Raw genomic sequence first — 49,307 nt, 5'->3', positions numbered from 1 at the left:
TGATGGTATAATGTCATTATCCACAAAATCAACTGAAAGTTGTTGGAAGCCTCGGGATGACTTTGACTTTTGAGACACCTTCCAATATTAAGAAAAATACAAGCCTGTAAGCCGGGTTCTGTCCTCCCGATGTAAATCGCGATGGCCCATCATTTATCTGGTCCCGGTATCACTACAGGGATCTATCGATCTACCCATCCCGCTTATTTCCGAAGAAAATCAGACGAGCAGCCTAACAGCCGGTGATACACCAGCTAGCGGGACTTATTTGATCTTTCAACTCGTAAGGTTTACCATGCCCCCTTGGTCACCCTCGGGGCGGTGAGCTCTTACCTCACCTTTTCACCTTTTCCCCCGATAGCTATCGAAGGTAGTTTATTTTCTGTGGCACTTTCTGTTACTGACGCTGCCGTCAGCACCTTCCTGTTAGGAAGTACGATGCTCTGTGTTGCCCGGACTTTCCTTCCTCCGATGAAACCCGGAGAACGATAGGCCGGCTTGTATTTTATTTTAGTACTTTGACGAAAGTAGCATATCAATGATTTGTAAACAATAAAAAGGCCTGCTTTGATTCAAAACAGGCCTTAATTTTTTAGATAACCCAGTTGCCAATCTTAATGGATATCTTCACCGGTCATCTTAAATTCATATTCATCAGCCACATTGGCTACTTCCTGTATGATTTCTTTTAATATGTCTTCTGTGGCGGTTTCCACGAAGCTGGACGCCTCTACATGGATAAAGCCTTCTGCTATTGCAAATTTAGCATGATTGAGATTGCCATTTTCTTCCAATAACAATTTAAGGTCCATATCCTGGGAATATTCGCACACTTTCGAGACGAATTCTATCCCAAGTCTGTTATTGTAACGAGCGCTGTTTTTTAACTTTCCCAGCACCGTTTGAAATCGTTCATCAGGCAGGGGAACAATAATAATAGATGTTCTGCTATCATATTCAGAGTACTGGCCACCGATCTCTTCGGCATAATTTTGCATAAAAGCATTAAGATCCATACCAATTTGTTGTTTAGTTTGTAGAAACAATTTAGGAAAAATATTGACTTCTAATAAGCATAATGGAATTTAAATTCATTCTTTGAAAACTCTAATGCGGGAGCGGGTAAATGCACCATATTAATGATGTACAGCAACGTGTTGATCAGCTTGGATTTTGTGCGATATTCATTAAAATCGAAGTCTATTGCCAGGTAATATTGCCGCCTTGGAGCATATCCGGCTTCTATGTTGGCAGCGTCCTCTGCATAGATGAGATCATGTGCCCCATAGCCTAATGCAATATTAAACCATTTGGGGACTTTAGACCCTCTAACAAACCGGGACAGATCAACAGAGATCCAATAAGTTTGCCCATTGTAATCTTTTAATAACTCTTCCGGAAGATTTTTACCCAGGACGGCCGGCCTTTCCCGGGGGTATGAAGTGGTTTGAAAGGAGAATTTTGGATGTAGGCGAACTTCTTCCCAGAGTTTTTGCTGGCCATAAAAAAATGCAATGCCGGCGCTATTAGCAACAAAATCTCCGATGGATGCACCATATGCCGTGGAAAAACCGTCAAATACTTCCACAGAAGAAAGGGCCAGCAAACTGGCTAACGAACCATAAAGTAATGACTTATCGTTGCCAAGCCCTGCCCATTTTAACCCATAATAACCCGCAGAGCTGATTTGAAAGGCAGCATAAAAGTGACCGGCTTTATCCACTTGTTTCCATTCGTTGTTATCATTGAAAAAGTGGAATGATGAGCGTGCATGGTCTGCATACCAAAGCTCATTAAGGGCGACCATGGACAAAGCATACGTAGCTCCGGCAGTGATTATCAGTGGCTTTAACCTGTTTTGACGGATACTGTCAGCATACTGGCTTTTTGCATCAAAGGTGAATAGAGAACATAGGACAAAAAGGATGTATATTTTAATCTGTTTCATCCTCCTCATCTTTTAAAGTCGCCTTGCCCTGTGTGTCTCCCGGGAGATCTTTATCGGGGTCCTGCTCCGGGTCGGATTGACTTTCTTCCATTTCTTCTTTCTCTCTTTTTCTTTTTTTGAAAAGGTCTCTCAGCTCATTGAAGCTCTGCGTATGAGTAATGCTAAAACCGGTGGTAATGGTGTTCTGATTTTCCCTTGTGGGGTTAATGGGGTTGTAATTTGTACGGTTATACATCTTCGCTCGAAATTTTCCATCAGGAGTCAGAACATATTCGAGCGTCCAGTCTCCCGCCACACTGGATATATCGGTCCGGTTTTCCTGGTTTGTGAAGCCACCATCTCTTGTTACCCTTAATCTGCCATCCAGAAAAGTATAGGAGAGACGCAGTTGAAATGTATTATACGCTTCTTCATCAAGTTTATCGAAATCTACGTCAAAGTCTATTTCAAGATTTTCATCTACCTGGGTGATCCAGTAGCTCAGTTGGTTGGAGAGCAGTTCACTCACACTGCTGGTTAAAGAGCCTCCGGTGTTAAATGATTGCAATGGTGAAAATCTCCTTAATACAATTAGGCTGAATACCTGCCTTTTTAATTCCTGCTCGTCTATACTGTTTTTGAATTTGAGAAATTCAAACTCGAGGTCTACAGTAGGGCGTTCTGCTACTTCAATATTTCTGGGTAAATTATTAGCTATGATATCAAAATTTACTGTTGGGGAAAGGAGTGGTCCATCTATATCCAGAAACACTTTTACCGGATATTTTCTTTTGATCTCCACTACATCTTCATACACCTTGTCTGCCTCCTGCCGGATGAGCAGCGGTAGTAAGGTAGCTAACTGATTATAGGTGGCATTGATATCCAATATACCCTGGTAGGGATCTCCATACCACGAAATTTTACTTCCGGGCAATATTTCAAATTCTTTATTAATGATACTGTATAAAGTAAAATTATAGCCTCCTTCCTGTATATTAAAATCTCCAAACATATTAAAATCACCTTTGGTATCAATTTGCAGCTTAATATCACCATTTCCACGCCCGCGGATGATGTCACCGGATTTTATATCAAAAATAATCTCACAATAAGCATCCGGTGTGATGTTGAGGTCGAAGTCCAGTTTCAGGCCTCTTAGATCTACCCTGCTGACTTCATTAATATTTACAGCATCAGTAGTGTCTTTGAAGTCAATGAAATTGATATAATCTTCTTGTTCAATACTTTCAGAGTCTCCGATCGGTATAAAAATTCTTGTGCCCTTTTCTGTCTTTGCATTGGCTATGATATTCATGTTATTAACGGGACCAAGGAAGTGAATTGACCCGGTGGCTATCCCTGTACCATAAAAAAGGCTATTGTCGGAGCTGGTGGTATTTAGTACCAGAAAATTATCCAGGTATCCACTGATATCTATATAGAAATCTTTAAAGTTTTGATGCGTAACAACCCCTGCCATGGCACTGGTGTTTCCCTGGCTATCGGTCACTTTTATGTTGTTGAAGCCAAGTTTGTTTTCTTCGAAGAAGAAGGCGCCATTTACCTTGTAATTTGTTTTGAGATAGTTAATATGAACAGCTCCTTCTTCAATAAATCCATCACCTCGAATGACGGGCTCCCCGGGTGATCCGGTAATAGCTAATGCTCCTGATGCTGTGCCTTCTATTTTTGTAAAATAGTGTTCGATAAATGGTTCTAATATTTTTAGTTCTGTTTTGTCCAGATGAGCGGTGAGGTTTAACTGGTCGGGGCCTTTGTCCGGGGTATAGGTACCCTTGATCTGTAATATCTTACTTTTTAGCCGCTCTACTATGAAGTTAAGTTCAAATTGTTTTTTATTGTTATTCCAGGTATTGGTACCCTTTACATCTCCGATCAGGAATTCTTCTATTTTAAATTTCATTACTGACAGATTACTTTGAACGTGCGGGGTTTGATAGTAGTTGCTAAGGTTGGCAAAACCATTGATCGTACCTGATAATTCTTTGTTAAAAATGGTATTCAGGTTTTCGAGCTTCAGGCTGTCAATGTTTAATATCAGTGCATTTTCGGTGTCTTCTGATATTTGACCATTGAGGGATATGCTTTGGTGTTCGTTATATACCTTTAAGTCCTCAACGGTAATTTCTTTTCCATCGATAGTTATTAAATTGTCCTTCTGGATTTCCCATTTTTTATCCAGTATTTGCAAATCTGATGGTTGTAGTCGTATCAGGGTTTGATCGGGAAGGAAATCTATGGCCCCAAAAAGGCGAGCGTAGTTGGCATACCTTACCTGGTCAATATCAAACTCAAAGTCAATATGCATATTGTTCCATATGCCTTCAAGCATCATATCTCGTGTTTCCACATTGGCAATTGTCTGGTTTTCCGAGGCCAGGTATACCATAGCAAGTACACTGGTACTGTCTGCTATCTTAGAGATATTGAGCTGCAGCTCGTTATTGTAGAAGCTGTCATTTTTGAAAAATACGGTATCCAAATGGGTATCCATTGAAATAATGGACGTGTAACCACCAGTAAGATTACCGCTTATGGTGCTGCCTTGTGAGATAAACAGATCAGGAGCAATCAGTTCGAATAACGGGTTAGGGTCTTTAACATCAATTGTATAATCCAGGCTATAGTTGGCATAATTGGTTGCGTCTTTTTGCTTATAATAAGACGTTAACGCTTCCTTGTCATTCTGAAGGTTAAGCCTGTATTCATAGAGTAGTCTTTTAAGGTCTTTATACACTACTGTATAATCAAATTCTCCTTCTGCCTTAAAGTTGAGCAAATTGGTTTCCAGGAGTAACTGCCTTTCACCACTTTTTTTTCTGGAAGTCATACTTAAAGAATCGATTTGCAGAGTATTATCCCTGTAGCGGATCAAAGAGTTGCTAAGATTTGCAATACCCACTATGCTGTCTACTTTAAGACCGCGGGCATTGATATCTATTTCACTGCTTAAAAAAATGTCTTCCCCCGAAAGGTTGAGCGGCTTTAACAAGGCTGTATCAAGATCGGCTTTAATATTAAACAAATTAACATCTTTTCTAAGGTCAATAGAACCAGTTGCTGTTAGCTTCAGGTTAGGGTCGTTAATGTTAATAAAGCCCTCAAAATATTCCTTGGCAAAATGGGCGTCAGTCTGAATATCAGTATATTCATAATCTTTAATACCGATCTTGTCGATGTAGCCCTTTAATTCAAAATCTGCATCTTCGAGGGTTACTCCTGATCCCTTTATTTCCCCGCGCATGGAAACCCGGCCGAGATTTGCATTCTCTGTATAACCACCCATATCAAAATTTTGCATGTACAATTTCCCGTTATAGGTAGATTTTGTCACATCTTCTTCCAGTTTGAGGTTAATATCCGATATTATCCGTCCATAATCTGTAAAGAAATCTCCATTGGCAACAAAGTCATTGAAAAACCCCAGGAACTCCGCGTTAAAACTGATCTGACCAAAAGGCTTCAGCCGAACATAAGTCTTTTCTTTAAGGTAGTTTTTAAGGTCAGTGGTTCTTACATAAGAATTTGTAAGGTCAAAATTGATAAAAGTCTCCTCCAGGTCCGGCAGGCCAGTCATTCGGATCTTACCTCTAAGGGCGGTTCCCTCTCCAAACTTTAAATGAGCGTTATTAATAGAGAGGGAGCTTACCTTACCTGTAAAATCCCCTGAGACCTGATAATATTCGTCAAACCTGCTGAGTACCGGTGCAAACAGACCCAGGTCCTTACTATGAAGCCTGGTATTGTCGAGGTGAGCGTCAATTGTAACTTTGGAATTAAAATCACTAAGGTCCAGGGTACTGCTATATTTAAAAATTATAGTATCCTTTATGGTGCTGTTACCCGCTTTTATATCCAACCCCCTAAATTCCATAGCGCTTTGGCTTACCCTGAAAGAAGAAGTCATGTGCTTTATATCCAGGTGAGTGGAGGTTTCATTAGCGGTAAGGTCCAGTACCTCGAGGTCTAGCGTGTCAGCTATTGACGAAAGACCACCGAATTCGCCATTGATATTGACAAGTTTAAAATGATGATAATCAAAACCTGTTTTAATAGAGTCTCGTTCCTGGTCGTAATAGGTGAATGATGAGTTTTTTAATGTAACATGATCAACCGATAAGTATTGACTTGATTGGGTTTGTTGTCTTATTTGGGCCTTGATCCTACGTATTAGTTCATTGATATTTAATGTAGTTGCAGAGTCGTCAATAGTGATTTTGGTAAGAAATATGTCTGCTCCTTCAATGGTGACTGCATCTATATTATGATTGGCTTTATCGAGTACAGCCTTGACCCGAAAATCTATGAGCACGTCTTCCGCATATAATAGACGGTTGTTTTCAGGGTCCACCACACTAAGACCTTGTACATTTATTTCATCGAACCAGTCAATGGCTATACGTTGGATTGAAATGTCATAACCGGTTAGCTCTGAGTAATGTTTGGATGCATAATTGACCAGTTTTGTTTGGATATAGGGCACCTGTATAGCCCCGATTACAATGGCTAAGAGAAGGAAAATAGAGAGTAAAAACCAAAGTATTGCCTTAACAATACGTTTTTTAATAACTTGCGCCAAAATTGATAAAAATGAATCCTACTATCCTTGCCATAGAATCATCATGTGACGAAACATCTGCTGCGATTATTAAAAATGGCAAAGTACTTAATAATATAATAGCAACGCAATCTGTACACAAAAAATATGGCGGAGTAGTTCCCGAACTTGCATCAAGAGCTCATCAACAAAATATCGTGCCAGTTGTACAGGAGGCTTTGGATGCTGCCGGGATTACCAAAAAGGACCTGGATGCAATAGCTTTTACCAGAGGGCCGGGGCTGCTGGGAGCGTTGCTGGTAGGTACCTCTTTTGCTAAGTCTATGGCCATGGGGCTTGATATACCTCTCATAGAGGTCAATCACATGCAGGCGCATATCCTGGCCCATTTTATAGATCAGCCCCACCCAAGGTTTCCCTTCCTATGCCTGACGGTCAGTGGTGGGCATACACAAATAGTATTGGTAAAAGACTATCTGGAAATGGAAGTGATCGGTGAGACGCAGGACGATGCAGTGGGAGAGGCTTTTGATAAATCGGCTAAGCTTCTCGATCTGCCTTATCCCGGCGGGCCTTTGATCGATAAATATGCTCAAAATGGTAATCCTGAAGCATTTGTCTTTCCTGATACCGAAATGCCGGGACTAAACTTCTCTTTTAGTGGAATTAAAACAGCCTTTTTATACTTTTTAAGAGATAATAAGGCTAAAGATCCGAAGTTTGTTGAGAATAATATGGAAGACATTTGTGCCAGCTTGCAGTATAGCCTGATAAGAATGCTGATGCAAAAACTAAAACGAGCCAGCAATGAGACTGGTATCAGAGAAATAGCTATAGCCGGGGGTGTTTCCGCTAATAGCGGGCTCAGACATGAGTTGCAACGACTGGCGGGTGAAAGGCAGAGGCATATTTATATTCCTGATTTTCAATATTGTACTGATAATGCCGGTATGATAGCCATGGCCGCCCATTATAAATACCTGAATAAGGAATTCAGTCCATTGGATGTTAGCCCTATGGCCAGAATGAAAATGTAACTGATGTATGAAAAAAGTTTTTGCTCCCGGGGATAAGAAGAAATATTCCTTTGTGGTAACAAAAAATGATGTTGCTGCTTTTAATAATGAGGTGGTGCATGAGGTGTGCTCTACGTTTGCCCTGGCGAGGGAAATAGAGTGCTCTACAAGACTTTTTGTTTTGGATATGAAAGATGCCGATGAGGAGGGGATTGGCACACGATTGGAAATTAATCATAAGGGACCTGCCTTTGTTGGCGAAACCTTAGAGATAGAGGCGACCGTTATGAGCTTTGAAAAGAATGAACTCTTATGTACTTACAAGGCAAGCGTGGGTGGGAGGCTGATTGCTGAAGGCATTACCGGACAGAAAATTTTAAAAAGAGAGCGTATTTCGCAAATTTTTAGCACAGTACAAAGAAAGTAAATCTTTGATAATAAGGGCAGAAGCATGGCGTTTTACAGACAAACAACACCATTGGAAGTTGAAAATCATAAATATTATCTACCTTTGAAGGAATTATGACAAAAGAAAAGGCTAGATTTTCCAATAATATTAATATAAAAAACCGAAAGGCAAGACACGAGTATGAGTTTGTGGATACTTACGTGGCCGGCATTGCCTTGAAGGGAACGGAAATCAAATCGATAAGAGAAGGTAAGGTGAACCTGATGGACGGATATTGCTATTTCAACAGAGGCGAACTTTATGTGAAAGGCATTCACATTTCCCCCTATTCTCAAGGGTCGTTTTATAACCATGAAACGACAAGGGAAAGAAAGCTGCTCCTGCATAAAAAGGAGTTGACAAAGATAGAAAGTCAGATCAATGAAAAAGGCCTCACTATCATACCAGCCCGCTTATTTATTAATGATAGAGGTTTGGCCAAGCTGGAAATAGCTGTTGCTAAGGGTAAAAAACTCCATGATAAGCGAGAGAGTATTAAGGAAAAGGATGTTAAACGCGAGTTAGAGCGTATAAAATACTAGTTGGAATGGAGATAGGAGAGAAAGGCATATCCAGGTTAAGTGTTATTCCTGTAAGAGCCGAGCCCGGCGATAAAAGCGAACAGGTAACACAGCTATTGTTTGGTGATCATTACACAGTGATCGAAATATCAGACGATAGCAAGTGGATAAGGGTAGAGATTTATTTTGATCGTTATCAGGGCTGGATAGACAGGAAGCAACATTATACGATATCAGAAGCTTACTTCAACCAGATCAATAGTGCGGATTATAAGATATGCACTGACCTGACCTCAAGTATACTTTACAATAAGCATCATATCAGCATAGTAGTAGGTAGTATTCTGCCTATTTCTACCAATGAGTTATTCAAAATGGAGGAGCAGCTCGCCTTCAATGGTGAGAGCAAAAGCCTAAGCCAGAAGAGGGAGTTTGACTTCATGAAACAAGTCGCTCTTAAATATCTGAATGCTCCTTACCAGTGGGGTGGACGATCTCCTTTTGGTATTGACTGCTCAGGATTTACTCAAAATGTGTTCAGAATATGTGGCTATGCTTTGCCCCGCGATGCATCACAACAGGTGCGTATTGGCACGGCTGTAGAATCAGTGGATGATTGCCTGCCGGGCGACCTCGCATTTTTCTCGGGTGAGTCGGGAAACATCACCCATGTAGGCATAATTTCAGAAAATGGAGAGATTATTCATGCCTCTGGCAAGGTGAAGATGGATGAGCTGGATTCGCGAGGTATCATTGAGGCTCATACTCGACAATTAACTCATCAATTATCCTCCATAAGGCGTATTATTAAACAATAATTTATATTACCGGTTTTGTTTTCATTAGATATTGGGGTTATCTTAATAGAATGAACCGGAAGGTATTGGTGCTGAATCAGGATTTTAGTCCTATATCGGTTTGTACAGTTCAGCGAGCGTTTTTACTTACCTATCTTAAAAAGACTGAGCTTGTGGAGGCCGCTAATGGATACAAGTTGAACAGTGTGTCCAGGAGCTTTCCTATGCCCTCCGTTATCCGGTTGACGAGGTACGTTAACATTCCATACAAAGGCGTAGCACTTACACGCCTGAATGTATTCAAGCGAGATAATTTTAGCTGCCAATATTGTGGTACTGACCGGGATCTGACGCTTGATCATGTGTTGCCACGATCCAGAGGCGGGCGATCACTCTGGAATAACCTGGTGACGGCATGTAAACGTTGCAATGCCCGTAAAGGAGATAACACCCCTGATGAGGCTGGGACCCCACTGCGGATAAAGCCTTTCCGCCCTAATTACGTTATGTTTCTACGCGATTTCTCAGGCTTTCATTGTGATGAATGGAAGCCATACCTGAATGGAAGAAAGATTTAATTAAAATCTATTTCTCTTGTAACTATTTGATTTCAAGTGTATTATTCGTTTACAAACATTTACAAATGTAATTTAAGCGAATACAAGCATTTATCATACAACTACCGCTTCCTTCCTCTCTTTACTTTGTGTCAACGAATTCGATGAAAACATTATTTATCGACTTATAACAAGTAAAATGTTTAACTATTAATTATTTATTATCATGAAAAATTTAAGAAACAGCGTACAGTTAATTGGAAGACTAGGCAGGGATCCTGAAGTGAAAAATCTGACCAGCGGAAAAATAATGGCTACGTTTTCACTAGCAACATCAGACAGCTACAGGAATTCGGACGGAGATAAAATCGAGGATACGCAATGGCACAATATTGTTGTTTGGGGAAAGAAGGCAGAGATTGCTTCTGAATATCTGAAGAAGGGTGCGGAAATAGCGATAGAAGGCAAGCTGCAGCATCGCTCTTACGAAGCATCCACTGGAGAGAAGAAATACATTACTGAGATCAATGTAAATGAGCTGTTGATGTTAGGAGGGAAGAAGTAGGGGACCCCACCCCTGCCCCTCCGAGGAGGGGATTTTCTGCTGGCGCTGCTGGTGAGAGTTGAGTGTTATCGGATGGTTTTGAACCCCGTTGGGTAGGATCTTTGTAAAGTATTATGCTGCTTCAGCGGCAATTGATGGAACTTATGGACCATATCTACCTGTCCCTTTCAACCCACGCACCTGCTACAAAAGCAAAATATTAGATGTGCTATAGCGGCAGTAATAACCATCACACCCAACATAGCTCATTACCGACAGTTTCTATCAAACTCCCTATGAAACGTTGTCCCAAATCCCCTCCCGGGAGCTCCCGGGAGGGGTAGGGGTGGGTAAAACCTCAAAACGTCAAAGTAAAAGTAGTGGCCACATTGGGCTCAGATTCAACAGTCAGTGTGCCGTTGTGGAGCTGCATGATCTGGCGTGAAAGGCTCAAGCCGATACCGGACCCCCTCTTTTTTGTAGAGTAGAAAGGAATAAATATCTGGTCCAAAGCTTCCATGATAATGCCGTGACCGTTGTCGGTAATCGATACTTTGACATTTTCATCTTCATTGAGCATGGCTTTTAGTGTTATCCTGGGTTTTTTAACCTCTTCAACAGCCTCTATTGCATTTTTTAATAAGTTGATCAGGACCTGTTCAACCAGCTCCTCGTCCATTGGCAATTCGAGTTCGGGATCTGTAATAATGCAATCGAACTCGATCTGCCCTCTGCGAAGCTCGATTTTCATGAGCTGAGAAACATGCTCCAGCAAATGGGCCAACTTAACCGGTTTTACCTTAGGCAGAGGTATGGAGGTATAGTCTCTATAAGCATCTATAAAGCGGATCAGCCCCTGGCTTCTGCTTTCGATCGTTCCCAGGCCGTCCTGCAGGTCTTCCACGGCCTCCTCATTAAGTTCATATTTACCTCCAATCTCCTGTAGATCTTCTATCAGAATATCCTTCATGGTTGATGTGAGCGATGCAATGGGAGTAATAGAGTTCATGATCTCATGCCTGAGCACTTTTGTAAGATTTTGCCAGGCTTCAAGCTCTTTCTTTTGAAGTTCCGGCTGAATATTCTGAAGTGCTACCAGCTTAAATTTCTTTGCTCTCAATATTAGCTCAGTGGCATGCACAGCCAGTTGTACGTCTCCTTCACTCCTTAGCAAGGTACTTTTCCCGGCGGGAAGATCGAAAAGCGCTTTATATATTCGTGATTGCTTTTCTATCAGCTCATCGATATTTCTTAACCTGTCGGTTTTTAAAAATTTCTTGGCTGTGGCATTCATCAATCCTACATTGCCTTCCTGATCAAAGGATATCAGGCCGGTGCTTACATGTTCAACAATGGTGTTGAGGTACAGCAGGTGCTCTTCTTTCTCTGAACGTGCTTTTCTAAAAGCCTCGAGTACCTCGTTAAATGCCAGGTTCAGGTCTTTAAAGCTTTGGCCGAGGTTGTTATCTGCAGAAAATCCGGATACGAAATCAGAATATTTAACTGATTCCAGAAAGAGGGTAAGCTTGCGGTTAGTCCGGGAGATAAACCGGTAAAGTTCAAGTAGTTCTATCAGAATAACACCGCCTACCAGCACTGATGTTATGATCATTTCTTCCCGATACAGAGAATAAATGAAAACGGCCATGGTGAGGCCCAATATTACCACCCGAAAAGCTACCCGAACCCTAAAGTCTTTAAAGCCCATATTTCTCCAACCTGCGGTAAAGTGATGATCGCGTTAATCCTAATTCTGACGCTGCCTGAGTAATATTACCATTATATTTTTTTAATACCTTCCTGATCAGGATTTTTTCTACATCTTCCAGTTTAAATTGATCCAGCATTACATTGTCACCATCAACCGTACTATGGGTTTGAGTATTGAGGTTAAAGTCTTCCGGTTGCAGCACTTGTGAATTACTCATGATCACCGCCCTTTCAATGGCATGCTGTATCTCTCTGATATTTCCGGGCCAGGTATGTTTTTGCATTCTGCTGATGGCGGCATCGCTGATCTTGCTTACCAGTTTGCCATACTTTTGGGCATAATGCTCCAGAAAATGATTTGCCAACAGTGGAATATCCTCAAGGCGATCTCTCAATGGAGGAAGCTCTACCTCAATGGTATTTATCCTGTAAAGCAGATCCTGGCGGAATTTATTTTCTTTAACCATCTCATACAAGGGCATATTGGTAGCACAGACTAACCTGATATCTATGTTGGTTTCTTTGTTGGAGCCAACCCGGCTTACACGTCTGTTTTGTAGTACAGTTAATAGTTTTGCCTGAAGGGGCATGGAAAGGTTCCCTATTTCATCTAAAAAGAGGGTGCCGTCATTGGCAATTTCGAAACGGCCAGCTCTGTCTTCCTTGGCATCTGTAAATGCCCCTTTCTTATGGCCAAAAAGCTCGCTTTCAAATAATGTTTCGCTCACTGACCCTAAGTCAACGTTGACAAAAACCTGATCTTTACGGGCTGAATTATTGTGTATAGCACGCGCTACCAGCTCTTTACCCGTTCCATTTTCCCCCAGGATGAGTACATTGGCATCGGTGGCAGCTACCCGGTCTATGGTTTCAAACACTTTATGTATGGCCGGGCTCTTGCCGATTATATCCTGATAGCGGGTGTTGATCTGCAGGTTGATCTGCTTTTGTTTTGTTCGGAGATCCTCCACTTCAAGCTTTGTTTCCCTTAGTTTCATAGCTGAATAAAGAGTAGCCAGCAGCTTCTCATTCTCCCAAGGCTTGAGAACGAAATCTGTGGCGCCTGCTTTTATGGCTTTAACGGCCATCTGTACGTCACCATATGCTGTTATAAGCACAACCACAGCCGAAGGGTCAATTTCCAGGATCTTTTCCAGCCAGTAATACCCCTCTTTCCCGCTGGACACGTCTTTTGTGAAATTCATATCGAGCAGAATAACATCATAATTTTCGTTATTCAGCAGGGTGGGAATGGACTCCGGATCCTTCTCCAGGTCTACTTGTTGGAAATGCCTTTTTAGAAATATTTTAGCGGCCTTTAGCAAGTCTTCATTATCGTCTACTATTAAGATCTTTCCTGTTTTACTATTTTTTTCTACCATACTAAGTGTTTTTTCGGATCAAACCAGCTAGTAACAGACAAAGTTGATACCGTTTATGACCCATTTTATTGCAATTGCCCAATTTTCAGCAACAAAGCAGTTATTTTAATAAAAAACCAATAATGCCCCTACAATAGTACGCAAAAAATGTTCGGTGGCGGACGGTTTCGTCCATCAATGAACGCTGGCGGACTGTGAAAAACGTCTGGTGGTGGATTTAAACCGGTTCGTGTTATTTGGCACACTTGTTGGCAAAGTGGTTATGAAAATTGAACACAACAATAGATTCTAATAGAGATTCTGAATGGACCGAAAAATTAAAAAGAAGAAATGGACCGTCAAGCGCATAGGTACTATACTTGTAGCGGCCGCAATACTCGGGTTTATCGTATACCTTCTGTTTTTTGCTGATCGCAGATCACGATTAAACGTTGAAAAAGAAAAACTCACAATAGCTACAGTAAAGCGAGGCGTCTTCCAGGAGTTTATACCTCAAACAGGTACTGTAGAGCCGAGCGTCACTTTTTACCTTGATGCTATAGAAGGTGGTACCATTAAAAAAGTGCATGCCGAAAGTGGAGCAATGTTGAAGAGTGGCGATGTAATTGTTGAGCTGTCGAATCTAAACAGAGAGTTGAGTGTATTAAGCCAGGAGGCCAGCTTAAACGAAAGCATTAACCGCTTGCGTCAAACCAGACTGCAACTGGAACAAAACGATCTGCAACAACAGCAAACCCTTGCGCTTATCCAAAATCAGTTGGAGAAGCTTGAGCCTCAGTATAATCGACAAAAAATGTTGTTTGAGAAGAAGCTTATCTCAAAACAGGAGTTTGAGCAAACGGAAGCTGACTACCAGTATAATCTAAAACGAAAGGACATCACTTATGCCAGCTATAAAAATGACTCAATATCCAGGGTGAGGCAGCTAGGGCAGTTAAATACTTCGGAAAGAAGAATGACGCAAAGTCTCGAAGGTGTGGGGCAGATACTTGACAACCTGATCATTAAATCTCCAATTGAAGGGCAGTTGTCTACACCGCCTTTGTTTGAAGGACAGGCTGTAAATCCTGGTCAGCGACTAGGGCAGGTGGATAAAGTGGGTAGCTATAAAGTACGTGTACCCATTGACGAGTTGTACTTGCCAAGGATATCAAAGGGACTTAAAGCAACAACCACTTTTGCAGGTAAAGAATATCAACTAAAAATAACTTATATTTATCCTACTATCACCAATGGACGGTTTGAGGTAGATATGGAATTTGATGGTGAACAGCCCGAAGGAATAAGAAGAGGGCAGTCTTTGCGCCTTAGAATTGAATTAGGGCAATCATCTGAGGAGTTGCTGCTTCCGGTTGGCGGGTTCTATAAAGATACAGGCGGTAACTGGGTGTTTGTGGTCAGTGGTGAAGGTTCTAAGGCCGAAAAGCGTAGTATAAGGCTGGGACGTAAGAATACTGAACATTTCGAAGTGTTGGAAGGATTGGAACCTGGTGACAGGGTGATCACCTCCAGCTACGACAACTTCGGAGATAATGAAGTACTGGTATTGCAATAAAAATATAACGTCAAAAACTCAATAACTTTAAAACACTATACCCATGATAAAGATCAAAAATTTACAAAAGGTGTATACTACTGATGAGGTAGAAACTACCGCATTGAACAGTATCAACATTGAAATCAAAGAAGGCGAATTCGTAGCCATAATGGGGCCTTCAGGATGTGGTAAGTCTACTTTACTTAACATTTTAGGGCTTTTGGACAATCCTTCCGATGGTGAGTATTATTTCGGAGAGCATGAAGTATCTCACTACTCCGAGCGTCAAAGAGCTCAACTTAGAAAGGGTTCAATAGGCTTCGTATTCCAGAGCTTTAACCTGATAGACGAGCTTACAGTATTTGAGAACGTAGAGCTTCCGCTTTTATATTTAAAAGTGCCTTCTGCGGAAAGAAAGCAACGAGTAGAAGAGGTATTGGAGAGAATGAATATCATGCACAGAAGAAATCACTTTCCTCAGCAGCTTTCCGGTGGTCAGCAGCAAAGGGTGGCTATTGCCCGTGCCATTGTGGCTAAACCAAAGGTGATACTTGCAGATGAGCCTACCGGTAACCTGGATTCGGCAAACGGTGAAGAAGTGATGAAGCTTCTGGCCGAGCTGAATGAGGAGGGAACAACAATCATCATGGTAACGCACTCACCTTATGATGCGAATTATGCTCATCGGATCATCAATTTGTTTGATGGTAAAGTGGTGACTGAGAATATCAAGGAGCAGTTTCATATTTAAAAGCTCATTTCTCCTTGTAAAAGCTGGACAATCACGGAAGTCAACCGGATTGTCCTTTTTTTTAGTGCAGTATTTCCGGTGAAATATTTACATATATTGTGTAACCTGATAAACACCTCCGCGATTCTCTGAGCTCTTGGGGGTTGGCTTGGGAGTAGCTCGCACTACATCTATCTTACTTACGGTCAGCGACTATGTCGCAAATTAACTTTCTATTGCTGATTTTATGTCTTTTTAGAGTCTCTGGCACCTTGTTAGAGCCTCTTAATACACATTATTTGTTGAATTAAATCAAAATGGACATGAGAAAAGTAGTATTATTTTTATTGACAGTTACGCTGGCCGTACCGTTATTTGGCCAGCAGGAAGGTGTGGAGCAGGATGTAGAACAAACTGTGGAGTATGTAAAGGAAAATGTGAACTTTGGTCTAAGAGCAGGGTTAAATTTTTCTTCTTTTGTAGATGACGAGGTGCTGAATGCAGACCGCCTTGCGGGGGTACATCTTGGGTTTTACGGACGTTATAACTTTAGTAACAGAGTTGCCGCCAAGGCCGAGTTGATATATAGTATGCAAGGTGCAAGAGCGGATGAATTTTCTGTGTTTGACAGTTACGCAGTTAATCTTAATTATTTGAAGATACCCGTATTGGGAGAGCTTACCTTTGGTGACGCAGTTACAGTAGAGCTTGGGCCTTATATTGCGTTTTTGTTAGATTCCCGTCAAAGTTTTAAAGGACTCTCACCATCTGACAACCCATTGGATGTATCTGAAGATGATACCAATTCTGTAGACTTGGGTATAGCGGCAGGTCTTGCATACAAGATGTCAGATACTTTTAGCATAGGTGCACGTTATAACCACGGATTTATAGATGCTCTGGGGAGTAATTTTTTCGGGAGAGCATCGGGCCAGAATTCAGTAATTCAAATTTCAGGTTTCTACGCATTCTAAGTAGTGTCTATAAGAAAACTCTCAGTGGCTTTAAGAAAACGTTAAGGTCAAGGCTTGTGAAGTGCCAAAAAGCGGAACGTACTGAGGTACGTGAGCATTTTTGGAACGAGCATAACTCAGATAATGGCGTTTTCTTAAAGACACTAGATTCCATGCTTATTCATTCTTCTGTAAAGAGCTGTACGGGTCAAACCAAGCGTCTTGGCAGTAGCGGTTATGTTACCATTGTGCTCCTCCAACGACTGAAGAATGAAATCACGCTCCATTTCATCTAAGGTTTTCGGCTGGGTTAATGGTCGGTGTGTGGTGGCGGTTGGGCTGATGAAGGATTCAATAGAATTGATAGTATCTTCCTCACTAAGGATTACAGCTCTCTCCACAGCATGCTGCAGTTCGCGAATGTTTCCAGGCCAATGATAGTTTTTTAGCTTCTCTAAAATTTGTTCATTTACCTTTAAGCGATGTTTTTGATATTTTTTGGCATAAACCCTGAGAAAATGTTCAACTAACAGAGGAATATCATCTATCCTTTCTTTGAGGGATGGCATTCTAATCTCCACGGTGTTGATCCTGTAAAGCAGGTCTTGCCGGAATTTCTGTTCATACACCATATCGTAAAGCGGCATATTAGTGGCACAGACCAGCCGAAAGTCAATTTCCATTTCCTTATTTGAACCCACCCTTCTTACTCTTCGGCTTTGAAGAGCTGTAAGTAATTTTGCTTGCAATGGAAGAGATAAATTGCCGATCTCATCTAAAAATATGGTGCCTTCGTGTGCCAGCTCGAAACGACCCGGTTTATCTTGCCGGGCATCTGTGAAAGCCCCTTTTACGTGTCCAAATAGTTCACTTTCAAAAAGTGTTTCGCTTATGGCACCAAGGTCTACATTGATAAATACCTCTTCATTGCGCAGGGAGCGCTGATGAATGGCGCGGGCTACCAATTCTTTTCCGGTTCCATTCTCCCCTAAGATCAATACATCCGCATCGGTTTTAGCCACTTTGTTGATCAGGTCTTTTACCCGTTGTATAGCTGGGGACTTGCCGATGAAATCTTCAAAGCTATGGCTGGCATCGCGGCCCAACGTATGCTGAGCTTCCTTCAGACGCACTACTTCCTTTTTAGACTTTCGAAGCTGTAATGCAGACAAGATAGTGCCCAACAGCTTTTGATTTTTCCATGGCTTGAGCACAAAATCAGTGGCCCCCTGCTTCATAGCCTGTACCGCCAGATCCACTTCACCATAAGCCGTAATGAGTATAACAATGGCCTGTGCATCGATCTTCAATATTTCTCCGAGCCAATGAAAACCTTCTTCGCCATCATTCATTCCCTTTTTGAAGTTCATATCGAGCAGAATGACATCATAATCCTTGATCTCAAAATATCCGGGGATCTTTGCCGGGTCTTCTTCAATATCTACGGATGAAAATTCCTGCTTTAAAAACATTCTTGCAGTTTCCAGGACATCCCTATCGTCATCTATTATAAGTATATTGGCTGGTGTTTTCATATATTTAGTATTTTGATAATAGTATTGAGACCAAAGAATTTATTTAAATAGTGTCTATAAGAAAACTCTTGTCGTCATCGCGCCTGTCGCGGGCTTGCCACGGGGAGGAATCGAAGCGATCCCCTCTTGATGCACGCCAAAAGAAGAGGAGATTGCCGCACTTCGTTACCAATGACGATACATTGCGAGTTTTCTTAGAAGCACTAACTCTGGTTCGTATTGCCGCTGTTCTACTCAATGCTATTAAATACTTGATATTCAAACATACGAAACTGTATCAAAATTAAACGTGTAGTTGTATCGAAAATGATACAGTCTATTTTATTTAAACTGCTTTAAACTTAAAAAAGGTTGATTTCATGCTCTGGCACCGAGTTTGGCAATAACTACATCAAACTACACGAGATAGGAATATAGCAATGATTAAGAACTATTTTAGAATTACACTTAGGAACCTGGTCAAGAGCAAATGGTTTACATTCATCAATATTATAGGGTTAACCATTGGCATTGCCGCGAGTCTTATAGTTTTTGTTTACATCAGCCAGGAGCTGAGCTTTGATGAATTTCACAAAGACGCTGACCGCATCTATCGCGTTACTAAATCCTCAGAAAGGGATTCCGGTATGGAATATGATCGTGCAGTGCCCTATCCCATGATTGGAGCATTGAGGGAAGATTTCTCTCAGTTTGAAGCCGCTACTTTATATCACAGTGATGATCGTCCGTTAGCCGTAATAGATGGTGAAAAATTCATAGTCGATCATGCACTATTTGTTGATTCCGGTTTTTTTGATGTATTCAGTTTTAAGTTGATCTCAGGTAATGCAAAAAAGGTGTTAGGTCAGCCTAATTATGCCTTTTTGACTGAATCGCTTGCGCAGAAACTTTTTGGCCGAAAGGACCCTGTTGGTAAGAAAATCAGATTGCGCAACAAATTGGATGTGGAGGTTGCCGGTTTGATGGAGGATGTGCCTGCGAACAGCCACCTTAGGTTTGACATGGTGGTATCATATCCGTCTTTGTCGATGGACTACATTGGACTGAATATCGCTGACCTTAACACCTGGGAAATGACCATGGAAGGTTATGCTTATGTAAAGCTGAGGCCAGATGCCAACATGAGTGATGTGGATGAGCAATTTGAAGCCTTGGTCAATAAGCACTACGAAAATAATGACCTGGTGAAGCGAAGGTTTGTGTTGCAACCCCTGCTGGATATACACTTTAATCAAACCTTGGGAAGTCCTACTTCTATCAATCCCACCTCGCTATGGACGCTGGGCATCATTGGCGTTTTTATCCTGTTGATTGCCTGTGTCAATTTTATAAACCTGTCTACTGCTTTATCGATAAAAAGATCCAAAGAGGTGGGCGTAAGAAAGACTTTGGGAGCGAGGCGTTTCCAGCTTATTCGCCAGTATTTAATGGATACGTTCGTTGTTGCCTTCATCTCCGGGTTGTTGGCTACAGGCATTTCGGAGCGGCTGATCCCTGTTTTTAATCAATATTTTGATATGGAGCTGGAAGTTAATGTTTTTCAAAACATACAGGTGCTGCTGTTTATACTTCTTGTCGTAATAGTTGTCACTCTTCTGTCGGGCTTGTACCCAGCATTGGTATTGTCTTCTTATAACCCGGTCAAAGCACTTAAAAATTCTATTCATGCGCCCGGAAAGGGTTCACTTTTCCTTCGCAAAGGGCTAATTGTTGTTCAGTTTTTTATTTCACAGGTGCTGATCATTGCCACTGTAGTTATCGCAAGTCAAATGGATTATTTCACTACCAAATCGCTGGGATTTGATAAAGATGCTGTCATAAATGTGGATATATCTAAAAACGATGAAGCTACATTGGACAGGGTGAGGGATCGACTGATCGTGAATCCGCACGTTAAAAATGTATCTTTTGCGTTGGCGGCACCTATTGGCAATGATGGCTTTGATACCCACTACAAGTTAGCATCCAATACGCAAGAAAATGGCTACCGTGTACAAATAAAGCCCGCAGATTACTACTACCTTGAAACATATGGTCTGAAATTAAAGTATGGGGAATGGCTTACCCCAGGAGAGGAAAAATCGGCGCGAAACCTCTTCCAAAAGGACAAGGATGTGAATGTTTCTTATATATTGAATGAAACAGCCGTAAAAACTCTTGGTTTCAGCGATCCTCAAGAAGCTGTTGGAGTGGATATCACCACTGGTGTGGGTGGATACGTTGGTCCAATAAAGGGTGTGATTGAAGACTATCATTTGGATTCATTTCATGAGGAAATTATGCCGGCTATTATTATGCACGTTCCCATCCTTTACTACAACACAGGTATAAAAATTTCCGCTTCAAACCCTCAGGCTGCTATAAGTCATGTACGGACAGTATTTGAAGAGATGTTTCCTGATGAGATTTTCGAGTATAGGTTTCTTGACGATGAGATACAGGAGCTATATACCCAGGAACAGCATACTTTTACCTTGTTTAGAATATTTTCAGGTATTTCAATATTTATATCCTCCCTCGGGTTGTTGGGCATGATCTCTTTTCTGGTAAATCAGAAGACAAAAGAGGTGGGTATTCGTAAGGTGTTAGGTGCCGGTATTTTAAATATAGTTTCTCTGTTCTCCAGGGAGTTTATAATACTGGTCTTAATTGCATTTGCGCTCGCTGCTCCGGTAGCATGGTATTCCATGAGCCGGTGGCTGGCAGATTTTGCTTACCGCATAGACTTACAAGCGTGGTTTTTAGTTGTAGGAGTTGTTATTTCTGCTGTAATAACATTTGCTACCATTGGTTATCAGTCATTAAAAGCCGCAGTAGCTAATCCTGTGGAGGCTTTGAGGGATGAGTAGTTGGGAAAATCAGAAATTGGAGATTAGAAGCCGTAGCTAGCGGAGGTACACGAGAGGTGTCGGGCGGGATGCTTGTATGGGTACATCTGAAATTGGAGAAACAGAAATTAAAAATAAACAAGAATAAAATCGAGGAGCAATGATCAGGAATTATATTAAAATAGCGGTTAGAAATTTTATCAAAGACAGGTTCTACTCTCTTATCAATGTATTAGGGTTAGCCCTGGGCATAGCCTCCAGCCTGATTATTATTCTCTATGTAGTACATCAATTGAGCTACGATAACTTTCACCCAAACCTTGAGAACAAGTATCGAGTGAATCAAACCAATATTTGGAACCCCGATGGAGGAATTATGAGTTCATCAGTATTACCCCTCGCACATGTGTTGGTTAACGAGTACCCGGAGGTGCACTCGGCTACAAGGGTCAACACCCCAGGCGGGAAAATAATGCGTTATATACAAAATGGCACTACCGAAAAGATATTTAACGAAAGAGAGGTGTTGGCCGCTGATTCTAACTTTTTTGACTTTTTTGGTTTCAAATTGGCAAAGGGCAATCCTCATACTGCGTTGATAGGGATGAATAAAGTGGTGATTTCGGATGCAGCAGCCAGGAAATATTTTGGCGAAGGGAATGCCATTGGAAAGACACTCTACATGGGCGATGAAAGAGTGCCATTGGAAGTAACCGGAGTTACCGCGCCACATCCACCTAACAGCCACTTTAAATTTGACTTTTTATTGTCTATGTATACCAATCCTAATAATAAGGAAAAGGAGTGGAGTTGGATATGGACTCAGGTGGTCACTTATGCTGAACTTAAGCCGGGTACGGACCCTAAGGCTTTGGAAGTGAAGTTCAGAGACATTGCAGAAAATCATGTGGTCCCAACGCTGAAACGCTTTCATATCGAGTATGATGAATTCATGTCGGGCAAAGGCGACTGGAGCTTTTATCTGCAGCCCCTTAAAGATATTAACCTGTATTCAGGTGAAATTGGTAACAGGTTGGGGGCTGTCGGGGATATTAACTATGTGTACATTTTCTTGTGCGTTGCTGTTTTTGTACTCACACTTGCCGGTATCAACTTTATGAATTTGTCAACTGCAAGAGCATCCGCACGGGCTAAGGAAATTGGGGTCAGGAAAGTAATGGGCTCTCAGCGTCAGCAACTGATCAGGCAATTTTTAGCAGAATCGGTGATGGTCTGTTTTATTGCTACAATTATTGGCTTTGGCTTGATGGAATTGATCAGAATTTCACTGGAACAATTTTTAAGCCTTAAGCTTCCTGTATCTTTTTGGTCCGGGCCAATACTGCTGGCATTGCTAATGCTGTTGCCGGTACTCTTAGGTTGTTTAGCAGGTATCTACCCGGCATTGGTACTTACTTCTTTTAAACCCGTTAACGTGTTGAAAGGCAAACTAAGCACTGGAGCCGGGCGATCCTGGTTCAGAAATTCGCTGGTTGTGGTGCAGTTCAGCATTTCCATAGCACTGATCATATGTACGTTTATCGTCTACCAGCAGCTCAACTACTTCAGTCAGAAAAACCTCGGCTTTGACCGGGAAAATATTATAGTGATCAACAATGCCGAAAAGATGGGAGATCAGTTGGAGTCTTTTAGGAATGAGCTGGCTGCACGCAGAGGGGTGATAGAGGCATCTCTGGCCATGGATATGATCGGCAGAGGTACCTTTGAAGATGTCTTTTCCAACGAAAGTGGAGACATCAGGCTACCAATTGCCCAGCTTAAGGTTGATAATCATTTCTTCAATACTGTAGGACTGGAACTGGTGACTGGGAGATCATTTTTAGAAGACAGGCCGTCAGATGTTAACGCAGTGATCATCAATGAAACAGCCATGAGACTTTATGGGTGGGATTATGATAATGCAATAGGAAAGAAGATCATCTATATGGGTGATGATATAGGTCCGGTAGAGGTAATCGGGGTGGCAAGGGATTTTAACTTTCAATCGTTAAGATTTAGTGTTAACCCATTTATCTTCTTTCATATCAAATCTGCTATGTGGGGAAGCAATAGGGTGGTGGCTATCAAAACTACCGGCAATGATATTGCGGATATCCTGGCCTTTACCGAGGCAAAGTGGAGGGAATATGCACTGGATAACCCCTTTGAATACTCTTTTCTCAATGAAGAACTTCAGAACCGGTATCAGTCTGAGCAACGACTGGGGAGCCTGTTTTCAGTCTTTTCCGGTTTTGCGCTCTTCATTGCCTGTATTGGTCTTTTTGGTCTGGCGGCATACACCATTAGCCAACGCAACAAAGAGATTGGCATAAGAAAAGTACTGGGTGCTACCGTAGGGCAACTGGTGGTAATGCTAAACGGTAATTTTTTAAAGCTTGTATTGGTATCATGCGCCATAGCGCTGCCAATGGCCTGGTATGCCATGAAACATTGGCTGGAGCAATTTGCTAACAAGATCGAAATCGGATGGGAAGTCTTTGTGATTACCAGTGTCCTCGCTTTGGTTATCGCCTGGCTGACCGTCAGCTATCAATCTGTTAAAGCAGCGCTGCTGAACCCTGCTCAAACCCTAAAAGATGAGTAAATCTGAAACCGTAACGCAGCGGAGGTTCACGAGTGGTGTAGGGCATGAATGCGCATATGAGTAAATCTGAAATAACCGACAAACTGAAAACTGAGAACTGAAAACTGAAAACTGAAAACTGAGAACTGAGAACTGAGAACTGAGAACTGAGAACTGAGAACTGAGAACTGAAAAACTGAGAACAGAGAACTGAGAACTGTATAAACTATGCTTATAAATTATCTAAAAACAACACTAAGAAACCTGTTGAGAAATAAGACCAACTCTTTTATCAATATATTTGGTCTATCGCTGGGTATCACCTGTAGTTTGGTACTTTTCCTGCTGGTTACCTTCTTACTGAGCTATGACCAGTATCACGACAATTACGAGCGTATATACCGCATCGTTAATGCTTCCAATGACCAGCACGGCAACCGTGTTTTCGGAAATGGAGTGCCTCCCCCCATGCCCGATGCTGTCAGGGCGGATATACCAGGTATTGATAAGCTGGTTTTTATTTCAAATAAATATGGAAACAACCTGATAGGTGTTGAAAGTAAAGAGCTCAACGAATGGGAATATTTTGAGGAAGATGAAGGTGTGGCGTATACAGAATCCAATTATTTTGGAATATTCACCCGGCCTTTGCTGCAGGGAAATTTTTCAGCGTTAGATGAGCCAAATAAAGTGATTCTGTCTGAAAAGCTGGCCTGGAAATATTTTGGTGATGTGAATGTTATGGGCCGGGATATCACGCTGGACAAGAAAGAAACACTTCAGGTTGCAGGTATTATGGAAGACGTTCCCAGAAACAGTGATTTCCCCTTTGAAATGCTGATCTCATACGCAACGATCAAAAATGCCTATGAAAAACACGGTTGGGGCAGTGTGAGCAGTGATGATCAGATCTATTTATTACTGGAAGGATCAACCTCTGTGGAGCATGTGAATAATAACTTGCAGGCCTTTAAGGAAAAGCAATACCCTGATGACAACAATGAGCTTACGTATTTTTTGCAGCCTCTTAAAGACCTTCATTTTGATAAACGCTTCAACAACTACCGATACTCAACCGTTAGTCATGGCAACATCTTGACAATGGCGTTAGTGGCCTTTTTTATTATCGCAACAGCATGTATCAATTTTATCAATATATCTACAGCAGTTGCTGTCAAGCGGTCCAAAGAGGTAGGGGTTCGTAAGGTATTGGGCAGTAGCAGAGGTCAGCTCATTAAACAATTCCTGGGGGAGACCTTCCTTATAGTGGTGTTGGCCATAGTAGTTTCGCTTGGTTTAGCCGAACTGTTGCTTATCTATTTGAATCCTTTTCTTGAGATCGATATGGCTATTAAATGGTTGAATGATGGTAAAATAGAGCTATTCCTGCTTTCCACATTGATTATAGTTACTATAATGGCGGGATTGTATCCATCGATAGTGATGGCTAAATTAAAGCCTGCCGTGATCATCAAAAATAAATGGGCGAATATGAAAACTTCCGGTTTGTCGCTTAGGAAAATGCTCGTGGCTTTTCAGTTTATTATTACGCCATTTTTCATCATTGGCACGCTCGTATTGATAGCGCAAATGAAGTTTTTGCGGGAATCGGATATGGGATTTAAAACAGATGCCATAATAGTTATGAAGGTTCCGGATAGCGAAGTTTTGAAGAAAAAAGCTTTAAAAAGCAGCATTGAAAGGCTATCCGGAGTTCGAAATGTAAGTCTTGCCAGTACCACTCCACTCTCCGGATCGATATCCGTTACTGATATTGAGCTGGATAATGACGAGAAAGAGTATTATATGGACGTAAAGTGGGCGGATGAGAACTACCTCGATATGTATGATATCGGACTCATCGCAGGGGAAGGGCTTCACGCGGTGGACACCATGAATAGAGTAGTTGTAAATGAAGAATTTTTAAAATTAGCGGGAATTTCCGATCCACAGGAGGCCATCGGAAGAATGGTTCACATTTGGCACACCGATGTGCCTATTACAGGAGTTGTGCAGAATTTCTATTCCAGGAATATGCGGGTGAAGCTTGAACCGTTGATGTTAGTAAATGGATTAGGCAAAGCCAGAACAATATCAGTCAAACTTACCGGTCAAAACCTTCATCAGCAGTTGGAAGACATCAAAAAGGAGTGGCATCAGGTGTATCCTGAGTATGCATTTGATTATAAGTTTGCAGACGATGTAGTGGCATCTATGTATGATTCAGAAGAAGAAATGGCAACTGTATTTACTTTCTTTTCATGTATCGCTATACTCATCGGGTGTCTCGGGCTTTTCGGACTCGTATCCTTCACCACTAATCAAAAAGTAAAGGAAATAGGCATCAGGAAAGCTCTTGGAGCTTCCGTGCAGAATATTTTATCGCTGGTGTCAAGAGATTTTATAACACCTGTAATGATAGGCTTTATCATCGCTGCTCCATTGGGGTGGTATCTGATGGACCTTTGGCTGCAAAATTATCAATACAAGATAAACCTTGGGGCAGGAATATTCCTGATAGCATTGGCTGCAACTTTCACCATTGCTATTGTTACCACAGGGTACAAATCATTAAAGGCGGCTTCTGCTAACCCCGTGGATAGTTTAAGGGATGAATGAGAATGGGTAAATATAACTGTAAAAACCTGAAAACAAGTCAACCAGGCACCAGAGACAAGAAACCAGAGACAAGAAACCAGAGACAAGAAACCAGTAAAGTCATGTTAAAAAATTATATCAAAATAGCTCTTCGAAATATCCTCAGGGATAAATACCATGCCGGTATCAATATTTTTGGGTTGGGCATAGGTATGGCTTGTGCCATGCTGGTTATCCTCTATGTCCACCGCGAGCTGAGCTATGATAAGCATTTTTCCGAACACGATAAGATATATAGGATTAGCACAAAATTCTTCGGTATTGGTGATTTTGCAGGAGGATCGCGGGTTTTGGCTTCCAGCCTCAGGGAGCAATCATGGGTAAAACATGCCACAAAGGTAACTCCCATGGGGCCTTCAGTGATCAAATGCGAAGACATAAAAGTACGTGTCAACCGGGTCTCCATGGTTGATTCCAGCTTCTTCCAAATATTTGACTACCCTTTCGTGGAGGGTGCGTCATCGGTTATGATGACTAAGCCAAATACGATTGTTATTAATAGAGATTTGGCGGATAAGCTGTTTGGCGACCAACCTGCTGTCGGTAAACTGATCACTTTTGACGGGCAACAGATTCAGTATGAAATAACGGGCGTGTTCGATGATTCGGAGATGTTAACTCATCTGAAAAGCGACATCTATATGGCAAACAATGATGTTGATTACTCGAACCCCTGGTGGAATATTGGTCCTATGACTTACATAAAGGTTAATGGAGCTGTTTCAAAGCGGGAGATAGAGCAACAAATGAAGGATTTCGTGAAAAGCACCATTTTCCCGGAAGTTGTATTCAATGCTGATGTGCAGTTTGAGGATTGGTATCCCTCCGAATCAGGTTATAGATTCTATGTCTTTCCGCTGGCTGATATTTATTTCGATGCCAAGCTTAAGTTTGAACCTTTCACGGGAGGTGATTTTACCAATATTATTATTTTTTCCGTAACTGGCTTTCTGATAGTCGCGATAGCAGGTTTTAATTTTATCAACCTTTCTACGGCACAGGCCATTCGAAGAGCAACAGAAGTCGGTATACGCAAAACCCTGGGCTCCGGGAAGTGGCAGTTGATAAGTCAGTTTATGATGGAATCAATGGTTATCATCTTGCTGGCTATAATTTTTGCCATGGGATTAACGGAGCTTCTCATCATTCTGTCTAATAGTTTTGTTGGTACCAGCCTCGATATTGGTATTTTTACCAATTTAAATGGGCTGATGCTGCTTCTAACCTTTGCATTGATAGTTGGTGTTTTATCCGCGGCCTATCCTTCATTTTACCTCAGTCGATTCTCACCTTCCAGGGTAATGCAGGTAACCCATGCTTCAGGTCGCCCAGGGTTTTTGAGGAATATATTGGTCGTTTTACAGTTTGCCACTAGTATTGCGCTTATCATTGGTTCGTTAGTAATTTACCAACAACTTGACTTTGTAAAAAACAAAGATTTGGGTTTTGACCAGGAGAACAGCATCATTATCAAAAACCTTCATGCCATCCCTGCGCAGGAAGAGCTAAGAAAGGAGGTGCTAAATATAAGCGGGGTTGTGGCTGCCAGTATTACCGATCGTACACCCGGAGATCAGGGCAGTAATGTTTTTTCCCTGGTGGAAGATGGAAAACATCTGAATTTTGAACATATGTCAGGCGATGCTGATCTTGTGCCGATCTTAGAGCTGATGGTTGTAAAAGGAAGGAATTTTGACAGGGAAAGGAAAGCAGACACTGCAGCCGTTATTCTTAACCAACAGGCAGTAGAATTGCTTGGCTTAACTGACCCTGTGGGCCAGATATTTGATGATCGCTTCGAAATCATAGGAGTGGTCAGCGATTTTCATTTTAAATCGATAAGAGATAAGATAAGCCCACTGCTGCTGTTTAACCGCAATAATATGCACCCTGATGAGAATACACTGTTGGTAAAAACAGAAAAGAATGTAGAAGTACAAAGTCTTCTGAAAAATATTGAAAGCTTATGGCATAAGCGTAATTCTGAAGCCGGGTTTGAGTACGCTTTTCTTGATCAGAATTATGAAAAAATGCTCGAAAAAGATAAGAGATTGGCTAAGGCCATGGGTTTACTCACTTGTGTGGCAATTATTCTATCCCTGCTGGGGCTGACAGGTCTTTGTTCATACACGGTAGAACGGAAAACCAAGGAAATAGGTATTAGAAAAGTGCTGGGAGCAAGCTGGCAAAATATTGTCACACTATTGAGCAGGCAGTTTGTTAGGCTTGTATTGATTGCTTTTATACTTTCAGTGCCCGTAGCATGGTACTTTGCTGATATGTGGCTGGCTGATTTTGCTTATCATATTGAGCTTCAGGTATGGGTCTTCATTGCAGGGGCGGTACTTGCAATCATTCCCACGTGGTTATTGATCAGCTTGCAATCTGTTAATGCTGCAAAAGCAAATCCTGTCGACAGCCTGCGGAACGAGTGATATAGGTAAGCCAAAAACTACAACCGGGAAGCAATTAATTCATCACAACCAGATCGGTACCGTTAAAGTTTTTTTTCTGCTCAAAGTATTCGTTGTACATAGTAAAGAACTGCGTAAGAACGAGGTTGGAGAATTTGCTGGGAGCATTAGTGAGTACGCAGATGCCGATCTTTTTGTCCCTGTCAAAAGCTATTCCGCTCTTATACCCATTGGCATATCCACCATGGTAGATGATAGTGTCTTCCGGATATTCTATAATTCTCCAGCCCATGCCATAGTATCCGCTTCTGGGCTTGTACAACTGGCTGAAGTACGGATTTTTTACTCTCATGCTTATAACTGGCTCAAATACCTGGTCAAGCACTTCATGTGGAACAACTTCAGGGCGATAGCCCAGCATAGCCCGAAGCCATTGCGCCATATCACTTATACTGGAATTAATACCTCCTGCAGCAGCCACATTGTAGTAGCTGGACTTAATGGTGGCAGGAACGAAGGCTCCTCTGCGGTAACCATGCGGCATAGCCACATTAACCCCATTGATCATAGAGTCATAGCTTATTGTGGTATGTGACATACCCAAAGGCGTAAATATCTGATCGGTCATCAACTCAGTGAAGGGCCTGTCATAAATTGATTCTAAAATTGGCTCTATTAAGCTATAGGCTACATTTTGGTAGCTATGTATATCTCCGGGATGGCGGGATAATTTTAGGGTAAGCAATCTGGAAATTATTGCATCCCGGGGCAGCTCGTCCTCAACTAATGTGCTATAAGCCTGATACTGAAAGCCACAGGTGTGGGAAAGAATATTTCTAATCGTAATATCCTTCATTTTACCTTGAACGGGGTATTTCAGGTAATGGATCATATTATCGTCCCAACATAAAAGGCTGTCTCTGGCAACCAAACCAGCCAACACAGCGGAGAAGCCCTTGGATACCGAGGCAATTCGAAAGCGTGTGTCTATATCTACGGAGTCTTTACCTCCGGCTGACTTTACACCAAAAGCTTTTTGGTAGATAACAGTTCCATCCTTTACAATGGCCAATGAGGCTCCGGGAGTGTTTGTTTTTATAAAAGCACCCTCCAAATAGGCTTCAAAGAGCGTTAGAAAAGCTTTGTCATCATTTGTAGGCTGGTATTGAGCCGGTTTTATTATTTCAGGCTCCCCAAAAGGCTTTCTAGCAGTATTACTACTAGATGAACTGAATATCAGTATAAAACTTATGCCGAAAAAAAACAGCAGAATAGAAAATATATACCTCTTCTTCAAATCCTAATTCCTTTTGACGGTACAAAGATATTGCTTTAATATGCACTAAAGCAATTTATTCTCTATATAAGAGCAATCAAGGTAAAAATGTTCACCATTATGCAAATAAATCTGAGCTAAGATATCTGTCTCCACGGTCGCAAACGATGAATACGATCACGCCATTTTTAAGCTCATTGGCAATTGTGAGGGCCGCGGCCAAAGCGCCCCCGCTACTCATACCTGCCAAAATACCCTCTTCGGTGGCCAATCTGCGGGTCATTACCGTTGCCTCGGCCTCACTTACATCTACTGTTCTGTCCACACGTTTAGGCTCAAAAATTTTCGGTAAAAATTCGGGCGACCACCTTCTGATACCTGGTATACTGGAGCCCTCCGTAGGTTGTGTGCCCACAATTTGTATATTAGAATTTTGTTCTTTTAAGTACCTGGAAACACCCATAATAGTGCCTGTAGTACCCATGGCGGACACAAAATGTGTTACTTTCCCCTGGGTATCTTTCCATATTTCGGGGCCGGTGGTGGCATAATGCATGCGGTAGTTATCCTCATTAGCAAACTGATTGAGCATAAAATAACCTTCTTCATCCGCCATTTTTTCAGCCAGCTCCCTGGAGTATTCTATTGTTTTATCTGCAGGAGTAAGTATTACTTCAGCTCCATACGCTTTCATGGCCTTTACCCGCTCAGGGGTTGAGTTGTCAGGCATAATTAAAGTCATGTGTACCCCCATAAACCTGGCGATCATGGCCAGCGCTATTCCGGTATTACCGCTGGTAGCTTCCACCAACCTGTCTCCTTTTGAAATATTTCCACGCTCCAACGCGCTTTTTATCATATTATACGCAGCTCTGTCCTTTACACTACCGCCAGGATTCTGCCCTTCAAGCTTTGCATATATAGTTACCCCTTTTGAAACAGGTATTCTGCTGATCTTTACCAAAGGAGTATTCCCAATTAAATCGAAAATGGTCATAAAGTGTATTTATTTCAAAATTATTAAATCAGTTGTGTCGTCTTTGCTATTGTGCATATGTGCCTGGTAATATACCTTGGAGTATGCAGGTACACTTCTGGTAAGCCAAACATTGCCGCCAATAATGGAATTATGGCCGATAATCGTCTCTCCTCCTAGTATGGTTGCCCCGGAATATATGACCACGTTGTCCTCTATCGTAGGGTGTCTTTGTCTTTCGGCATCTCTCTTACTCACGCTGAGGGCTCCAAGTGTTACTCCCTGGTATATTTTAACCCGATCACCTATTATGGTGGTTTCGCCAATAACGATACCAGTGCCGTGGTCTATGCAAAAATACTCACCAATGGTAGCTTTTGGGTGTATGTCAATGCCGGTTTTGCTGTGTGCATGTTCGGTGATCAGGCGAGGTACGGTACTTACCCCTAAACGAGCAAGCAGATGAGCCACCCGGTACGCTGCTATGGCATAAAAGCCGGGATATGCCCTCACTACTTCTTCACGGCTGCGTGCGGCAGGGTCTCCCTCATAAGTGGCATCGATATCTTTCTGTAGTCGGTCATATACCTCTGGCATCTTATCAAAAAAAGTATCTATGATCTTTTGGGGATCATTACTTCCTTTAACCAGATTGCTATACAAAATGGATTCCATGTCTTTTCGAAGAACGATAACGCGTTCTTCGAGTTCCGTCAGTGAATGCACAGGTTTACTGGCGAAATTGGGAAAAAGCACTCCAAGAAGATCCGAAAAGAAACGCTTAATATCAGCAGAAGAGGGACAACGGGTACATTCCTGATGGACTTTGTAAATCTGTTGTATAAATGAGTTATCCATTTTATTTGTAATTGGTGCTTGTAAGAAAACTCTAAGTGGCTTTAAGAAAACGTTCCCGCTAAAGAGTGGGATGAAGTCCCAAAAACGGAGTCCCCTACAGTTGTCGGGAAGAGCATTTTTGGAGCAAGCGTATTGCAGACATTGGCGTTTTCTTAGAGACCTAATTACTATTTCTCCAACGACTAACCTGATTGAAAGTTGTCGTTATTATTTGTTAACTGTCCGGTATCAGACACTCTATTCCATAAGCGGACAGATGTTATTGGTTAAATTAAAGAAAAGTGCATAAATTCACCCTATTAAGGGTATTTTTTTAGTTGGCATATTTATTGGCAAAAGGAAAACTGTAAAGAAAAAACTGTTATGATCAAACTTAGGGAAGTCGACAAGTACGTAGATTCGCGGTTTCAGCGGACATTTATTTTAAAGGGGATAGATCTGGATGTGGAGCAGGGTGAATTTGTAACTATTATGGGCCCCAGTGGGGCGGGTAAATCCTCCATCATGAACATTATTGGGATGTTGGATGAGCCGTCACAGGGTGAATATTATTTCTTTGATGAGCCGGTGCATAAAATGAAGGAACGCAAAAAGTCTGAGATGCACAAACACTACATCGGCTTTATATTTCAGGCGTACCACTTGATCGATGAGCTTACTGTATATGAAAACATTGAGACTCCCTTGCTTTATAAAGGTGTAAAAGGTTCGCAAAGAAAGAGTATGGTCGCTGAAATGCTGGATCGCTTTCAGATGGTAGCCAAAAAAGATCTTTTCCCTGAACAGCTTTCAGGCGGACAGCAACAATTAGTAGGTGTAGCCAGGGCTATAATCGGTCAGCCAAAGTTACTACTCGCGGATGAGCCTACCGGTAATCTCCACTCTGAGCAGGGAGATGAGATCATGCAAATATTCAAAAAACTCAATCAGGAAGGTATGACTATCATTCAGGTCACCCACTCTGAAGCAAATGCTGCGTATGGTAGCAGAACTATCAGATTGGTAGATGGTGCAATCGTATCGGACACAAAACAGGAAAAAATCGCGTCAAACTGAGAAGTACTTAAGATATAGGCATAAAGCTATGCCATATCAAACCCGATAGCTGTGATCAGGGCAGGTAGAAGATAAATATCGGACGTTGGCAGAAGCAATAGGTAAAATAAATAATGGTGAGTCTTGAGTTCTTTTAAAAAAAAAAGAAAAAGTAGCAAGGTGGTACCAAAGTCTCAATACTCATATCTCAATACTAAATTAATACTCATGATAAATAGGATAAGTTTAACAACAACACTTATTGTATTACTCTGCTCAGCAGCTTTTGGGCAGGAAGGAACTACTATAGATTCTCCTCTTACTTTTAAGGAGGCTGTAAAGCTGGCCTTGGAAAATAATATTTCATTAAAGCAGCAACAAAATCAACTGAGCAGTGCCAGTATGTCAAAGACCTCTAATCTATTGCAGATGGGGCCGTCATTATCCATTACCGGAAACACCGGCAGAAATGATGGAAATTCTTTCAACCAACAAGAAGGTAGGGTGGTAAACGGTTTGTTGGATTTTACCAATGCAACCTTCAGGGCATCAATGCCTCTTTTTCAGGGGTTTAATCAATTAAATAGTTATAAAGCTTCGAAGTATAGATTTGAGGCGCAGATAGAAACGGTAGAGAGAACCAAGGAGGATATTATCCAACTGGTGACTACGCGGTATTTACAATGTCTTTTAGATACTGAACTGGTTAAAATTGCTGAACGTAACATGGAGACTCAACAGACGCAGTTACAGCAGATCAATTTGCATGTAGAAGCAGGCAGTAGGGCTGCGGTGGATGCTACTAATCAGGAGTACCAGTTGAAAAATGCCGAATTGAATTTATTAAGAGCCAAAAACGCTCTTAGAAATGATAAAGCGCAACTCGCTCAAACCCTTCAGCTCGATCCGTTAATTAACTTTAACATTGAGGAGCCGGCCTGGAATGTTAATGAGGTAAATGCAAATGTCTCCTCGGATGAACTATATGCAATTGCGGTGGAAAACAGATCTGATCTTGCAGGAGCGAAACATAATGAGTCTTCTATGGAATTCAACTATAGGGCTATGAAGGGTAACTATTATCCCTCCATAAGCGCATTCTTTAATTATGGATCGGCTTACAACTACATTCATGGTGGTACAAATCGAAATTTCGAGCAGCAGTTTCTGGAGGATAACGTGCAAAAGACTTACGGAATAAGCTTCACTATACCGATTTTCAACGGATTGTTAACACGCTCTAATGTGGTGCAATCCAAAGTGACTTATGAAAATGCTGCTCTTGATGTCGAAAACCTTGAATTACAGGTAAAGTCTCAGGTTTTGCTGGCTTATCAAAACTTGCAGGATGCGGTTACCACATATCAAGTGGCACAAACTCAGTTGGAAGCAGCAGAACTTTCCTTTGAGCTTGGAAGGGAAAGGTATGAATTGGGCATATCTAACCTGGTGGAATACACGCAAGCCAACCAGGACCTGGTACAGGCTCAAACGGACTTTGCAAGAGCCAAATACACATTGATGTTCCAGGAACTTTTGTTAGATTACTCCACGGGAACACTGTCTTTTGAGGACCTGAAATAGTTTCCCCAAGCGTTTAAATGAAAATTTCATCCTGGATCGCGCGTATTGTAGCCGCTGTAATTCTTCTTCAAACCCTTTATTTTAAGTTTACAGGGGCGGCTGAAAGCGTTTATATCTTTACGACTATTGGCATGGAGCCGTGGGGAAGAATAGGATCAGGAGTTGCAGAATTGGTGGCGGCTGTATTGCTGCTTGTACCTGCTACCGCCTGGCTGGGTGCCCTGCTTGCGCTGGGAAATAATGACAGGGGCCGTCTTTTTGCACCTGACCGCTTTGGGTGTAGAGGAGTATGGAAGATGGCGGGCTGTTATTTAGTGTCTGCAAGAAAACTCTTGCCGTCATCGCGCCTGCCACGGGGAGGAATCGAAGCGATCCCCTCTTAATGCACGGGATTGCCGCACTTCGTTCGCCATAACGATGAGTTGTGAGTTTTCTTACAGACACTATTATACTTGCGCTTGTTGTTATTCTTTGTTCCGTGAAAAGATATTCCCTTCATCAACAATAATTAACCAATGATTCAGGTTGCGCTTTCCTGCTCGCTTTTGTGCTGATCGGTATTAGCTTACAATAATATTTTTTCTTAACTTTGCGCTCCCGTTCGGGTGAACGGGCATGTATTGTTTTTGTCAGTACATGATCAACAACCAAATTTGCTGCCTGATTGCTCTGGGGTAGCATGTATAAAAGAGCAGAAATAATGGCAAAAGAAAAAAATACTGCAGCAGAAGAAAACGTAGACTCTGCAAAAAACGAAGCAACTGAAACTACAGAACAGGCTGCTAAAGAAGAAAAGGCCGAAGCCGCTGCTGAAGAAAAAGAAGAGGTGAAAGCTGAAGAAAAACCCAAAAAAGCTGCCGCTAAAAAAGAGGAAGCTAAGACTGAAGAGTTTGATTGGGAGGCTTTCGAGACCAAAGGTTTTGGCGAAGGCTACAGCAAAAAGAAGAGAGATGAGATGGCCTCAATGTATGAAGATACATTGACAACTATCGAGGAGAAAGAAGTAGTTGAAGGTACCGTTGTAGGTATCAACGATCGCGATGTTATACTTAACATCGGATTTAAATCTGACGGTTTAGTATCTGCTACTGAATTCAGAGATCTTCCAAACCTGAAAGTAGGTGACAGAGTAGAAGTTTTCATCGAAGAGCAGGAGAACGCTAACGGTCAGTTGGTACTTTCCAGAAGAAAGGCGAAGATCGTTCAGGCCTGGGATAATATCACTAAATCTTACGAAAACGATTCTGTTATCGAAGGTTTTGTAAAGAGAAGAACTAAAGGTGGTCTGATCGTTGATATATATGGTGTTGAAGCTTTCTTGCCAGGTTCACAAATTGATGTGAAGCCTATCAGAGATTTCGATGTGTTCGTTGATAAGGCAATGGAAGTGAAAGTAGTGAAAATCAACTATACTAACGACAACGTAGTTGTTTCTCACAAAGTATTGATCGAGAAAGATCTTGAAGAACAAAAAGCTGAGATCCTCAATAACCTTGAGAAAGGTCAGGTACTTGAAGGTACTATTAAGAACATGACCAACTTTGGTGTGTTCATTGACCTGGGAGGTGTTGACGGATTGCTTCACATCACAGACATTTCATGGGGTAGGATCAATCACCCTGAAGAGGTATTAAGCCTTGACGAAACCGTGAAAGTAGTTGTTCTTGATTTTGATGAAGATAAGAAACGTATTTCTTTGGGTATGAAGCAGCTTACTGCTCATCCCTGGGATTCTCTTCCTAAAGACCTTGATGTTGGGTCAAAAGTTAAAGGTAAGATCGTTAACGTGGCTGATTACGGTGCATTCCTGGAGATCCAGCCTGGCGTTGAAGGCCTGATCCACGTATCTGAAATGTCATGGTCACAGCACTTGAGAAACCCTCAGGACTTCATCAACATTGGTGATGAGTTAGAGGCAGTAGTGTTGACATTGGACAGAGATGACAGAAAAATGTCGTTGGGCATTAAGCAACTGACTGAAGATCCATGGACTAAGCAGGATGTACTTACAAAATATGCTGTAGGTACCAAGCACAAAGGTGTAGTTAGAAACCTGACTAACTTTGGCTTGTTCATCGAGCTTGAAGAAGGTATCGATGGCCTGGTTCACGTTTCAGATCTTTCATGGACTAAGAAGATCAAGCATCCTTCCGAGTTTGTTAAAGTTGGGGATGAGCTTGAAGTAGTAGTTCTTGAGCTCGATGTTGAAAACAGGAGACTGGCATTAAGCCACAAGCACCTTGAAGAGAACCCTTGGGATACTTTCGAGACAGTATTTACTCCGGGGTCAGTTCACAAGTGTACTGTTATCAACCAAAATGAAAAAGGAGCCACTCTTGAGTTACCGTATGGTATCGAAGGGTTCTGCTCTATTAAGAACCTGACAAAAGAAGACGGTTCTAAAGCAGAAAATGGTGAGACTTTAGATTTTAAAGTTCAGGAATTCTCTAAAGATGATAAGAGAATAATTCTTTCGCACCGTGCGGTTTACTCTAAAACAGAAGAGAAACCAAAAGCAGCGGCAGGAGCTCCCAAGAAGAAAGCCAAGGGTAGCGCTGTTAACAAAATCAATAGCGATACTGAAAAGTCAACCTTGGGTGATCTTGAGGCGCTAAGCGCCCTTAAAGATAAAATGGAGGGTAATACCCCTGAAGAAGGTGTGAAAGAAGAGAAAAAGAGTAAGAAAGATGATTCTCAGAAGTCTAAAGCTGAGAAAGTAGAAGAAGAGTTGCCGGAAGGTAAAACTTCAACTGCTAAAGCTGAGGAAGGCAAAGCTAAAGCTGATAAGGCTAAAGCAGAGAAGGAAGAAGGCAAAGACGAAGAGAAATAATTATTCTTTTTGATGTATCAGGAAAGGCAGCTCAAAATGAGTTGCCTTTTGTTTTTATGGATGATTTGCTCTGTAAAAGCTTCAAAACCAGCTAGTTTTTAGATCTTGTAGAAGATTTCCACAAGTGTGGTCTTATGTCTACCATGAGTTCCAACGCAGAATGCCTTTATGAATTGTAAAAGGCATTTTTCATTTGGCATGTTTTAGGCACTATGAGGGTGTGAAGCTAAACCGATATGAATAAAGAGTAAACGTGATGATGAGCAATATACCTTACGTTGATAATTCAGAAATACCTTTAAGCGTACTAAAATCTTCCCTTGCAGGTGGAGATAACGATATAAAATACAACCAGTTGGTTCATGACCTTAAAAGCCCCGTCAACTCGTTAAAAGGAATTTTAAAGTTTGCTGACACCCAGATCCGGGACAAAGAAGCAAAGGAATATCTATACATGATCAATCAGTGTGTGGATAAGCTTGAGGAGAAGATCATGAACACCTTAAATATGTTTCAGGATGGAAGGGATGGTATCGACCGCATCCCGATCAATTTTGACGCCCTCGTCCGCGAATTATTTATTTCGCTCGGGCACATCAACGGTTTTTCTGATGTTGATATTGATACCAAAATAGAAAATAACACCACCTTTTATGCTGCCAAACCGATGTTGGAATCAATCTTTCAGAACCTTCTTGAAAATGCAATCAAATACAGAAATACCAACTGCTCTCAATCCAGGATCAATGTTTCAATAAGCGATCTTGAAGATGGAGTAAGATTGGTGATAAGCGACAATGGCATTGGCATAAAAGAAGCACAGTTGCCGCATATTTTCAAGGCAAATTTTAAATCAGTACTCACTGATAATGGAAGCAATGGACTGGGACTGTTTATAGTTAAAAAGGCGGTGGAAAAAATGCGTGGCACCATTGAAGTCAAGAGTGTGGAGGGAAAAGGTACTTCCTTCACGATCGACTTACCTAATGATGGGAAAAGCGTTAACTATGTTGGCTTGAACAGCGAAGAGGAGTTGATGTGTACGCGATAGCATAGAAAATATGTGGGGTGTCCTAAGCATAAGCTGTTCTTCTTTCACAGTCTTTTCCTTTTTCGTTATTCCAGACGCACAGCATATTGGAGATCAGGGATCTTTCTGATCTTGTGACATCACATGAGGTCAGGCTTCTGCCTTGTTTGGGTAGTATTCGGAATATTTTCTCCGTTCCTATCCAAAAATTTCAGGATGACGTGGTGATATTTGTAAGGAACAGGCGAAAAAGTTGGGAGCCTGAAAAGCCAGGGTATCACAGATTTTCGACTTGATCCTAACCGTTCCCCTTTACTTTTTCTTTTCAAGCAGTTTGTTGATCTTTTTAAGATAAGCTATTTCCTGATCGGCTACTTCCAGTTTTCTTTGGAGGGAGGCTATTTCCGGGTATAGTTCTTCAGGATTTACATAGTATTTGAAGAAATTATGATCTAATACATCAGATATCTTTTGAAGGAGCCGCGTGTCAATACTTTTTCTTTTAAAAATACCATACACATTTTCGCGGCTTGTATCTATTCTTCTGGCGAATTCTGCTACAGTAAGCCCACTTTCCTTAAATACCTTCCGGATCTCTTCCCCAATGTGAAGCATGTATGCAAAATACTACAAAAGCGTTTTGTGTAATTGATTAAAACGGTTATATTGATTAACAAAAATGGTGTTTTAAATTACATTCTTTCATTAATGCTTAAACTTAACATACAGAACGAACTTAAGGACGAAAATAAAATTATCCAGGCCAATAAAGAGATCATAGAAGTGCTTTGGCTTATAGAAGATGTGGAGTACCTACATTACCTGGATGATGATATCATGATCATTATTAAAGTTGAGGAGGAGTATCCTCCCATTCGGATAGAGATACTCACAAAGAACCATGAGTTGGCTGCTACTTTTAAAAAGAGGTTAAAGCGATTTATGCCTACCTGATGAAGTACAAAAAAAGTACTTGATTTAAGGGATAGGCAATTGTGGTTGCTTGCGGATAATAAAATTCTACGAAAACTTGAAATACCTTTGAACAATTTCCGAGAATTCATAGTTTTGCAGACCTGAAATCAGAATGTGGTTTCAAACTGTGGGGGAAATGTTACATTTGTTTTGCGGTAATATTGAAAACAATGGCGCTGTGGCCGAGTGGCTAGGCAGAGGTCTGCAAAACCTTTTACAGCGGTTCGAATCCGCTCAGCGCCTCAAAGGGAAAGAATAAAAAGCCTTGGCAGATCGAATAAAAGTTCTACCAGGGTTTTGTCGTTTTGTATAGCGGATGAGAACCTCCAGCTAGCGCGGACGTTACTTCCGTGCTTTGCCCACTTTTCTATTCTCCGACTTACTTTAGTTTTGTTCTTAATGTATAATCTATACCTGAATATATATACCTGCTGACTTGCTGCATGGCATGTCACGGAAGTAACTTCCCAGCCAGTGGGGGGTGCCATCATTAACCACTGAGGAAGCACAGGAGGAACAGAAATCACACAGGAGGAACAGAAATCATAAACCACCACGTCATACTGGAATTTTCGAAGAGCAACGGAGAAAATATTCATGATCCCCCTGATCCGTGGCAGAAGCTGAAGGATCAGCAAACCAGAGACAAGAAACATCTCACATGTAGACCCATTTACACAGCATTTTTCCAATAAATCACCCTAATTTCGAATAAATAACGGTTATCAAGCTGGCATGAAAATTTCGTTTTATATGGTAGATCAACAAATGAAAAAACTATGAAATATATACTTAGTGCTTTTATCGCAGTTTTTATCATGCTGGCGTCATGCGAACCTAAACAGGATACCGTGGAGGATAAAGAAGCGATAAAAAATGATACAACTGACCCCCGGGAAGGTAAAGGGGAGGGAGAAGGAAAATTCAGAGTAGCGCCAGACAAACAATGATATTATTTAACATAACTGAACCTAAATAACGATGACACGAGAAGAACAACAACTACATCTAAACAATATTATAAAAGGAATTGAAGAGGTACAGGAGCTGGCTCAGGACCTCAATTATCAGCAGTTTACCGAAGAGGAGCAGGTAAAGGAGGAGATCTATACAAACTTGCAGATGATAGGCCAGGCTGCTTTTGAGTTGGCCAATGACGCTGACGACATGCCGGACCTTAATTTCGACACCGATATACTCAGCGGATTTAGAAATGCACGATATAATGTCGAAGCGGAAGTGGATAATCAGCAGTTGTGGAACGTAATTACTGAAGACCTGACATTGATCCGCGAACAGGCAATGGAAGCCTCTGCAGAGCTTGCTCGGGATCCGGAAGTTGAGGATGACCTGCATGAAGGAAACGAACTCAGGGAAAGTCAGTTAAAAGAAAAGCAAAAACACTAACTTTTAAGTAACTATTGATAACCATAAACTCATAGAATTATGTTGTACGGATTAGATCAGCGCAGAAAAAGGCAAGATTTTAATGAAGGCTTCTGGGACGGCTTCACCAATCGTGACGTCCTGGAAGATTATCCTATCAGGGAAAGATCCGATATACCTGCAGTTAATGTAGTAGAAAATAAACAAGAATACATACTGGAGCTCGCGGCTCCTGGCATGTGCAAGGAAGACTACAAACTGGAGGTAGAAGATAATATACTCACCATTTCCGGTGAGTCGGAAAAGAGAAACACAGAAAATCAGGAGAGATCTTTTATCAGAAATGAATTCACATGCTCCTACTTCAGCAGGTCCTTTATACTACCGGAGCATATCAACAGCGATGAAATATCCGCCAGTTGTTCCGAAGGTATATTGACTATCCATATACCCAAGAAAGAGGAGGCAATGAAAGATAACAGGAGGCAGATAGATATTTCGTAGGCTCAGATATTACTGAAAAACAGATGCCCCGGGGATGTAAGTTCTCGGGGTATTTTTTTTGCTCCCAATAGAGATTTATTGCTACAAAAATATTTTGTGTGACATTTGAATAAAAAAATAAATAATATTACCTTGCAAAAATATTATTATTAATATTTTAAATATTTGTTTATTAACATGTTCCGCAAATTTATAGTTGCTGCTTTAATACTTTCCTCTTTAGGGTCTATTGTTCATGCCCAGGACACCTATGAAAGTAACGTAGGTTATAAAGATTTTTTACCCCCGTCACCTACCGCTAGCGAGTTGGGTAAATATGGATTAGTACCTGTAGGATTGGCCACTGGAACACCCAATATAGACATACCTCTATATACCTATAAAACCAAGAATCTTTCGGTGCCAATTTCTATGAGTTATAATTCAAATGGGATTAAAATTGATCAAGTTTCATCTTTGGTAGGTTTGGGATGGTCCTTGAATGCAGGAGGGGTGATTACGCGCATTATTCGGGATGAACCTGATGATAGAAAATACCATCGTGAGTACCCTGAAGACATTAGCTTATCCGAACCTGAGGCAATAGAGTACATAGAAGCTGAGGCCGATAATCCCACATTTGATGCACAACCGGACCTGTTTACATTTAATTTCCTTGGATTCACTGGTAAATTTGTTTTTGATCGTGATGGCAGACCTGTACTGATGCCGTTTCAGAATTTTCTGATCGAGCGGATTTTTACACCAACGGCTCCCGGCGTTGGGTATTTTAAGATCACAACGCCTGATGGTGTGATCTATACATTTGGTAATAATGGAGCAACTGAAACTTCAAAGACTTACAATGCCGGTTCTGGATGTGGAAAGGATTACAGCTTTTTCAGCGAAACAGCGTGGTATCTGACAAGTATTGAACACCCTTTAGGAGATGTTATTCATTTTGAATATACCAACGATTTTTACGTCTATGCAGCGGGTGTTTCACAAACAATAGCAAAATTCTCTTCTGAAGAAGGTAATTGTGAGGGAGTAACATGTCCGCAATCACCTCCCATAAAAACATGTGTAAATAAAATTAATTTGGGGGTATCGATACTTAGCAGGATTTGGTCCGAGAATTTTGGTGAAGTTAATTTCCTGGCAGCAAAGGACAGGTTGGACGTGCATGATTACAAACTTAACGAAATACAGGTGGTACAACCGGATGGAGAATCCTCGAAATTCAGCTTTTCATACGTTTTCTCTAACAGCCAAAATAATTTTGCCAATACACTTACCGAAGAGCAATGGAAACACAGAATGTTTTTAGAATCCATTGTGAAATCTGATGATGCAGGCATTCTCTTCGGCGAGAAATACCAGTTTACATATGAAGATATAAATGCCCTGCCCCCCAGGCTATCCTATGCCCGCGACCATTGGGGCTATTTTAATGGTGTGGAAAATGAATACCTGGTTGCAGGAGATGAAAAGATCACGGACGTATTTGGCAGAAGAGTTTTTGAAGGACTTACTGCTGACCGGGAACCCCACCCACAATATGCGGACAAAGGAATTTTGAAGAAAATTATTTATCCGACAGGCGGTACTTCCGAGTTTGTTTATGAACCGAATACGTTCTGGGGAAATGAAGAAATTTACCCGACAAAAAGTTCAGCGGCGTTGACCGCCCAGGGACAGGCTTCCTGGCCTTTCACAGGATCTGATGAGCTGGAAATATATAATGTGCAAAATCAGGAGGTAAAGATATTGCTCACTGCTTCAATGGAGGAAGGGCACATGCTTGACGAGACCCACGATAAAGCAGTTATGGTAGTTACTGACCTGACGACGAATTCCGAGGTCTTCCGGCAAGCGTTAACTCCGGATGGAAGCCAAAGCTACTATCTCAATCTTACAGCCGATCATCTTTATAAATGTGCTCTGGAAGTAGGCCGAGGAGGAATAACTGGCAGTGCAAGCTTTGACTACTATCCTGAGAAAATAAGGAAAAAACCAGCTAATGTAGTAACAGGAGGGTTAAGAATTGCGGAGGCAAGGAATGTAGATCCTGTTACTGGAAAAGGTCAAGTGAAGAAGTATCACTACGGCAGATTATCTTCTTTAGAGTCATCCGGGGAGATAAGTGGTACCCCTAACTACTTTAAATCTGAGACCAACAAACTCATATGTTACGACAACTCCTACAATCCGCCAGTTCCTATTTGTAATAAGTACGTAAGCTGTACCTATCTTACTTTGTATTCCAACAGCCTGGTTAATCTTTACCCTACCTCAGGCAATAATATTTATTACCGCCATGTGGTGATCACCCAGGGCGAGAGCGGGTTCAACGGAGCCGAGGAACATGAATTTAATATCCATTTTGATACCCCCGGTCTGATTGTTTGGGGAGAACCTATCGTTGGGGCTCCCAATACCAATTTTGGCTGGAATAATGGCTTAAAAAAAGGAGTTAAGACGTATAAAACCGATGCCAGGGGAAATTCCATTTTAGTGAGAGACGTACAAAATGAATATACCACCGATACCAGAAATGAAAGAGAAGTACCTGCCCTGGTTGTCCGCAAGCTTTACCAGCCTACATGTCCTCCTGAGTCTATCTATCTATGTGGTGAGGCCGATGTAAATAAAGTGATCAGCTACCATGACTGCACTGTTAGTCATGAACATAAATACAGTCTCTCGTACCTGGGATGGGTTTGCATTGCAGAAGGAAGCAATACGGAATTGGTTGCTACCTGGAGCCACCCGTGTAACGGAATGAATCCCGGAGATCATGTTACCATTCCCTCAGCGCTGGATCACCTGGATGTATTGGAATACAAGAACATAGGTTACTGGCATTACCTTACGTCCATTACGCAAAAGGTATACGATGAAAATGGATTGAATCCTGTCGTTACCAGGGAAGAGTATACCTATGATAATGAAACCCATGGATTGCTTACCTCCAAGCGTATATTGGATGGAGCCGGACAGGTGATTGAAGAGCAAAGGATAAGATACCCGGATGACTTTAATGACATTGAGAATTTCGCGACACTTAAAGCAAAGCATATTGTATCTTCTCCTGTTAAGGTAGAGAAAAGCCTGAACGGTGTCCAATCTTCAGGTAATATCATTACCTATAACGATCTGGGGCAGCAGATGGCGATTTACAGGTATGAGAATAATACCGAGCGCCCTCTTCCTGCTCATGATCCTGCTCAGGTTGATAAAATCAGCTATGCTCTGGATACGGAATTGTTTTATTACGACACTTCAAACAACCCAAAGGAAATTGTAAGTGCGGATGGCGTCAAACGCTCATTTATCTGGGGATACAATGATACAAAGCTGGTTGCATTTGCTTCAGGGGCGGGGGCCACAAACATTTATTTCAATGGCTTTGAAGAAGCCGGAATTGAAGGTAATGCAAGAACAGGAGATAAATACCATGATTCAGGAAGCTTTACGATTCCAGTCGAAGACCAACCTCAGGGAGAGCAACTAAAAATGAGTTACTGGTACTGGGATACCGATCATTGGGTATTCAGTGGTGAACTCGATTATACACCAACAATAGCTACATCAGGTACCCGTATTGATGAGATTCGTGTTTATCCGGAAGGTGCTGAAATGACCACTTACTCCTATGATCTTGGTGTTGGCGTATCCACCATTACAGATTCAAATAATGTCACCAGCTACTATGACTATGATGATCTGGGCCGCGTCCTTGAGATCAAAGATGATCAGGGAAATATACTGAAGAAATACAAATACCAATATAGCCAGAGCAACTGATGAAGAGCGCTTTTTTCCTACTACTTTTTTATTGTTTCGGTACCTATGCTGTGTATTCTCAATGCCAGAATATTACCAATTCAAATATGAGTGTTGTATGTATCAACACCACAGTTACTTATACCTATACAGGTTCCAGTACAAAATTTAGCTGGAGCCTTTCAGGCGGAGGCACACATCCTCCTACGGGAATTGGAGTCCGAGATTTTGTTGTAACATGGACACAGGTGGGCAACCATTCCGTGACTTTTACTGATTTAAATGACCCGAACGGCTATTGCAATATACCCGTTACAGTTGAAACTGTAGGAGGCGGAACGGCCACTGCCAATACTCCAACAGTTTGTCAGGGTAGCAGTGCGACAATTACACTCAGTGGTTATAATGGAAATGTAGTTCAATGGCAAAAATCCGTAAACAATGGTAGTTGGCAGGATATCAGCAACACAAGCACATCGCTCATTGATAACAACGTTCAGTATGTTACACGTTACAAGGCTTTTGTAAGCAAGTGCGGAAGCACAGTCACATCATCAATAGCTACGGTGAACGTAGAAGTACCCAACGGGGGTACCGTCTCGCTGCTATCCGGCAGTTCATCCTTCTGTTCCGGAGAGTCTGCAGGCGGCACCCTTCAATTGAATAACTATGAAGGCATAATCAAACGTTGGGAAAAAAGAGTGCGCCAGTCCAACGGCACATGGGGAAGCTGGACTTCTGCCGGAAGCGGATCGGAAACCCTCAGTTATGGTGTTTCTGTAGAAACGGCTTTTCGAGCGATTACAGATGATGGTGTTTGTCTTCAGGTTCCCAGTAACAACACTTATACGATTACAGAAACTTCCCCCGCTGTTGCAGGCACCATTAGTGCTTCAAAGACTGGCCCTGTTTGTATTGGAGAAACATTTTCATTGAGTATTACCGGGCAGGATGGTACTGTTAACTGGTATGAAAAAGAAGAGTTTCATGATTGGGTTCCTCTCAGTTCAATAAGTAATATCAGTATTACCAAATATACTGAATATAAGGCAGTAGTTACCAAACCGTTGTGTAACAATGAAAAAACTACCAATATTATTTCTATGTCCATTAAAGACCCTCCAGTTCCCGGATTCGTTGGCACATCCCATACGGTCTGTCAGGGCGGTAGCGGCACGGTATCATTATCGGGACATGTGGGTACTATTGTTCAATGGCAAAAGAATGAATATGATAAAATCACTTCACAATGGTCCGGATGGGTTTTAGCTGTGGAGAGCAACTCAACAAGCTATTCATATAGCAACTTACAAAAAACAACAATGTATCGGGCTATTGTAAAAAATGATTGTAACGAAACGTTGCCATCAGCGTCCGCAACGGTAACGGTTGAGTTGCGACCCTCAACAGGAGATCTGACATTAACCTCCGGCCTTGCAGTATTTTGCGGAGGAAGTAATACCGTCACTTTATCCGTAAGCAGTTACTCAGGCTCTTTTGAGAGATGGGAGAAAAGAGAGCAGGTCAGTGGAGTGTGGGGGCAATGGGAGCCAGCCAATGATCACATCATGCCTAATGAACAAGAGACTTTCACAGTAACCAATACCACCGCATTTCGAGTTGTTGTGAAAGGTACTTATTGTGGTGAAGAATTCGGAGATGCCCTGACTATTACAAAAGAACAAGCCAGTGAAGCCGGTTATATATCCATCTCTACAGGTGCCCCTGAAGTTTGCAGGAATGAAGCTTTTTCATTGACATTAAACGACTATGTAGGAAACAGCATCGAATGGTATAAAAAATCCGGTGTTCATGACTGGGAGTCACTAAGCTCGGTGGAGAATATTTCTATTACTGAGGATGCCTTGTTCAAAGCTGTAGTGCAGAATGCTTCATGTACCGCTGACGAAACACAGGAACTTGCAGTGACAATAAAACCTGACCCTGCTGTTGGTACTTTTTCATTGAATACACAGGAGATCTGTGAAGGTGAAGAAGTAACGTTATCAGTTGTCAGCTTTTCGGGAACCAATCTTAAGTGGCAATACTCTACTGACAACGGAGCTAATTGGAGCACGGAGGCTGAAGGTACAGCCACATCAATTGCCATTTCAGTCTATACAAGCGCCATGTGGCGAGCGCAGGCGGTTGGTGTTTGTAATAATACGATAGCGTCAAACACTTTGCAACTTACAGTGAGGAGCTTGCCTGTAACCCCTGCATCCAGCACCAGAACAGTGTGTCCCGGAACTGAATTGGAACTGGGCGTGGATAATCCGCAAGTTCAGCCGACCATCTATGTGTGGTATAACGGAAATCAGGAGTTAATAGAGAAAACAGCGGTAAATAAACTTCCTGAGGGGCCGATTGAAGCAAACACCACTTACTATGTGGCTTTTGAAAAACAAGGTTGTTCAACACCATTGGTTCCACTACAGGTAAATACGTTTGATGCAGTTGATGTGCCAGCCAGACCCTACACCGAAGCGGTTGCGGATCCGATCTATTCAGTAAGTCTGTATAAGAATAATACGAATGACACATCTACGAGCTATTACATTCAAACGTCAAAAGAAGGTATGAAGGAAGATATATCACCGAGTGTGGTCAACGATCCAGTACCAGGCTTTTACTTTGTAAGAGGGAAGAGTAGCAATGGCTGTTGGGGTCCGGCCAGTGAAGGTGTAGAGGTGATTAACCATCACCCTACAACATATAGTTATAATACAGCCAAGGTAAACTTTGTGAGAACCTATAACTTCTTGCAACCATCTACCAGTGTTGGCTACGGCAGTGACCTGGATATGGAAAACGATCCGGAAAAATTGCAAATGGCTACCCAATACATCGATGGCCTGGGAAGGCCTGTTCAGGAAGTGGTAAAAATGGGAGCTCCTTCCGGAAACGATCTTGTTACTCCTGTGGAATATGATGAAACGGGAAATATTAAAAGACAATATCTTCCTTATGCATCCGTAACTCAAGATGGAACCTTGAATGTCAATCCGATAGTCGATCAAAGGAATTATTATCAATCGACTCCTGACGTGGCCTCGTCATATTTTCCGTTTAGTTACACCCAGCCGGAGCGCTCCTCAACAGGAAGAAGTGAAGCTACTTTTGCTCCGGGTGCCGATTGGGCTGCTACGGCAGGGACGTCACAAGAACGAGGTATACAAACTAACTATTTTTCCAACAGTACCGCTGATGGTGTATACCATTGGGATGTAAACAATGCTGGAGAACCCGTGGTTACAGAGATCTATCAGGTAAATAGCCTGTTTGTTACTGAAACTGTGGATGAAGAAAGTCATGCCACAAGGGAATACACAAAAAGAAGGGGTCAAACCACTCTGAAAAGAGTTCAGGCCGATGAATCGGCTGCTACCTGGGCTGACACCTACTACATCTATGATAATTATGGTCGCTTAAGATTTGTATTACCCCCAGAGGCTGTAAAGCAAATAGGGACTCCGTCCGCTTTCCCCTATACGCCCAGCGCTACGCTCTTAGCCCGTTGGGCCTTCCAATACAAATACGACCACCGCAACCGCCTGATCGAAAAGCGCGTACCCGGAGCCGACTGGATATATATGGTCTACGACAACAGAGACAGACAAGTGCTGACCCAGGATGGCAACCAGAGAGAAGGCAAAAATGAGTGGACCTTCACCAAGTACGACCATCTCAACAGACCCATCGCCACAGGTATAGTGGATAAAGGCGCTATGGAAGTTGCAGACATACGAACAGAAGTAGCCGGCATCACCGACTTCTATGAAGAAAGAGGCACCGCCATCCACGGCTACACCGATCAAAGCTATCCCACCGGAGTAGCCGCCAACGACTACCTCACCGTCACCTACTACGATGACTACACCTTCAAAAACCTGCCTGATTTTGGCACCACCTACAATTATAGTGTTCCCACCCAGCTAGGCTCCCAAACCACCCCACAAGGCACCTACACCTTCCCTGCAACCGAGTTCGACAGAGTAAAAGGGCAGGTTACCGGCAGCAAGACCAAAGTGCTGGATAATACCAACACCTGGCTGAGCACCGTCACCTACTATGACGACCGCTACAGAGTGATCCAGACCGTAACCGAGAACTATAGCGGAAGCATAGACCGCTTCAGCACCCTGTACAACTTCCCCGGCTGGACACTGGCCACCTACACCAGCCACCAGAAAGACACAGACACCTATGGCATCAAAAAACGCTACACCTACGACCATGCCGGCAGACTGATGCAAGGCTACCATGAGCTGTTCAAGAACGGCACCGGTCAGGGCGAAGTACTGCTGGCAGAGAACAGATACAACGAGCTGGGCGAGCTGATAGAAAAGAACCTGCACGTAG

Annotated in this window: 34 protein-coding genes, 1 tRNA gene and 1 other RNA gene; 25 read left to right on the top strand and 11 right to left on the bottom strand. The window is 42.0% G+C overall.

What is annotated here, in order from left to right; genetic code table 11:
- Positions 1–91: 91 nt before the first annotated feature.
- From rnpB to C900_RS17820, 4 genes are all read right to left on the bottom strand, one after another.
- An RNA gene (gene rnpB / locus C900_RS28635) (RNase P RNA component class A) lies at positions 92–505 on the bottom strand.
- Positions 506–614: 109 nt separating this feature from the next.
- Positions 615–1,016, bottom strand: a complete 402-nt coding sequence (locus C900_RS17830; RefSeq protein WP_009581522.1) for a type III secretion system chaperone family protein — start codon at positions 1,014–1,016, stop codon at positions 615–617.
- A 50-nt stretch (positions 1,017–1,066) separates the two neighbouring features.
- Positions 1,067–1,948: a DUF2279 domain-containing protein gene (locus C900_RS17825; RefSeq protein WP_009581521.1), complete on the bottom strand. Its 882-nt coding sequence runs from the start codon at positions 1,946–1,948 to the stop codon at positions 1,067–1,069.
- Entirely contained in the window at positions 1,935–6,530 is a 4,596-nt protein-coding gene (locus C900_RS17820) for a translocation/assembly module TamB domain-containing protein (RefSeq protein ID WP_051052886.1), read from the bottom strand. Before C900_RS17820 ends, C900_RS17825 begins: the two co-directional genes overlap by 14 nt.
- Before the next feature lie 11 nt (positions 6,531–6,541).
- Between C900_RS17820 and tsaD the strand changes: the two genes are divergently transcribed.
- The 6 genes from tsaD to C900_RS17790 all read left to right on the top strand — a co-directional run bounded on the left by tsaD (position 6,542) and on the right by C900_RS17790 (position 10,413).
- Positions 6,542–7,546, top strand: coding sequence for a tRNA (adenosine(37)-N6)-threonylcarbamoyltransferase complex transferase subunit TsaD (gene tsaD / locus C900_RS17815; RefSeq protein WP_040497037.1), 1,005 nt, complete (start codon positions 6,542–6,544; stop codon positions 7,544–7,546).
- 7 nt (positions 7,547–7,553) lie between these two features.
- A complete protein-coding gene (locus tag C900_RS17810; RefSeq protein ID WP_009581518.1) occupies positions 7,554–7,952 on the top strand; it encodes a thioesterase family protein in 399 nt (132 codons plus the stop codon).
- A 95-nt stretch (positions 7,953–8,047) separates the two neighbouring features.
- Complete coding sequence (smpB, locus tag C900_RS17805) at positions 8,048–8,515, top strand: SsrA-binding protein SmpB (RefSeq protein WP_009581517.1); 468 nt, start codon at positions 8,048–8,050, stop codon at positions 8,513–8,515.
- 5 nt (positions 8,516–8,520) lie between these two features.
- Positions 8,521–9,312, top strand: coding sequence for a C40 family peptidase (locus tag C900_RS17800; RefSeq protein ID WP_009581516.1), 792 nt, complete (start codon positions 8,521–8,523; stop codon positions 9,310–9,312).
- A gap of 50 nt (positions 9,313–9,362) precedes the next feature.
- Positions 9,363–9,869: an HNH endonuclease gene (locus C900_RS17795; RefSeq protein ID WP_040497036.1), complete on the top strand. Its 507-nt coding sequence runs from the start codon at positions 9,363–9,365 to the stop codon at positions 9,867–9,869.
- Positions 9,870–10,074: 205 nt separating this feature from the next.
- Complete coding sequence (locus C900_RS17790; RefSeq protein ID WP_009581514.1) at positions 10,075–10,413, top strand: single-stranded DNA-binding protein; 339 nt, start codon at positions 10,075–10,077, stop codon at positions 10,411–10,413.
- A 337-nt stretch (positions 10,414–10,750) separates the two neighbouring features.
- On the opposite strand, the gene C900_RS17785 is transcribed toward C900_RS17790, so the two are convergent.
- Positions 10,751–12,100, bottom strand: coding sequence for a sensor histidine kinase (locus tag C900_RS17785; RefSeq protein WP_009581512.1), 1,350 nt, complete (start codon positions 12,098–12,100; stop codon positions 10,751–10,753).
- The gene (locus tag C900_RS17780) at positions 12,090–13,484 is read right to left on the bottom strand and encodes a sigma-54-dependent transcriptional regulator (protein ID WP_009581511.1); all 1,395 of its coding nucleotides are present in this window, start codon (positions 13,482–13,484) and stop codon (positions 12,090–12,092) included. Before C900_RS17780 ends, C900_RS17785 begins: the two co-directional genes overlap by 11 nt.
- 304 nt (positions 13,485–13,788) lie before the next feature.
- Between C900_RS17780 and C900_RS17775 the strand changes: the two genes are divergently transcribed.
- From C900_RS17775 to C900_RS17765, 3 genes are all read left to right on the top strand, one after another.
- Positions 13,789–15,039, top strand: coding sequence for an efflux RND transporter periplasmic adaptor subunit (locus C900_RS17775; RefSeq protein WP_009581510.1), 1,251 nt, complete (start codon positions 13,789–13,791; stop codon positions 15,037–15,039).
- 43 nt (positions 15,040–15,082) lie between these two features.
- Positions 15,083–15,772 carry an ABC transporter ATP-binding protein gene (locus tag C900_RS17770; RefSeq protein WP_009581509.1) on the top strand — a complete coding sequence of 230 codons (690 nt, stop codon included), beginning with the start codon at positions 15,083–15,085 and terminating at the stop codon, positions 15,770–15,772.
- 302 nt (positions 15,773–16,074) lie between these two features.
- Positions 16,075–16,725 (top strand): porin family protein, encoded by a 651-nt coding sequence (locus C900_RS17765; RefSeq protein WP_009581508.1) that lies wholly within the window; start codon positions 16,075–16,077, stop codon positions 16,723–16,725.
- A 143-nt stretch (positions 16,726–16,868) separates the two neighbouring features.
- On the opposite strand, the gene C900_RS17760 is transcribed toward C900_RS17765, so the two are convergent.
- The gene (locus C900_RS17760) at positions 16,869–18,239 is read right to left on the bottom strand and encodes a sigma-54-dependent transcriptional regulator (RefSeq protein WP_009581507.1); all 1,371 of its coding nucleotides are present in this window, start codon (positions 18,237–18,239) and stop codon (positions 16,869–16,871) included.
- Between the two features lie 419 nt (positions 18,240–18,658).
- Here C900_RS17760 and C900_RS17755 point away from each other — a divergent pair, with 419 nt between their 5' ends.
- From C900_RS17755 to C900_RS17740, 4 genes are all read left to right on the top strand, one after another.
- Complete coding sequence (locus tag C900_RS17755; protein WP_009581506.1) at positions 18,659–21,088, top strand: ABC transporter permease; 2,430 nt, start codon at positions 18,659–18,661, stop codon at positions 21,086–21,088.
- Between the two features lie 139 nt (positions 21,089–21,227).
- Positions 21,228–23,672: an ABC transporter permease gene (locus C900_RS17750; RefSeq protein WP_009581505.1), complete on the top strand. Its 2,445-nt coding sequence runs from the start codon at positions 21,228–21,230 to the stop codon at positions 23,670–23,672.
- 207 nt (positions 23,673–23,879) lie between these two features.
- Positions 23,880–26,270, top strand: coding sequence for an FtsX-like permease family protein (locus C900_RS17745; protein WP_009581504.1), 2,391 nt, complete (start codon positions 23,880–23,882; stop codon positions 26,268–26,270).
- 101 nt (positions 26,271–26,371) lie between these two features.
- Positions 26,372–28,744 carry an ABC transporter permease gene (locus C900_RS17740; protein WP_009581503.1) on the top strand — a complete coding sequence of 791 codons (2,373 nt, stop codon included), beginning with the start codon at positions 26,372–26,374 and terminating at the stop codon, positions 28,742–28,744.
- A gap of 34 nt (positions 28,745–28,778) precedes the next feature.
- On the opposite strand, the gene C900_RS17735 is transcribed toward C900_RS17740, so the two are convergent.
- The 3 genes from C900_RS17735 to C900_RS17725 all read right to left on the bottom strand — a co-directional run bounded on the left by C900_RS17735 (position 28,779) and on the right by C900_RS17725 (position 31,833).
- Positions 28,779–30,020, bottom strand: coding sequence for a serine hydrolase domain-containing protein (locus tag C900_RS17735; protein ID WP_040497034.1), 1,242 nt, complete (start codon positions 30,018–30,020; stop codon positions 28,779–28,781).
- A 97-nt stretch (positions 30,021–30,117) separates the two neighbouring features.
- Entirely contained in the window at positions 30,118–30,996 is an 879-nt protein-coding gene (gene cysM / locus C900_RS17730; protein WP_009581500.1) for a cysteine synthase CysM, read from the bottom strand.
- 9 nt (positions 30,997–31,005) lie between these two features.
- On the bottom strand, positions 31,006–31,833 hold the full coding sequence (locus tag C900_RS17725; RefSeq protein ID WP_009581499.1) for a serine O-acetyltransferase: 828 nt from the start codon (positions 31,831–31,833) through the stop codon (positions 31,006–31,008).
- A gap of 363 nt (positions 31,834–32,196) precedes the next feature.
- Here C900_RS17725 and C900_RS17720 point away from each other — a divergent pair, with 363 nt between their 5' ends.
- The 5 genes from C900_RS17720 to C900_RS17700 all read left to right on the top strand — a co-directional run bounded on the left by C900_RS17720 (position 32,197) and on the right by C900_RS17700 (position 38,333).
- Entirely contained in the window at positions 32,197–32,889 is a 693-nt protein-coding gene (locus C900_RS17720) for an ABC transporter ATP-binding protein (protein ID WP_009581498.1), read from the top strand.
- A gap of 207 nt (positions 32,890–33,096) precedes the next feature.
- Entirely contained in the window at positions 33,097–34,452 is a 1,356-nt protein-coding gene (locus C900_RS17715) for a TolC family protein (RefSeq protein ID WP_009581497.1), read from the top strand.
- 17 nt (positions 34,453–34,469) lie between these two features.
- Entirely contained in the window at positions 34,470–34,835 is a 366-nt protein-coding gene (locus tag C900_RS17710) for a hypothetical protein (RefSeq protein ID WP_009581496.1), read from the top strand.
- Between the two features lie 317 nt (positions 34,836–35,152).
- Positions 35,153–37,282 carry a 30S ribosomal protein S1 gene (gene rpsA, locus C900_RS17705; RefSeq protein ID WP_009581495.1) on the top strand — a complete coding sequence of 710 codons (2,130 nt, stop codon included), beginning with the start codon at positions 35,153–35,155 and terminating at the stop codon, positions 37,280–37,282.
- A 256-nt stretch (positions 37,283–37,538) separates the two neighbouring features.
- Positions 37,539–38,333 (top strand): sensor histidine kinase, encoded by a 795-nt coding sequence (locus C900_RS17700; RefSeq protein ID WP_083867521.1) that lies wholly within the window; start codon positions 37,539–37,541, stop codon positions 38,331–38,333.
- Between the two features lie 291 nt (positions 38,334–38,624).
- Here C900_RS17700 and C900_RS28630 read toward each other — a convergent pair whose 3' ends face one another.
- Positions 38,625–38,927 carry a helix-turn-helix domain-containing protein gene (locus C900_RS28630; protein WP_009581492.1) on the bottom strand — a complete coding sequence of 101 codons (303 nt, stop codon included), beginning with the start codon at positions 38,925–38,927 and terminating at the stop codon, positions 38,625–38,627.
- Positions 38,928–39,020: 93 nt separating this feature from the next.
- Here C900_RS28630 and C900_RS17690 point away from each other — a divergent pair, with 93 nt between their 5' ends.
- The 7 genes from C900_RS17690 to C900_RS17660 form a co-directional block, all read left to right on the top strand.
- Positions 39,021–39,266 (top strand): hypothetical protein, encoded by a 246-nt coding sequence (locus C900_RS17690; protein ID WP_009581491.1) that lies wholly within the window; start codon positions 39,021–39,023, stop codon positions 39,264–39,266.
- Positions 39,267–39,459: 193 nt separating this feature from the next.
- Positions 39,460–39,530 (top strand) — tRNA-Cys (locus C900_RS17685).
- 536 nt (positions 39,531–40,066) lie between these two features.
- Positions 40,067–40,237, top strand: a complete 171-nt coding sequence (locus C900_RS29990; RefSeq protein ID WP_009581490.1) for a hypothetical protein — start codon at positions 40,067–40,069, stop codon at positions 40,235–40,237.
- Between the two features lie 31 nt (positions 40,238–40,268).
- Positions 40,269–40,694, top strand: coding sequence for a HepT-like ribonuclease domain-containing protein (locus tag C900_RS17675; RefSeq protein ID WP_009581489.1), 426 nt, complete (start codon positions 40,269–40,271; stop codon positions 40,692–40,694).
- A 39-nt stretch (positions 40,695–40,733) separates the two neighbouring features.
- Positions 40,734–41,177 (top strand): Hsp20/alpha crystallin family protein, encoded by a 444-nt coding sequence (locus C900_RS17670; protein WP_009581488.1) that lies wholly within the window; start codon positions 40,734–40,736, stop codon positions 41,175–41,177.
- Positions 41,178–41,354: 177 nt separating this feature from the next.
- Positions 41,355–44,966: a hypothetical protein gene (locus C900_RS17665; RefSeq protein WP_040497032.1), complete on the top strand. Its 3,612-nt coding sequence runs from the start codon at positions 41,355–41,357 to the stop codon at positions 44,964–44,966.
- Between the two features lie 86 nt (positions 44,967–45,052).
- On the top strand, positions 45,053–49,307 hold a 4,255-nt coding region (locus C900_RS17660), incomplete at its 3' end, for a DUF6443 domain-containing protein (RefSeq protein ID WP_221408143.1).

It is taken from the genome of Fulvivirga imtechensis AK7 (genome assembly GCF_000331535.1).
Taxonomy (GTDB): Bacteria; Bacteroidota; Bacteroidia; order Cytophagales; family Cyclobacteriaceae; genus Fulvivirga; species Fulvivirga imtechensis.
This window is presented reverse-complemented; position numbering and strand designations above follow the sequence as displayed.

Excerpts from the sequence above, each read along its gene's own strand:
- C900_RS17755 (WP_009581506.1), top strand. The coding sequence starts at position 18,659 with ATGATTAAGAACTATTTTAGAATTACACTTAGGAACCTGGTCAAGAGC.
- C900_RS17790 (WP_009581514.1), top strand. The coding sequence starts at position 10,075 with ATGAAAAATTTAAGAAACAGCGTACAGTTAATTGGAAGACTAGGCAGG.
- C900_RS17715 (WP_009581497.1), top strand. The coding sequence starts at position 33,097 with ATGATAAATAGGATAAGTTTAACAACAACACTTATTGTATTACTCTGC.
- C900_RS17765 (WP_009581508.1), top strand. The coding sequence starts at position 16,075 with ATGAGAAAAGTAGTATTATTTTTATTGACAGTTACGCTGGCCGTACCG.
- C900_RS17770 (WP_009581509.1), top strand. The coding sequence starts at position 15,083 with ATGATAAAGATCAAAAATTTACAAAAGGTGTATACTACTGATGAGGTA.
- C900_RS28630 (WP_009581492.1), bottom strand. The coding sequence starts at position 38,927 with ATGCTTCACATTGGGGAAGAGATCCGGAAGGTATTTAAGGAAAGTGGG.
- C900_RS17775 (WP_009581510.1), top strand. The coding sequence starts at position 13,789 with ATGGACCGAAAAATTAAAAAGAAGAAATGGACCGTCAAGCGCATAGGT.
- C900_RS17675 (WP_009581489.1), top strand. The coding sequence starts at position 40,269 with ATGACACGAGAAGAACAACAACTACATCTAAACAATATTATAAAAGGA.
- C900_RS17785 (WP_009581512.1), bottom strand. The coding sequence starts at position 12,100 with ATGGGCTTTAAAGACTTTAGGGTTCGGGTAGCTTTTCGGGTGGTAATA.
- C900_RS17780 (WP_009581511.1), bottom strand. The coding sequence starts at position 13,484 with ATGGTAGAAAAAAATAGTAAAACAGGAAAGATCTTAATAGTAGACGAT.
- C900_RS17740 (WP_009581503.1), top strand. The coding sequence starts at position 26,372 with ATGTTAAAAAATTATATCAAAATAGCTCTTCGAAATATCCTCAGGGAT.
- rpsA (WP_009581495.1), top strand. The coding sequence starts at position 35,153 with ATGGCAAAAGAAAAAAATACTGCAGCAGAAGAAAACGTAGACTCTGCA.
- C900_RS17800 (WP_009581516.1), top strand. The coding sequence starts at position 8,521 with ATGGAGATAGGAGAGAAAGGCATATCCAGGTTAAGTGTTATTCCTGTA.
- C900_RS17750 (WP_009581505.1), top strand. The coding sequence starts at position 21,228 with ATGATCAGGAATTATATTAAAATAGCGGTTAGAAATTTTATCAAAGAC.
- C900_RS29990 (WP_009581490.1), top strand. The coding sequence starts at position 40,067 with ATGAAATATATACTTAGTGCTTTTATCGCAGTTTTTATCATGCTGGCG.
- C900_RS17725 (WP_009581499.1), bottom strand. The coding sequence starts at position 31,833 with ATGGATAACTCATTTATACAACAGATTTACAAAGTCCATCAGGAATGT.
- C900_RS17810 (WP_009581518.1), top strand. The coding sequence starts at position 7,554 with ATGAAAAAAGTTTTTGCTCCCGGGGATAAGAAGAAATATTCCTTTGTG.
- C900_RS17710 (WP_009581496.1), top strand. The coding sequence starts at position 34,470 with ATGAAAATTTCATCCTGGATCGCGCGTATTGTAGCCGCTGTAATTCTT.
- C900_RS17690 (WP_009581491.1), top strand. The coding sequence starts at position 39,021 with ATGCTTAAACTTAACATACAGAACGAACTTAAGGACGAAAATAAAATT.
- C900_RS17825 (WP_009581521.1), bottom strand. The coding sequence starts at position 1,948 with ATGAAACAGATTAAAATATACATCCTTTTTGTCCTATGTTCTCTATTC.
- smpB (WP_009581517.1), top strand. The coding sequence starts at position 8,048 with ATGACAAAAGAAAAGGCTAGATTTTCCAATAATATTAATATAAAAAAC.
- C900_RS17830 (WP_009581522.1), bottom strand. The coding sequence starts at position 1,016 with ATGGATCTTAATGCTTTTATGCAAAATTATGCCGAAGAGATCGGTGGC.
- tsaD (WP_040497037.1), top strand. The coding sequence starts at position 6,542 with ATGAATCCTACTATCCTTGCCATAGAATCATCATGTGACGAAACATCT.
- C900_RS17745 (WP_009581504.1), top strand. The coding sequence starts at position 23,880 with ATGCTTATAAATTATCTAAAAACAACACTAAGAAACCTGTTGAGAAAT.
- C900_RS17665 (WP_040497032.1), top strand. The coding sequence starts at position 41,355 with ATGTTCCGCAAATTTATAGTTGCTGCTTTAATACTTTCCTCTTTAGGG.
- cysM (WP_009581500.1), bottom strand. The coding sequence starts at position 30,996 with ATGACCATTTTCGATTTAATTGGGAATACTCCTTTGGTAAAGATCAGC.
- C900_RS17700 (WP_083867521.1), top strand. The coding sequence starts at position 37,539 with ATGATGAGCAATATACCTTACGTTGATAATTCAGAAATACCTTTAAGC.
- C900_RS17795 (WP_040497036.1), top strand. The coding sequence starts at position 9,363 with ATGAACCGGAAGGTATTGGTGCTGAATCAGGATTTTAGTCCTATATCG.
- C900_RS17760 (WP_009581507.1), bottom strand. The coding sequence starts at position 18,239 with ATGAAAACACCAGCCAATATACTTATAATAGATGACGATAGGGATGTC.
- C900_RS17720 (WP_009581498.1), top strand. The coding sequence starts at position 32,197 with ATGATCAAACTTAGGGAAGTCGACAAGTACGTAGATTCGCGGTTTCAG.
- C900_RS17670 (WP_009581488.1), top strand. The coding sequence starts at position 40,734 with ATGTTGTACGGATTAGATCAGCGCAGAAAAAGGCAAGATTTTAATGAA.